Origin of the sequence: Alloyangia pacifica (assembly GCF_003111685.1) — a bacterium.
Classification (GTDB): domain Bacteria; phylum Pseudomonadota; class Alphaproteobacteria; order Rhodobacterales; family Rhodobacteraceae; genus Salipiger; species Salipiger pacificus_A.
Genome location: NZ_CP022191.1, coordinates 56,983 through 113,136, shown reverse-complemented (window position 1 = coordinate 113,136; position 56,154 = coordinate 56,983). Strand labels below are relative to the sequence as shown.

The window sequence follows — 56,154 nt, the reverse complement described above, 5'->3', positions numbered from 1 at the left end:
GGGCAGAGCGGCACGATGCGCTGGCCCTTGCCGCGGGCGTCCGCGAGAAGGCGGAGCACCAGTGCCTTGGCGATGCCCATGCCGCGCATGCTGTCAGGCACCGCGGTGTGGTCGGCGATGATGAGGGTCGGCGAGACCTTGGAGATGGTCAACTCGCCTTCGCCCGCGGCACCCTCCACCGTGGCGACGTAGCGCGCTTTGCTGTCGGTTTCGCTGTAGCGGATGATCGGATCGGTCATTTCGATGTCTCCTGCATGGGTCTGGGAGAAGCCTCCGGCGCCCGGGGAGAGGGCGCCGCGGCAGGTCATGCGGTGAGCAGCTCGGCCAGGGCCGCGATCTCGCCCTGCCGGATCTCGTGGCCGCCGTCGTGGATCTCGGTCCGGACGTCGGCACCACTGTCGACCAGCCACGTCAGCAGCCCTTCGGTGAGCGACCACGGGCAGATCGGATCGCGGCGCCCGGCGGTGACCAGCACGCGCCGACCGCCGAGATCGATCGGCGCCGGCTGCCACGGGATCAGCGGGTGCAGCAGTCCGATCCGGTCGAAGAGATCGGGTTGCGCCATCACCACCGAAGCGAGGATGTTGGCGCCGTTGGAATAGCCGAAGCCATAGACCGGAACGCCCGGATTGACGGCTTTGTGCGCGGCGATGAAGGCCGCCATCCGCGCGGTCCGCTCGGCGAGGTCCTCCATGTCGTAGACGCCCTCGCCGGTGCGCCGAAAGAAGCGCGCGGCGCCGCCTTCCGAGACGTCTCCCCGGGGCGAGACGATGCCTGCGCCGGGGTGGATCTGCCGCACCAGTTCGAAGAACTGGGTCTCGTCTCCGCCGGTGCCATGAAACGCGAAGATCAGCGGCGCCCCCGGATCGGGGGCACGGGTGCGGGCGTGGTAGCTCAGGGTCTGGGTCATGGCGATCAGGCTCCAATTGCGGGCAGACGCCCTTCGATCTGGCCGCGGTACGGCTCGTATCTGGTCGGCAGCTTCAGCGCCTGCCCGAGGTTCGCGGTGTCCTCGTCCCGGTCGAAGCCGGGCTCGTTGGTGGCGATCTCGAAGAGCACCCCGCCGGGGGTGCGGAAGTAGATCGCCCAGAAGTAGTCGCGGTCGATCACCGGGGTCACCTGGTAGCCGGTGTCGAGCAGCGCGTCGCGCACCCGCAGCTGCGCCGCGCGGTCCTCGACTGCAAAGGCGATGTGATGCACCGATCCCGCGCCCTGCGCCGCGGCCTGACCTCCGGGCACCGCCTCGAGGTCGATGGTGTCGGCGGCGTTGCCGCCCTCGATGCGGTAGCGGGTCACGGCGCCGTCGGTCTCGTCCTTCTGGTAGCCCATGAAGCTCAGCAGCTCGGCGGTGGCGGCGCTGTCGCGCAGCCGCATCCGGGCGCCGTGGAAGCCGAGGATTCCGGCCTCTTCGGATACGCCGGCGCCGGTCCAGGCGGTGCGGCCGCGATCAGGGCTCTCCACCAGCGCGAAGCGGTCGCCGTCGGGGCCGGCGAACTCCAGCCGGGTCTCGCCGAGGAAGCTGCTTTCGGTGAGACCAGTCGCGCCCTTGGCGGCGAGCCGGTCCTTCCAGTAGCCAAGCGCGCCCTCGGGCACGGCGAACTCGGTCACGCCGACCTCACCGGTACCGCGACGCCCGCGGGGCATCTGGCCGAAGGGAAAATAGGTCATTACCGAGCCGGGGGTGCCGATCTCGTCGCCGTAGTAGAGGTGGTAAACCTCGGGCGCGTCGAAGTTGACGGTCTTCTTGACCCGGCGCAGGCCGAGCGTGTCGGTGAAGAAGCGATTGTTCTCGGCCGCGTCCGCCGCCATCGAGGTGACGTGGTGCAGCCCTTTGATGTCCGTGATCATTTCGATCTCCATCGAGTCTGTGTCTGTTGCATTCAAGATAGGGGCTACGATAATTTTCAAGAATAGAAACTCGCGGGCATTTACTATTACGCCGGATCGAAACAATCTGGCGCGATGCAGACCATCAAGCCGATCCGGGTCTTTCTTGAAGTCGTCGAGCAGGGCAGTTTCGCCGGGGCGGCCCGCAGCCTTCGGATGACGCCGGCCTCGATCACCAGGATCATCGCCCAGCTCGAGGAAGACCTCGGCCAGCAATTGCTGCTGCGCACGACACGGCAGGTCTCGCTCACCGGGGCAGGGGCGATGGTCGCGGCGCGCTACCGCCCGGTGCTCGAAGAGTTCGACAGGGTGACCGAGGAGGTCACGCGCACCACGAGGCCCGACCGGGGGCAGCTGGCGATCAACGCGCCGATGTCGTTCGGCATGCGGCTGATGCCGGGTCTGGTGGCGAGCTTCCGGCTGGCCTATCCGCATATCGCACTCGACGTGCATCTGACCGATGTGCTGGTCGATATCCTTGACGCCAACTGCGATCTCGCGATCCGCATCTCGGATCCGCCGGCGGACAAGTCGACGATCTGGCGGCGGATCTGTCAGGTACCCCGGCAGGTGGTCGCTTCGCCCTCGCTCTTCGAGCGCATCCCGCGCCCGGAGTCCCCCGACGACCTGCTGCCCGAACACTGCCTGTCCTATGGCCGTGGGGGCGCGGCCGAGACCTGGACTTTCACCCGCGGCGGCCAGCGCCGGGCGCTGCGCGCCGGGACCAGAGTCACCTCGAACAACGGCGAGTTCCTCTACGAGATGGCGCTGTCGGGGAACGGCATGGTCAACCTGCCCGATTTTCTGGTGCGGGAAGGGCTGATCTCCGGCGCGCTCGAGCTGGTGTTGCCGGGATGGCAGCTGCCGCCGCTCAACCTCATGCTCTACTATCCACCCTACGAGAAACTGCCGCCGCTGGTCGGCACCTTCACCGACTTCTTCGAGGCCTACATCCGCGACATCGACAGTTTCGATTTCTGATCTCCGCGCCCGGTTCAGTTTCGATTGGAAATCGGCAACCTCCAAGAGGGTCAGGCTACGTCGATCACATCGACTTGCTGGCAGAACGGCTGACGGGGCAGCGCTGTGTGCGAACATATCCGACAGCGCAGGTGCTGTCGCCCTTGCGAGCCTGCCCGAGCCTTGGCTTCGACGAGGCCGGCACCACGTCTGGCCCATTTTTGGAACCGGAGAACCGGCAGTCTTGTGCGGAGCAGGTATGCGCCAGAGGGAGAAAGCACCGGGTGCTTTCCGTTCTCATGGCAAAACGGATTTCGTTTCGTTTTCGCTTTTCGAATTGCTCCGGCGCGCAACCGCTCAAATGCCCAATGTGACATATTTTCAGTTTATCTGAAGTTTGGGCCTCCCAAAGCCGCCGCATCGTCGCGGTACATTCGGCTATATGGTCAAAGGCGCCAGTGAGAGGTCGTGCGGAGAGAGATGAGAGGTATCGGCGGGCTGGCGCCGCGACCGGGCGGGATCAAGCGAGCGGCGACGGCAATGGACAGGCGGCCAGCGCGAGCAGCGATCTCGGAAGCAGCAGCGCCAGCGAAGAGACTCGTTGTGTCCGGCCGACTGTGACGGGGCCGATGAGACGCCGCCACGGGTCTGGGTGAGGGTGGCGATCTGGAGCGGCGCAAGATCCGCTACTTCGAGCAGGGCCTCTCGTCCTGCGAGGGAGCCGCGACTTCGATCGCCATGCTCGGCACCTGGTTCGCCAGTGACTGGCGGGCGATCAACTTCGGGTCGAAGGCCTATCCACGGAGTGCCGAGCCGATCGAGGAAAATGATCTTGGAGCGACCCTGCGATGGCTATCGCCGGTGGTCTTGTCCGACGGGACTACAAACCTATGACATCATTCTGCGACCTTCAAATCCGTTTCTGAGGCGGACTCCGCAAGCAGCAGCTGCTGCCGTCTGGCTTCCTCTCGCTCTTCATCCTCTCGCTCTCCCTCGCGTTGCGCCCTGATGCATAGGACAAAGGTTGCACCTAGAACGGTGAACTTGAACAGCCCGAGCGCGATGGGAACCCAAATCATAGTTTGCCTTCACTTCCAGTTTGGTGTGGCGCCTGCTGAGAAACACGCGTGACTCAAGCGCCGGGCGAGGGCGGACAGACATGCGCGTGGTTGGGAGCTGGCCACCCTCAAGATGAGGCGTGATAGCCATACGGTAAGTGTCGCTTCAAGTCATGATGTTGTGATAATGTATGTATTGAATTGGCATACAAATACAAGGCAGTCTTAAGGAGCTGAAATATTTCACTAAAATCACGATTAATGCAGGAGTTTCAGAGAAGTTAGAGCCATTTTGCCGCACCCTCCTGAGCTACAATGCAGACAATTTTTTGGGAAACTATGTATTGAATGGATGATGGGAGGTGAGGCGCGAGCTGCACCTGATCCGCAGAGATCCACTTGCACGGGCTTTGGCGATCAGTGCGTCGGTGTTGCCGCCCAATCAATATGGGCACAGCCAGGCAGGTCCGCCCTGCGCGGCCGCGACGCGAGGCCTCTCGGGCTTGGTGACTGGACCGCCTTGCGAGCCCCTGATGGATGCCGCGCCGGAGGCGGTAGTGTCGGTCCAGGCGCGCGCCCGGGCGAGACGTTCCAAGGGAAGCCGAAGCGCTTGCCAGGCAGTTTGCGCGCGTGGCCGCAGAATTCGTCCCAGGTCTATGGAGCCGAGACAATTTCTAGTGCAGCAATGGTGCTGCTTGGTGTCAGCGACGTTCTTCAGGCTGAATCTGCGTGCCCGGTGCCTCGGTCCGCTCTTCAAGGGCAAGGCTATGGCATTGCGCCTCGCGAGCGACGGTGACATGGGCAATGATCTTGCCGTCCTCACGCGCCACCAGCGCCTCGGTACCGTTTTGCAGAACCTTGACGGTCTCGCCCTGATCGAGGTTGCCAAGGTAGATGATCTCCCTTGCACGGACGCGGTCGACGGAATTCGACACGCTCTCCGCAAGTCGGGTGAAGCTTACGAAGTAGAGCAGACCAACAGCGTTGAAATCTAGGCTCGGGCTTGGCGTGAGCCTGACGCCCTCGTCGACCCGCTGCCCCCGCAGCGTGCGCAAGACACTCCTTGCCCGCGCATCCAACTCCTTTAACTCGACCCCGGCCTCGGGCAGCATGCAATCGCGCTCCGGCATCGCGCGCACGATCCGGCGATTGGAGCCGGTCTCGTCATGCGTGACGAAGGTCGACAGCATCAATAGCGAGCCGATCACTTGCCCGCCTTGCCGAAACTCGTGACGCGAGCCGATGCAGGCCCCGCCCAAGCTGGCGAGGCGCGAGCGGATGTCGAGTTCGGCGCCGAGCAGGTCTCGCGACCGGGGCAGCTCGATCCGGGTCGCGCAGAAGGCGGCGTAGATAGGGCGGCCATCGGCGGTGCGGAATCCGAATTCTTCCTGTCCCAGCGTCGCCGCGAGCAGCTGCCAATGGATGTCGCCGCAAAAGCCGAGCGCCCATGTCTCGGATAGCCCGTGCGGCGAAAGCTGTTGCATCCCGAGGCGCTGGCGGGTAAGCACCCCCACCCCTGTGGTGTCCACATCCAGCATCAGCCCGCCGCCCGCTGCGCCGCGCCGGCCAGTTGCGCCGCGATCTGCCCGGCGAGGTGACGGCTGTCTTCCTCGATGCCAAGGAAGCGCCCCGAGCCCCAGGTGTTCAGCCAGCCAAGCCCGATGAAATGCAGACCCGGGTGTTCGGTCACGCCGCGGTCGAAGATGGGTTTGCCGCGGGCGTCGAAGACATCCGCCTCGATCCACGAATAGTCGGGACGAAAGCCGATGGCCCAAAGCACCGAGGTGATGCCTGCCTCGGCAAGGTCGATCTCGGTGCGTTCGGCTTGCGGCTTCCAGAGCTTCTCGAAAGTCGGCTCCTCTGGCGCATCGATGCCTTCGCGGGCGATATAGGCATCGATCTGGGTGCGGATGCCGACGTAGGAGCGGTCGGCGTCGTCGAGGTTCTTCGTCAGATCGGGCAGGAATTTCACCGTGGTCCCGTCCATATCCGCCAGAGAGCCATAAAGCTCGACGCCTTGCTCGACGTGGAAGCGGCGCAGGTCGATCTCTTTGCCACCGTCGCGACCCGACATGTAGTGGTTGGTCTGGGTCAGCGCCTTCACCGGGTCGGGGTGCTCGGCGATGGTGATCGCATAGTGCCCGGCGTCATAAAGCCAGTCGGTGGCATCGCGGCCCCGATACTTGCGCGGGCTGCGCGGCGCGGGTCCGACGGCGAGGTGCACGTCGCGTCCGGCGCGGCAGAAATCCTCCATCAGCTGCACGCCCGACTGGCCGGTGCCGACGATCAGCACGCCACCCTCGGGGAACTGGTCGACGTTCCGGTAGTCGACCGAGTGCATCTGGAAGACCTCGGGCGAGAGGTTCTTGGCGTAGGGCGGCTCGATCGGCGTGTCGTAGCCGCCGGTGGCGATCACCACCTGATCGCAGGTACATGTGCCGATCGAGGTCTCGACGGTGAAGCCGCCCTCAGCGTCCGGGACCACGCGGGTCACTTCGACGTTCTCGCGCAGGTTGGGCTGCGCCATCGCGGCAAAGGCGTCGACGTAGTCGGTGATCTCTTCCTTGAGCATGAAGCCGTCGGGATCGGTGCCACCATACTCGCGGTCATAGTGGAAATCGGGCAGGCGGCACTGCCAGTTCGGGGTGACGAGGCAGAAGCTGTCCCAGCGGCTGTTGCGCCACGAATGAAACTTCTCGTGCCGCTCGAAGACGATGCTCTCGATCCCCTTCTTCTTGAGGCAGTAGGCGGTCGACAGGCCTGCCTGCCCGCCGCCGACGATCACCACGGGGATATGCGGGGTCTGGGTGTCTTTCATCGTTTCCATCCTCATTGAGAGATGTGCAGGCAGGCGATCTCGGCGCCCTCCTGATCCTTGAATGTCGCGAGCTTGGCCTCGATCCGGTCGAGCTGGTCCATGGCCGAACTGCAGGCGAAGCCGTACTTGCGCTCCACCCGGTTCGAGGCACGCTCCATGGCGATGCGGGCGCGCTCCAGGAAGTCGGGCACGGGGTAGCTCTGGCCGGGCTCAAAGAGCTCGGCGACGACGCTGGAGGGCGAGTAGAGCTTTTCCTCTGCGCCATCGGGCCAGCGGACGGTCCAGAAGGTTTCAGGCATGTCGGGCTCCAAGATCGAGATATGGGGTTTGCGCGGGGTCCCAGAAGAGGGCGCGTTCGTGGCCGTGCGTGAGGGTTACGGCGGACCCTTCTGTCACGCGCCCAATGGCGCAGGCGTCAATGCCGCGCGCGCAGAAACGGGCGCAGACGGCGTTGGCATTTTCGGGCGCAACCGCCAGCAGGAAGCCGAAGCTGGGGAAGCTGCGCAGCCAGCGCTCGATCGACACGCCCGGCGGCGGGACGAGGGCGGGAAGGTCGATGTCGATCCCGACGCCCGAGCATTCGGCCAGCATCAGCGCGGTGCCGATGATGCCGCCCTGGCTGATGTCCTTGCCGGCGCGGGTCAGCCCGCTTTCGGCAAGTTGCGGCAGCAGCTCAAGATCGCGGCGCAGCCGGTCCGGCGGCGCGTCGAGCGCCGCGCAGAAATTGTCGAAGTTGCGGTAGCTGCCGCGATGATCCACGGCAGCGATCAGCAGATCGCCGGGCGCCGCATTGAAGCTGGTGATCAGCCGCTGCGCCTTGCCAAAGACCGAGGCCGCGAGACCGAGCGCCGGGGCGGAAAGGTTGGTGTGCCCGCCCACCAGCGGCACTCCATAGGCGGCGGAGGCATCGTGCAACCCCTTCAGCAGCGGCGCGGCGGCCTCGCCGCTCGGGGCCCAGATCTGATCGACCACGGCGGCGCTGCGCCCGCCCATGGCTGCGATGTCCGACAGGTTCACCATCACCGCGCACCATCCGGCGAACCATGGATCGTTCTCGATGAAGGCGGGGATGAAACCCTCGCCCGCCAGCAGGTCGTAGCCGCCGTCGTGGGGCAGGGCGGCGGCATCATCTCCCGGGCGACCAGCGCTGGCGGCGGTGAGGCCAAGCGCCCGCGTCGCCCGCGCGATACCCAGCTTCGAGCGGATCGAGGGGTGAGTGCGCAGGCGCTCGGCAAGTGCAGAGATATCGTCCTCGCTCATGTGCGCGGCTCGCGGGTGCGGGGGCGGTGGTACCAGCCGGTGACCGGATCGGCGCAGGGCGGGTAGTGGCCCAGATCCGCTTCCATCTTCATGTGAGGTGTGCCGTGGATTGTCACCTCTTCCAGCGGTCGCCAGCGCAGGCGGCGGAAGAGCGTGACGTTCTGCATCTGCACATGCGCGAGGAAGCGTTCGCAGCCGCGCGCATTGGCGGTGCGAACGGCGAGGCGGATCAGCTCGGCCCCGAGCCGCCCCACGGCGCGGAAGTCGCTGTCCACCGCCAGCCGCGAGCCCCACCAAAGGCGCGGCGCCTCTTCGTGGATGCGCACCGTGCCGACCACCTGATCGGCCTCATGGGCGTAAGTCGACAATGCGACGAGGTGAGTGGCGATGAGGTCGATGTCGTCGCGGTCGTGGGTGGGGAAAATGCCCTGCTCCTCGACAAATACCCGGTGGCGCAGGCCCGCCGCGCCCTCGGCCTCGAAGCGTTTCGAGGCGGCGCGGATGTAATAGCCCGGGCTGTTGAACAGGCGCTGCTCGAGCTCGATCATGCCGAAGCTCCCAAGGCTTTCTCCTGCGCCGTTCCCTCTGCAGGCACCTTCAGTTTCTCATAGCTCGACAGGGCCGAGCAGGCGCCGCATTTGCCGCAGCCCGCCTTCATGTCCGCCGATCGGATCCCGGCTTTTGCGATCATCCGGCCGAGCGGCTGTAGGATCGAGGCCATGAACTCGGACGACGGCGCCGGGTGGCTTTCCAGCGGCGTGCCCGAGATCGGCACGAAGGGCACGACGAAAGGGTAGACGCCCATGGCGCAGAGCTTTTCGCCCATCTCGAGGATCGCCTCACGCGTGTCGCCAAGGCCGGCAAGGATGTAGGTCGAGACCTGACCACGCCCGAATACGTTCACCGCTGCCTCGAAGCTGGCGAAGTATTTCTCCAGCGGAACCGAGGCTTTGCCGGGCATGATGCGCGCGCGCACCTCGGGCGTTACCGCTTCGAGATGCATCCCGAGCGTGTCGATCCCGGCGTCATACATGCGCTGGTGCCAGGCGTCGTCCTCGGGTGGCTCGCACTGGCCTTGCAGCGGCAGATCGACGGCAGCCTTGATCGCCTCGGCACTCTCGCAGAGCACCTTGGCGCCGCGGTCCTTGCCTGCCGGGGTGCCGGTGGTCAGCACCATATGGGTGACGCCATCCAATTCCACCGCCGCCTTGGCAACCTCGGCAAGCTGCGCGGGCGTCTTATGGGCGATGGTGCGGCCCGCCGCGAGGCTTTGCCCGATCGAGCAGAACTGGCAGGTCTTCTTGCGGCTTTCGTAGCGGATGCAGGTCTGCAGCACCGTGGTCGCCAGCACGTCCCTGGAATGCAGCGCGGCGATGTGGCTGTAGGGAATGCCATCCGCGGTCTTCAATTGGTAGAACTTCGCGCGGGTCGGGAAGCGCACGGTCGCCACCTCGGTGCCGTCGCGGGTGACGCGGGCCTCGCCGGTGTCGTCGGGGGCAGAGACCATGTAGGGGCTGTCGAAGCTGGGCGCGGTGTGGACCGGGATCATCACCGTGCGCGCGCCGATGGTGATCGCCTTGTGGTCCGACGGGCCCGCGCCGCCGCGGCGGCTTTCCTGCCCGGCGCGCGGATCGACGAGGCGCATGCCGTGTGTCTGAAGCTCGTTGATGAGCTGGGCGTGATCAAGCATCGGGGCGGCCCTCCTCGGGCTGGGGTTCGGGCTCGGCCATGGACGTGCTATTAGGCGTCACGTGTGCGGCCTCTCTGAAGTGGCGGGTGACGGCGGGGCGGGTGTCATGCACCAGCGACAAAAGCTCGGGCCGGGCGTAATGCCCGACGCTGTCCATCATGCGCTTGCGCTTGGCGACGAGCTTCATGTCGAGATCGGCGATCAAGATGCCTTCGCCTTCGGTCAGCGGCTCGGCGAGGTGGCGACCCTCGGGCGAGATGATGCAGGTCATGCAGCCGCTGCGCATCGCCTTCTGCAGCTTCGGGTCGGGGTGGATCTGGGCGATCTGCTCTTCGGTGAGCCAGCCGGTAGAGTTGACCACGAAACAGCCCGACTCCAGCGCGTGGTGGCGCATGGTGACCTCGATCTGGTCGCGGAAGATGTCGCCCACGAGGCTGCCGGGGTAATGGCCGGCGTGGATCTCCTCGTGCTGGGTCATCAGCGCGTAGCGGGCGAGCGGGTTGTAATGCTCCCAGCAGGCCAGCGCCCCGACGCGGCCCACCTTTGTGTCGGCCACCTTGAGCCCGGCGCCATCGCCCTGACCCCAGACCATGCGCTCGTGGTAGGTGGGGGTGATCTTGCGCCGTTTCAGCGCCAGCGTGCCGTCGGCGTCAAAGATGAGCTGGGTGTTGTAGAGCGAGCCGTGATCACGCTCGTTCACCCCCAGCACCACCACGACGCCGCGCTTGCGGGCGGCATCGGCCACGGCCTGCGTCTCGGGCGAGGGGACAACCACGGCCTCCTGCATCAGTTCCAGATGCGGCGCGCCCTGCTGAACGGGCGGCAGCACGAAGCTGAAATATGGGTAGTAGGGCACGAAGGTCTCGGGGAAGACGATGAACTGCGCGCCTTTGCCCGCAGCCTCGGCGATCGCGTTGAGCACGCGCTCGATGGTGCCGGCGCGGCCCGAGAGGTCCGGGGCGATCTGGACGGCGGCGGCGCGGATGGTGTCGGTTCGCATGGGCTTGCCTCTGCAGACGTCGGAAAAAGGGGCCGGGCCGGGGGGGGCGATTGGCCCGGCGTCCGGGGGCGGAGTGGACGCCCCCGGACGTGGAACACGGCGTTCTCGTCAGACAGTCCAGGTGTCGAGGATCACCGCGTTGGCCTTCTTGTGCAGCAGGATGCAGTCGAGCACGTCCTGCGGCGCTATGGGGGTGATGCCGGGCAGGAGCGAGGGCTCGCCGTGGCCGTAGAGCGCCTGCAGCGCGAAGCGGCAGGCGTAGACCTTGCCTCCTTCACCCATGAACTTGTTGAGGTTCACCGCGAAGTTCTGGTGGCCAGGGAAGGCCTCGTCGCCGAGCGTCGGGAAACCGCGCTGGATGCCAAGGGTCACGCCGGGGCCGTAGAGCAGGATCGACGTCTCATAGCCTTTGCGATTGAGGCGGATTGCATTGAGAATGTTGACGAGGCCGATTGAACCTTCGAAGGCGACGGTGTGGAAGGTCACAAGTGCCTTCTCCCCCTCGTCGGCCTTGACGTCTTCAAAGACCTTTTCCTCGTAGTCGACGAAAAAGTCTCCGTCCTTGTATGCTTCTTTGGTAACCTTGGGCATCTTGCTCTCCATGTCGCTTCGTAGGGGCAGGATGCAGGGCGGTGAGATATGCACTCAATACGCAGTTCAATTTGCATACAATAAACATGGCAATATTCATGCATTTCGCGTAGCATTTACGCGGTTCCCCCTGGCCCTGTGCATTTTGGAGGCGAAACTGTCCTGAGATGATGTGTCATATTCGCGCGACCATCGGGAATTTGCATACAATGACCCTTCAATTTCCAGAATCAATCCGGTAGGGCTGTTGCCCAACAGGAGTGGATGCAGATGATTGATTGGTCCCCGCAGCTGAACGATACAGGAAAGCCTCGCTACCTCGCCATCGCTGACGCGATTGCGCGCGATATCGAGGCGGGCCTTCTGAGCGGCGGGGACCGTCTGCCGCCACAGCGTAGCCTGGCCGCCAGTCTCGGTATCGACTTCACCACCGTCTCGCGCGCGTATTCCGAGGCGCAGGCGCGCGGCTTGGTCGACAGTCATGTCGGTCGCGGCACCTTCATTTCCGAGCGCGCGGCGGCGCCCGCGGCGGATCCCGAGCGCAAGCGCGCGGAGGATCTGTCGATGAACATGCCGCCCGAACCGACAGATCCCGACCTCATAGGCCGCATGAAGGGCGGGCTCGACTATGTGGCAGCCAATCTCGTGGACCTGCTGCGCTACCAGTCCCCCATCGGCTCCGAGCGCGACCGGACTGCCGCCTCGAGTTGGCTCAGCATGCGCGGCATGGTGCCTTCGATGGAACGCATCGCGGTGACGCCGGGCGCACATGCCACCATGGCCGCGATCCTGTCGATCATCACCAAGCCCGGCGACTCAGTGCTGTGCGAGCGTGTCACCTATCCCGGCATCCGCAATATAGCGGCGCGGTTTGGTGTGACGCTTATCGGCCTCAACATGGATGCGGAGGGTGTCACGCCCGAGGCTCTGAGCGCAGCCATCGCCGAGCACCGCCCCAAGGCGCTCTACCTCAACCCGACGCTTCAGAATCCGACCACGCTGACCATCCCGGTCGGGCGCCGGCTGGCACTGGCCGAGGTGCTGCGGGTAGAGGGGCTCACGCTGATCGAGGATGACGCCTATGGCTTCATTCCAGCAAAGTCGCCGGCACCCATCGCGCTCTCGGCGCCGGATCTTACATGGCACATCGGCGGGCTGGCGAAATGCATCGGGGCAGGGCTGCGGCTGGCCTTTACCATCGCCCCTTCGCCGCGCTGTGCCTTTCGGCTTGCGCAGGCGATCCGGGCGCTGTCTGTGATGCCTTCGCCACTGTCGATGGCGCTGACGACACAATGGATCGAGGATGGCACCGCCGACGGCATTCGTCGCTTCATCCGTGCCGAGAGCGCGGCGCGCCAGGCCATCGCCCGCGAAGCGCTGGAGGGGGCCGATTTCCTGTCCGCCGAGAACGCCTTCAATATCTGGTTGACCCTTCCCGAGGGCGCCGGTCGTGCGGATATCGTGGCGCGCATGGCTGGGCGGCATCTGGGCTTGATGCCCTCGGATGCCTTTACCATCGCGGGTCAGCCCGGCGAGAAGCTGCGGGTCTGCCTTGGCGGATCGACAAGTCGCGAGACGCTGCGCGAGAACTTGTACTTCCTCGGAAATGCGCTTGCGCCCAACGCCTTCATGGGCTGAGGGGCGGGGCCTAGAAGCCGTGCATCTCTTTGGCCCACTGGAAGGCGACGAAACCGCCCTTGACCCGCGGCAGCATGAGCAAAGAGAGCGCGACCGCGAGCGCAGAGACGGAGGCTGCCAGCAGGGCAGGGTTGTCCCGCATCCACTCGAACATGACAGGCAGTGTAAATCCGACGAGATGCCCGACGATCAGAATGACCACGTAGGCTGGTCCGTCATCGGCGCGCTGGTGGGTGTAATCCAGGCCGCAGGCCTCGCAGCAGTCGGCAACCTTTAGATAACCCTTGAACAACTTGCCCTCGCCGCACCGAGGGCAGCGGAGTCTCAGCCCGCGTGTGAGCGCGAGCTTCATGTTTCTGTCGGTCGTGGAATGTGTGTCAGTCATGGTTTTCTCCTGATGGCGATTCAGCCAAGCCAGCCCATTTCGGCTGCAAGGGTTTCAAGTCCAAGCGTGAGGGCCTCAATATGGTCGCTGGTGTGACGTGCCGAGCAGATGATCCTAAGGTGTTCCTGTCCGGGGGCGACCTCGGGAGGCAGGACGGGAGTGACCTGAATGCCGTAGTGGTCTCGCAACAGGCTGGTCGCGAGCCGGGTTTGCCTGGGATCGCCCACCTCGATGCAAATCACGTGCGACGATCCAGTCGAGATCGGAAGGCCGAGGTAGGCCAGAGCCGCGCGCAACTCGCGGGAGAGCGCGGCCAGCCTGGCGCGAAGGTCGTCGCGCTTCTGCACCAGACCTATGGCGGTCGGCAGCGCGTCCAGCAGGAAGGCTGGCGGGCACGCGCTTGAGTTGGAGTGGCCTTGCGCCGTGACCAATTCAAGAAGCTGCGCGTCACCGGCCAAATAGCCCAGCGGAAGACCCAGAGAGCCCGGGCCCGCGTTGCAGAGCAGCGAGATACGCTCAGCGCAGCCCTGATCGGTGGCGATACCCGCACCCGAGGGTCCATATGCGCCGCACGCGTGGGTTTCATCAACAATGACGAGGGCGCCGTTGGCTTCGGCGGCGGAGCAAATGTCGGGCAGCGGTGCGATGGAGCCGTCACGCGAACTCACGGTCTCCAGCACGACGAGCACAGGGCGCTCCTTACCCAAGGTCTCAAGTGCATTGACGAGGCTCTCGGGGTCGCTCGGATCGAAGCGTGTTACGGGTAGGCTCGCCCATGCGAGGGGATGCGGCACCGTATCCGAGAGCAGGATGTTGTATGGACCCGCTGCTTCGCGGAGCGCGTGGGCGAGCGAAGTTAGAATGCCGTTGCCGCCGAGGAAGACACGAGCAGCCGGCTGTCTGTGCCAGTGTGCCAGGCACTGTTCCGCAGCGAGCCGGGCAGGGTGTGAGCCGGGAAGTTCTGCTCCGTTTCCCGCGCCGTGAAACTCTACCCCGTCGGAGATTGCGCGATGCAACGCTGACATGCCGGCAGTGCCAAGTGCGTCGCCTGAGGTCCAGAGCGTGACCTTCTGCTTCTCGGCAAGGTCGTCTCCACGCTCGGCCTGGGGGTAGCCCGCGGGTCCGAGCGCATAAGCGCCGGCAGCGCTATCGGATATGGTTTTGGCCATTGGGTGGTGAGCGTGGAATATCATGCCACTCTCCGTGGGGCGACTGCTTCGCCCGCGCGCGACCAGTTCAGCTCCGCACTCACTTGGATGAGCGCGTCTACCAGCTCGCGGATGTGGTGCTCGGTGTGGAAGGGGGTGGGGGTGAGGCGGAGCCTTTCCTGCCCGACGGCGACTGTCGGATAATTGATCGGCTGCGCGTAGATCGAGTGGTCTTCGAGCAGGCGATCGCTGATCGCCTTGCAGAGATGCGCCTCCCCCACAACCAGCGGCACGATGTGGGTGCTTGTCTCAATCACCGGGAAGCCGGCCTGCCGAAGCTCGAGCTTCAGGGTATCCGCAATCTGGGCCTGCTTCTGCCTGAGGTCCTCGCGGGTGCGGACATGCCGGATCGATGCGAGCGCGCCTGCGGCGATGTGAGGGCAAAGCGATGTGGTGAAGATAAAGCTGTTTGCGACGCTGCGGATGACATCTATCAGTGCCTCGGGTCCGGTCACATAGCCCCCGATCACGCCGAAACCCTTTGCCAGCGTACCCTCGATGAGCGTCAGGCGGTGGGCGATGCCTTCGCGTTCAGCAATGCCGCCACCCTGTGGTCCGTAGAGGCCGACAGCGTGAACCTCGTCGAGGTAGGTCAGAGCCCCGTATTTTTCTGCAAGGTCACAAATCTCTCGGATCGGCGCGACATCTCCGTCCATGCTGTAGACGCTCTCGAAGGCGATCAGCTTTGGTCGGTCCGCATCTGTAGCGGCGAGAAGTTCCTCGAGGTGGGCAATGTCGTTGTGGCGGAAGATCCGCTTCTCCGCGCCGGAGCGCCGGATGCCTTCGATCATCGAATTATGGTTCTGAGCGTCTGATAAGATCACGCACCCAGGCAAAACAGACCCGAGTGTGCCGAGTGCCGCAAGGTTTGAGATCCAGCCGGAGGTGAACAGCAGTGCTGCTTCCTTGCCGTGAAGATCGGCAAGCTCTGTTTCCAGTGCGACATGCTGCCGGCCCGTGCCCGAGATATTCCGCGTACCACCCGAGCCCGCGCCGGAGAGGTCCAATGCCTCGTGCATCGCGGACAGAACGTCGGGATGCTGCCCCATGCCGAGGTAATCGTTGCTGCACCACACTGTCACGGTCCGGCTTTCTCCGCCGGACCCGTGCCAGCGCGCCATGGGAAAGGCGCCGGCGATCCGCTCGAGCTGAGCGAAGGTCCGGTAGCGGCCATCCAGCTTCAACTCTTCGAGGAGTTTGGTGAACGGAGTTGCGTCGGTCATGGCTGATCTCCTTGGCGGTGCAGCGCAGGGTGCTTCTGTGGCGAGGTGTATGTACAATAGGCATACAATGCAAGTCTATCCTCATCTTTGATAGCTTGTGTATGGATGCTGAGATGGAGATGGCTTTCCAAAACGCAGGAGGCGGTGAGCGGCTAGCGCGCGGTACAGAAACGAAAAAATCACCTGATCCAGGGGAACTCCTAAATTCTGTGCGCCGCCGAGATCTTGAACTGCGGCGTTTTGAAGCTCCTATGTCGATTGATAGTATGGACGCTAATGCATACTATCCAAGCATTGTATGCATACCGTGAGTCGAAAATGACCTCCTGGCACCCCAGAATTCTCAAGTCATCGAGAAGCAAGTACCTTGGAATCGTCGAGGCGCTGGAGCAGGATATTCTGGAAGGTCGGGTGAAGCCCGGTACGCTCCTCCCATCCCAACGCGCCATAGCGCGGGACTTGTCGGTCGATCTTACAACGGTCACCCGGGCATTTGCCGAGGCGCGCCAGCGCGGCCTGATACGGGCCCGCGCCGGGCGGGGGACATTCGCCCTCTGGCCGCCAGATGCGCCGCAAGTATTCCCTCAGAGCACGAATACATACGTAAAAAGAAAGGTGACTCTCGACCTCGGGATGAACAATCCGCCAGTGGGCCGAACCCACGCGTTCGCCGCGACGCTGCGGCGCGACCTTGACCGCCTGCTGGCTGAGGATCCAAGCGTTTTGGACTACCCGACAGAGGTAGGTCGCGATCTGGATATGCAAGCAGGCGTCAATTGGCTGAAGCAGCGTATCGACAGTGTGCAGCGCGACCGCACCCTCGTCGCTGCCGGAGCGCAGGCTGCCCTGTTCGGGATCTTCCATCTCCTATGCCGACCCGATGACCACGTTTGCGTTCCGAGCCTGGTGTATCCGGGTACGAGGGCCATCATCCGAGATCTGAATCTTGAAGCTGTCGCTTTGGAGCAGGATGAGGAAGGCATTCTACCGGATGCCTTCGCCCAAGCTTGCTGGCGCGGCGACCGCGGGTCTCACCCGATTAAGGCGCTCTACCTCACTCCGGATATCGACAACCCGACAACGGCAACACTGACCGAGCCGCGTCGGACGGCCATTGCAAGGATTGCTCAGACGCATGGCGTCGCGATTGTCGAGGACGCGCCCTACAGCGCTCTCAGACCCAATGGGCCTAGGGCCTTCGCCTCGCGGGTTCCCGAGCTGACGTGGCATGTGGCGACAGTGTCGAAAGTGCTCAGCCCCGCATTGCGTATGGCCTATGTGCTCACGCCTTCCGCAGCGGATGCGCACCGCCTGGCCGGCGTTTTTCGTGCGACGCATTTGAACCCGCCGCCGATTTCCGTAGCGCTGGTGCGGCGCTGGCTCTCGAATGGCTCCGCCGAGATGATTTGCCGCGATGTCGCACAGGAAAATACGGCGCGGCAGCGGATCGCCAGAGCCGCTCTCAAGAGCGGGAGCACAGGCGCCAAGTTCTTCTCGGACCAGGTCGGCCCGCACGGATGGTTGCAGCTTCCCGCCGGGTGGAACTCCGACGCATTCGCCGATGAGGCGCGGCGCGCGGGTGTCATCGTCGCACCAGATTCCGCATTCGCGGTCGGAGAGAGCCGCCGCGATGCCGTGAGGCTGTCTTTCGGAACACCTCGGGACCACGCCTCGCTCAAAGCGGCGCTTGATGTACTCTCCACCCTCCTCTCACAGCCCACCTCCGAAATTCGAGCGGTTGTCTGATGGAGAGCCATGAAACGAAGACCGGTCTACACCGGCGTTGGAAAACTCTCCCGGGCCGTGCCTCCGCGTGCCCCGCAGAGCAGCGCAGTAGTCAGGAAAAAAGGGAGTCCGGCGCATGCTTGGCTTAACAGGGCTCGAACTGGCCCGCGTTCAGTTCGCGTTTACGGTGTCATTCCACATCATCTTCCCGGCGATCACGATCGGACTTGCCAGCTTCCTCGCCGTGCTGGAATGGCGCTGGCTCAGGACCGGTTCTGCGGTCTACCGTTCCCTCTACCAATTCTGGTCAAAGGTCTTCGCGGTCAACTTCGCGATGGGTGTCGTCTCCGGGCTGGTTATGGCCTACCAGTTCGGGACCAACTGGAGTCATTTCTCGGAGTTCGCGGGATCCGTCACCGGACCGCTTCTGGCCTACGAGGTCTTGACCGCTTTCTTCCTGGAGGCGGGCTTCCTGGGCGTGATGCTATTTGGATGGAGCAGGGTCGGACCAAACCTGCACTTCTTCTCCACCGTGATGGTTGCCATCGGCACGCTGATTTCGGCGACTTGGATCCTGGCCTCGAACAGCTGGATGCAGACGCCGCAAGGGTTTGAAATCGTGGACGGCTCCGTCATTCCTTCCGATTGGCTGAAGGTCGTCTTCAATCCGTCTTTCCCCTATCGCTTGGCACACATGGTGACGGCTGCCTTTCTTGCAACGGCGCTTTTCGTATCCGCTTCCGCAGCCTGGCACCTGCTGCGCGGCAATCGATCTGCCGAAGTGCGCAAGATGTTTTCAATGGCGCTTTGGATGCTGCTCATCGTGGCGCCGCTGCAAGCCGTGGTGGGGGATCAACATGGCCTTAACACGCTTGAACACCAGCCGGCGAAGGTCGCGGCGATGGAGGGCCACTGGGAAAACCAGTCGGGAGAAGGCGTGCCGCTGATCCTTTTCGGCTGGCCGGACATGGAAGCGGAGACCACCCGTTTCGCTGTCGAGATCCCACGCCTGAGCAGCCTCATCCTGACCCACAGCTTCGATGGGCAGATCAAGGGCCTGAAAGACTTTGCAAAAGAGGATCGGCCAAACGCCACGATTGTTTTCTGGTCGTTCCGGGTCATGGTCGGGCTCGGCTTCGCGATGATTGGCCTTGCTCTCGTAGGTCTTTGGTTGCGCAAGCGCGGCACACTTTTCGAGAACCGGCTCTTCCTGCGGGCCGCTGTCCTGATGGGGCCTTCCGGGCTGATCGCCATTCTGGCAGGCTGGATCACCACCGAGGTTGGTCGTCAGCCCTGGGTGATCTATGAAATAATGCGGACCCGTGACGCGGTCAGCGACCACTCGACACTCGCCTTGACCACCACCTTGGCGATCTTCGTCGTGATGTACTTCTTCGTCTTCGGCACTGGTGTGTACTACATGCTGCAGCTGATTGGTCATGGTCCGCAGGCCAGCGACCATACAGCCATAGGCGGACGTCCCGCACGGCCGCTTTCGGCGGTCCCGGCTGACCTTCAATCCCACGCTGACCAAAGGGAGTTCTGAGAATGGGTATCGATCTTCCACTCATCTGGGCTCTGATCATCGGTTTCGGCGTCATGATGTACATCTTCATGGATGGCTTCGATCTCGGCATCGGCATCCTTTTTCCCTTCGTGCGCAACCGCTTGGACCGGGACACAATGGTCAACACTGTGGCGCCGGTTTGGGATGGCAACGAAACCTGGCTCGTTCTCGGCGGGGCAGGGCTGATGGCCGCATTTCCCGCAGCCTATGCACAACTCCTCAGCGCACTCTACCTGCCGCTCGTGGCCATGCTCTGTGGCTTGATCTGGCGCGGGGTTGCCTTCGAGTTCCGTTTCAAGGCGGTCGATGGCCACAAGGCCTTTTGGGACAAGGCCTTCATCTGGGGCTCCTACATTGCGACCCTCGCGCAGGGGATCTCTCTGGGCGCATTCATCGGGGCATTCATGGACCCGGCCCGCGCGCTTGGTGCGGGTTCCATTGATTGGCTGACTCCTTTCAGCCTTTTCACCGGGGTAGGACTGATCGCAGCCTACGGGCTGCTGGGCTCCACTTGGCTGATCCTCAAGACCGGAGGAGAGCTGCAGCGGCGGATGCGGGCCTTGACGCGGCCGGTGCTCTGTCTCCTGCTGGCTGCCATGGGGATCGTGAGCCTCTGGACCCCCCTGGCCAGCTCGGCTGTCGCGACCCGCTGGTTCACTCTTCCAAACCTATTGATCTTTGCGCCGGTGCCAGTGCTGGTAGCGCTGGTCTCGATCGCGCTGTTTCGCAGCCTCGCTACACGACATGACTGGAAGCCCTTCGTGCTCGCGCTCATCCTGGTGTTCCTCGGGTACTCGGGGCTCATTATCAGCCTCTGGCCGAACATCATCCCGCCCGGCGTGTCGATCTGGGACGCTGCCGCTCCCCCGCAAAGTCTTGGCTTTGCCTTGGTCGGGGCGCTCTTCATCATTCCGTTCATTCTTGGATACACGGCTTGGTCCTACTTCGTATTTCGCGGAAAGGTTCTTCCGGGCGAGGAGATGCACTGATGACGCCCTCTCAACGCAGGTGGTCGCGGCTCAGGTGGCTCATCTTGATCTGGCTCGCCAGCGTCCTGGCGATGGGTGCCTTCGCTTACGGCTTCAGGTTGATGATGACCGCGGCGGGCCTGACGGTTTAAGCGCGCCATCTCGGAAAAGACTACGGCCCGACGCGCTCGCAGATAGCGAAGGCATCAAGGTGTTTCATGCCGCCTCGGAGGCACGTCTGCGCTCATCGGAGGCACTGCTGCAGCTCTGCCCGCACATCGTCTTGCGTCAAAGCAACTCCAATCGTAAGCGGCGTCTGCGGCCCACGTTGTAGATGAGCTCTGGCGCTGCGAGGTGATACCCATCTCATGATGGGGAGTGCGTTTCGCAATGTGCGCCACAAATTCGTTTCTCAAATCTCTGGGCGTCGAGATCTACGCGTCGGGTCACCGGCGCTGGCCGGACGATGCTAAGGCTCGCGCTGTGGCAGAGACCTTGGAGCCGGGGGCGACAGTGTATGCTGTGGCCGGTCGGTATGGCGTCCGCCCGAACCAGCTCTCGGCCTGGCGGCGCCTGGCAAAGCACGGACAGCTGGTTCTCCCCGCCGAGGAGATCGGCGAGCCGGTCTTCGCGCCGCTGGTCGTTTGCGATCCGGCCGAGAGGAACAAGCCGACGAGCGCGAGGCCCGAGCATATGATCCGGATCATTAGGGGAGCGATGCAGATCGAGCTGTCGCCCGACATGCCGGCAGATCGGATCGCCGCGATCGTGCATGCTCTGGAAGCACCGACATGCTGATGCCGTCCCAAGGCGTCCGCATCCTGGTGGCGACGAAGCCGGTAGACTTCCGCAAGGGACATGATGGCCTGGCGGCCCTGGTGCAGTCGACCCTGGCCGAGGATCCCTTCACCGGTGCGGTCTTCGTCTTCCGGGCGAAGCGCGCGGACCGGATGAAGCTCCTGTTCTGGGACGGCAGCGGCCTCGTGTTCGCCATCGGTCTCGAACGCATGGCGACGCAATGGCTCACCCTACAAGCGGCTGGAAGAGAGCACCTTCACCTGGCCCGCGATCCGGAATGGGGCGATGACGCTGAACCGCGCCCAGTTCGAGGCGCTGTTCGCCGCGCTGGATTGGCGGCGGGTGCGGTCCCTGGAGACGCGCCGCCCGGCTGTGGCAGAATGACTCAGGGGCGGGAAAGCCTGCCTGCCGAGGACGGGAGCAGGGTATGATCCCGCCATGTCCAGCGCCCCATCCCTCGACCTGTCGGCCATTCCGGAAGACCAGCGTGAAGCTGTTCTGGCCGTGCTGCGTGAGCGCGATGCACTCAGGGAAGCCAACAAGCGCCTCGAGCATCTCGTCGCCGAGCTGAACCAGGTCGTGCATGGCAAGAAGTCCGAGAGGCTCAGCGAGGACGAGCGGCAGCTGGCCTTCGAGGACCTGGAAACTGCCGTCGCCGAGGCCGAGGCGCAGCAGGATGAAGACACCCCGGCCGCGTCCGGTCCGCGGCGAGCCAAGAGCGCCCGGCGCAACCGAGGCAATCTGCCCGAAGGACTCCCCCGGACCGAGCAGGTGATCGAGCCGGCCAGCCTGGACTGTCCGTGCGGCTGCGGCACGATGCACCGGATCGGCGTCGTGCTGCAAGCACGCCTTTGGCGTGACGACCGCAGCGAGCGGCTGGACATCGTGCCGGCCCAGCTCCGCGTCATCGTGACGGTCCGGCCAAAGTATGCCTGTCGTGCCTGCGCCGAAGGGATCACCCAGGCTCCGGCCCCCGCCCACCTGATCGAGGGCGGGCTACCGACCGAGGGCGCCATCGCGCATGTGCTCGTCGCCAAGTTCGCCGACCATCTGCCCTTGTATCGCCAGAGCCAGATCCTCGCGCGCTCCGGGATCGAGCTCCAGCGCAGCACGCTCGCCGATTGGGTCGGCACCGCGGCCTTCCACCTTGCCCCGGTGGTTGACCGGCTCGCCGAGCATTTGAAGAGCTCGGGAAAGCTCTTCATGGACGAGACTACGGCCCCGGTCCTCGACCCGGGCCGTGGCCGAACCAAGACCGGCTACCTCTGGGCCCTGGCGCGTGATGATCGCGGTTGGGGCGGAGAGGACCCGCCCGGCGTAGTCTTCACCTACCATCCCAGTCGCGCGGGGGCGCACGCGGAACAAATCCTGCAGGGCTTTGACGGCATCCTGCAGCTGGACGGCTATGCCGGCTACGATCGGCTGACGCGCCCCTCGCGCACGGGCGGGGCGCCGATCACGGTTGCACACTGTTGGGCACATGCGCGCCGAAAGCTGAAGGAAGTCTTTGACCGCGACGGATCGGAGGTCGCCGCCGAGGGGCTGCGCCGGATCGCCGAGTTCTACCGTATCGAGACCGAGATCCGCGGCATGGGACCGGGACAGCGCCTGTCGGCAAGACAGACACGCACCGCGCCGCTGGTGGCCGAGTTCGGCGAATGGTTGCAACTCCAGCGCCGCCGGGTCTCCGCCAAGTCCCGCCTCGGAGAGAAACTCGCCTACATCCACCGGCAGTGGGACGGGCTGCAGACCTTCCTGCAGGACGGCCGCGTCGAGATCGACTCCAATGCCGTGGAGAACCTCATCAGGCCGATCGCCCTGACACGGAAGAACGCACTCTTTGCTGGGCACGATGAAGGCGGACGCACCTGGGGCCGCATCGCCTCGCTCATCGCCACCGCAAGGATCAACGGCGTCGAGCCCTTCGCCTACCTCAAGGCGACGCTCAAGGCGATCGCGGCAGGCCATCCTGCGCACCGGATCGACGAGCTCCTGCCGTGGAACTGCACGCCGTCAAGCTGAACTCCGGTGGGGCGCAGACGCCGCTTACCTCCAATCGCTCAGTTCGACCGGAACATCGGGTTCTGACCTATCATCTCGGCAACATAATCGATGAAGGCGCGGGTGCCGGCGGGCAGGTTCCGACGGGATGCATAGAGCGCAAAGAGCGATAGCGGAGCCGGCTGCCAATCCGGCAGGACACGCAAGAGGTTTCCTCTGGCGATGTGAGGCGCAGCGACAAAGGTCGGGAGCATGACGATGCCGATCCCCTCGAGCGCACCGCGCAGAAGCAGGTAGGTTTCATTGGTCTGCAACGGGCCCGAGATCTCGACCTTTGTCGTCCGATCCGGGCCCGAGAGACTCCAGGTTTTGCCACCGAACTGCGCGTAGGCCACGCAAGGCAGATCCGAAAGTGACTCCGGGTCGGCCGGCATGCCGACCTTCGACAGCAGCGCGGGTGCGGCGCAGAAAACCGAAGTGACGTTGCCGAGCCGGCGCGCGATCACAGCGCGGTCGAGCGATCCGGTGATGCGGAGCGAGACATCGATCCGGTCTTGCACGAGGTCGACAATGCGGTCGGTGACCTGGAGGTCGATGGACACTTTGGGATAGCGCTCGGCAAAGTCGCGGAGCATCGGCAAAAAGATCGCGTCGGCCAACGCCCCGGGCATGGCGACGCGAAGCTCGCCCTGCGGCATGGCCGTATCGGTGGCCTGGCCGGAAATGCCGTCCGCGACCTCGATCAACTCGCGGCAGCGGGCGAGGGCGGTCTCCCCGGCGGGGGACAGCGACATGTGGCGGGTCGAGCGATGCAGAAGGCGCGTGCCCGCCCAATCCTCCATGGCGGTCAGATAGCGTGATGCCATCGCGCGCGACATGCCTAGTGCGTTCGCGGCCGCTGTGGCGCTGCCGCGTTCCACCGTCTCGATGAAGACGCGCGCGGCGATGATCCGGTCCAGCATCTATATGCTCGCTCTGTGCAACACTGAGGCGCTTACTCTGGGCTATATTTCCGAACGAGGAAACACCAGATGGGCGAGAGACAAAAGAGGACGCGCCATGACCCCGAATACCCGGTTCACTTACCTTTTCGATCCCCTCTGTGGCTGGTGCTATGCAGCCGCGCCTGCGCTGAAACGCCTCGCCGAAACCCATGGAGATCGCCTGCGGCTGATGCCGACTGGCCTTTTCGTTGACCCTCGGCCTGTTGCTGCAATCGCGGACCATGCCCGCAAGAACGACGGGCGCATAGAGGCGCTGACCGGCCAGCCCTTCACCGACGCTTACCACCAAGGGATCATGCGAGCGCGCGGCGGCGTGTTCAGCTCGCAAGCCCTGACGCGGGCTCTTGTGGCAATCGGAAGCATCGACCCCGCGTTGGAGCCACGTTTCCTGCACGCGGCGCAGACGGCGCGGTATGTCGAGGGCCGGGACACGTCGCGGTCGGAGGTGGTTGCGGGTGTCGCCGTGGAGGTGGCACAAGCTACGGGAAAAGAGATCGATGAGGCGGCCTTCCGGGTCAAGATCACCGATGACCCGGCGCTGGACATTGAGACCGACCGCCGCATCGCTGAGGGTAAAAAGGTCATGGCGGCGCTCGGTTTGCAAGGCATCCCTCAACTGATCGTCACGGATGACCGCGGCGTGCGCGCTGTTGACAGTCAGGCCCTCTACGCGGGAGGCGCCGCCGTCCTCGCCGCCATATGGGAACGCGCTTGACCTCAAATCCTGGGAGACCTTCATGAAGGTCTCCCGTCCGGGCCTTGCACACCATGATCGCGGAGTTTCCTGACTGGGTTGTCAGCAGAAAGGCCCAATCCTATCTGGTCTGAGCACGACGCTATTGATGGGTGGCCTAGGCATTGCTCATGGCTTGGAAGCCGGCCGCGGGCGTCTTATCTGCGAACGGAGCGGGCAGGGGGGCTCGGCCCGGTGAGAGGACGACAATGCAGCGCGAAGCGACCCAGCCCTCGGAGCCCGTAGACTACTTTGCCGAGGCGCGGGCGCGCGTCGATGGTCATGTTGCATCGACCTTCTCCCTCGCGGGCTCGGCTCGGCTGCATCGCAGGGCCCTGGGTTTGGATGTCCTCTGCGCTCCGCTCAACGTGGTCCTGGCGCCTCTGCATGCGCTCCTGAGCCTCGTCGCCCTCCTGTTGCGGATGGTGCGCCTGAGACGCGCCGCAGGCCTTCTGGGGTACGTCCACCTGATCCTGCCCACGCGTACGGCTCGCGCGGTGGAGGAGGGGCTTCTCGAGCATGTCTTTGCCCTGCCGGCCGGCCCGGGACGCTCGATTGCCGGTCGCTTCGCTGAGGCTCCTCCGCTTCGAGCTGACGCTTCGCTGAGCGAGGATGAGACGCGCAGGCGGGCGGAGCGGGCCGCCACGACCATCAAGACCTACACCGGCACCCGGTCGGCCGTCGCCGAAATAACCACGGCTTTGCTGACAATCTGTTTCGGGGCATGGCTGTTCCATCGCCTGACGCCGGGCATGCTGTCCCTGGCGCCTGCGCTGGCCGACACCTACGCTCTGGACGCTGCGATCGGGAACTTCCCGCTCGGGCGTGGATTGGGCGGGCTATGGTATGGCGCGTTCCCTGTCGGCGCCGCGCCTTTGGCCATTGTCACGGTCGCCCTGATGCTGATCGTCACGGCGGCCATCGTCACGGCCTTTGCGGGCATCCTGGCCGATCCCGTCCAGACCCGGCTCGGTGTTCACCAGGCCCGTCTACGCCGGTTGGTCACCGCGGTGGAGCGGGACATGACAGGGTCGGATACAGCGCCCTTCGCGGCCCGCGAACATCTCTATGCGCGGGTCTTCGACATCGCTGATATCGCCGGTGGACTGTTCAGGCACTTCCGCTGAGGTCAGCCTTAGATTAGCCCTGAACGAGCGTCATCGCACAAGCACCTAAAGTACCAGGTGCCCGGCACGGCCCCATACCTCCTTGAAGCGGCCGGTAGCTTTGCATGGCCTTTTCCTTCCGAGCATCTTCTGGTCGATCTCGCAGCCCTTAGACCCGATGCTGTTGGGCTTCCCGCCGCCCAAGCAGGGTCCCCCCCCGCTTGGGCGCGAACTCATTCCTAGAGCTGATGATCGCGGAGTGGGCTGACTGGGCACGGCAGGCCTCGTTACATATTTCGACCTTGCCCGCCGGAAGAATGCGGCTGTCGAGTTGACCCGCGTCGCCGCAAAGAGCGCGTTGCTCAGTGGGCGATGCGGGCAACGCGGTGCAAGGTCTTGGGGGCGGTGGTCGGCAGGTCGAAGAACTCGAGATAGGCGGGGATCTGTTCGAAGAGCATGTCGGTTCCGGTCTGGCTCCGGCAGCCGAGTGCCGCGGAGAGGATTGCAGCCACGTCGGCACGCAAAAGGCCGCTCCCGTCACCGGCGAAACCCCTACGCGTGCGGCACTTCGAGACGCACGCTGGTACCTTTTTCCACGCTCTCCAGCCGCACGCTGCCGCGGTGTTTGCGCATCACCTGCTCAACGATCGCAAGTCCAAGGCCGGTTCCCTCGCCGTTGCGCAACTGTGAGAACCGGCGGAACGCCGTCTCAGCCTGGTCAAGCGGAATGCCCAAGCCGTCGTCCTGCACCGTGACGGTAATCACATCGCCCTCCATGGCTGTTCGCACCGAAATTCTAGTCATCTCGTCGCCGCCATGGCGCAGGGCGTTTTCCAAGAGGTTGGTGATCGCCTCTCCAAGGAGTGTGGGGTCCCCGTCCATCATCAGCCTCTGCGCGCAACGCTCCAAAGAGAATTCAATATCGCGGGACAGTGCAGCGTGCGCGAGACCTTGGCAGGCTTGTTCCACCACATCGTTCAAGTCGAACCAGGAAAGTGTGCCGCCATCGCCATAGCGCAGGCGTTCAAGCTGCAACAACTGGTTCGCCAGGCGCGCAGAGGCGCGCGCGGCGGAGATCAGTTCGGCTTGGCGGGCGCTGCGCTCGCCGTCGTCCCCGACATCGGGCAAGGTCTCTGCAAGGGCCAAAAGTGCCGCGGCCGGGTTCCGCAACTGGTGGGCGGCGTCGGATATGAACGCCTGGTGCACCTCGATGCTGTCGCGCACCTGTCCGAAGAGGCGATTGAGGGTCGAGACCACCCCGGCGACCTCTTTTGGAACCGGTCGGCGGATTTGCCCGAGTTCGTCGGGAGAGCGACGGCGGATGGCTTCCTGCAGGTCGTTGAGGGGCCGCAGGCCGATCTGGACGCCGAACCAGATCACCAGAGCCAGCGTGGCCATCAAGCCCGCCATGATACCAATGGCTCGCAGAGCCAGCTCCCGGGCGAAAGCCTGACGGTCGCTCACGCGCTGCCAGACGGTCACGACGGTCTCGCCCGAGAGGTTGCCGATGGTGCGGTCCTCGATCATGCGCAGGACGCGCATTTCCTCGCCCCGATAATCGGCCACGTAGTAGCTGGGCATCTCCCGGCTCAGCTGCCCGGTGGCGCGCGGGGGATAGGCGTATCCCGTCACGTAGTAGCCTCCCGGTCCGGTGACATGGTAGAAGATCTCTCCCCCGCCTGCGTCGGAGATGAAGTTTCGGGTACTCGGCGAAAGGGCATCGCCATCGGAGATCGCCACATCTCGCGAAATCGCAAGCGCCGCGGCAAGGAGACTGCGGTCGAACAGCTCTTCTGAGGTCTCTTGCGCCGCTGCGAAACGCCAGAGGCCAAGCAAAACGGCAACGACCAGAAGCGGAGGCAAGATCACCAGGAACAGCCGCAGCCGAAGTGACATGGTCTTGCGGCGCCACCTTCCGCGAGGCTTAATCACCATCGACGTCCAGCATGTATCCGAGCCCGCGCGCTGTCTTGATCCGTATCCCGAAGGGGTCGAGCCGTTTTCGCAGACGCGAGACATGCGGCTCGATGGCAGTGTCGTCCGCGTCAGAGCCAGTTCCGTAGACATGGCTGATGAGCTGTGACTTGGAGACGAGGCGCCCGCGCCGCTCAAGCAGGCACTCGAGGGTAGCGATCTCTTTGCGCGGGATGTCGAGCGGTTGCTCGTCCTGCAAGAGCTGACGGCCAGCGCGGTCGAAAACCAAGGGGCCGAGCGGTTCGCGCGCTGCGAATTCAAGGTTCTTGCGCCGCGCCATCGCGCGGAGGCGCGCCTCGAGCTCGTCCATCTCGAAGGGTTTGGTCAGATAATCGTCCGCCCCGGCATCCAATCCGGCCACCCGCTCGGCCGTCTCCGAGCGCGCTGTCAACAGGATGACTGGCGTTCCGTCGCCGCGGCGTCGCAAGGCCCGGAGCACCTCGATCCCGTCCATTTGCGGCAGGTTCAGGTCCAGAACGACGAGATCCGCGCCCTCCTGAGCCAGGAAGGCATCGGCTTCCGCGCCGTCATGGAGCAGGTCTACCGAGTGTCCACGGTCCCGCAAACGGAAGGCTATTCCGTGGGCCAGAGCCTCGTTGTCTTCGATGACGGCGATACGCATGATTACTTCTTTGTCATGTTGCGCAAGTTTCGCGCAAGGTTGGAACGGCACATTGGCGGCATCGGAGGAGGGAATCGTTTCCCTTAAAACACTATCACTTGGAGCGTCGTACGTGGATGCGCCGCGCCGAGCTCTACGGGAGGATACCAATGACCATCAAGAACCTCGCAGCTAACGTTGCCGGCCTTGCACTCATGGCTGGCCCGGCGCTGGCCGAAGTCGACTTTTCCGGCAAGACGATTGAATGGGTGATCCCCTTCTCGGAAACCGGCGGATCGGCAAAGTGGGCAAACTTTTTCGCGCCGCTCCTGTCTCAGGAACTGCCGGGCAAGCCCACCGTGGTGGTGAAGTTCATGCCGGGTGCCGGATCGACGAAAGGCGCGAACTGGTTCCAGGAGCAGGAGCACAAGGACGGAACGATGCTCTTCGGCTCGTCTGGGTCGACGCAGTTTCCCTACCTGCTGAGCGACCCCCGCGTGCGCTACGAATTCAAGGACTGGATCCCGGTCATGGCGACCGGCACCGGCGGCGTCGCCTATCTGAACCCGGAAGACGGCGCAAAGTTCGACGGCTCGGCAAACGCGCTGCAGGACGTGGACCTGATCTTCGGCTCGCAGGGGGCCACCGGTCTCGATCTCGTTCCGCTACTGGCCTGGGAACTGTTGGGTATGAAGGTGGAGCCGGTCTTCGGCATCAAAGGTCGCGGCGACGGCCGGCTGATGTTCGAGCGCGGCGAAGCCACGATCGATTACCAGACATCCTCCGGTTACCTGTCCGGCGCTTCGGATCTGGTCGAGGCAGGCACCGCCGTTCCGATGATGACTTGGGGCGCGCTGGACGAGGAAGGTGCGATCGTGCGTGATCCCACCTTCCCCGACATGCCCTCCTTCAAGGAAGTTTGCGCTGCCACCGAAGGCTGCGAGACCGAAGGTGTCGCCTGGGACGCATGGAAGGCCTTCTTCATCGCCGGCTATCCGTCGCAGAAAATCGCATTCCTGCCCAAGGGTACACCGCAGGAGGTGATCGATACCTATGTCGCAGCCTTCGAGGCGGTGCGCGCGCGCGCGGATTTTGCAGAGATTTCCTCGAACGAAGTCGGTGAGTACCAGATGTTCGTCGGCGAAGGCGCAAAGAAGGCCACAGACGAAGCCACCACCGTGAGCGCTGAGGCTAAGGCCTATGTGATCGACTGGCTCAAGGACTCCTACGGCGTGACGATCGAGTAATCGACACACCTGCGGGTCGCGTCCTTACGGCCGGGACCCGCAGCCCCTTTTTCCCCTGAAAACTCAACCGAAAGAACGGTGCGATGGAACTCTTCGCGACCGCCCTGCCGGCGCTTGCCGACGCATGGGCTCTCATCTTGCAACCTGTCGTTCTGGGGTACCTGGTTCTGGGCGTGGTCATGGGCCTTGCCGTCGGCGTGTTTCCCGGTCTCGGCGGCATCGCCGGTCTGTCGCTGCTCCTGCCTTTCATGTTTGGCATGGAGCCGGTCTACGGCCTTGCGCTGATGGTCGGCATGGTGGCCGTGGTCCCGACCTCGGACACCTTCTCATCGGTGCTCATGGGCATTCCCGGCTCGTCTGCGTCCCAGGCCACCGTGCTCGACGGCTTTCCGCTGGCGCGCAAGGGGCAGGCGGCGCGGGCGCTGTCGGCGGCTTTCACCGCCTCGCTATTCGGCGGTCTCGTAGGCGCGGTGTTCCTGACATTGTTCATCGTGGTCGCACGTCCTCTGGTCCTGGCCTTCGGCCTGCCGGAAATGCTGATGATCTCGATCCTCGGCCTGTCCATGGTGGCCGTGCTCGCAGGGCGCGTTGCGCTGAAAGGTCTCGCGGCGGCGGGTCTCGGCATGCTGATCGGCACCATCGGCGTGGCCGATGCGGGCGGCTCGTTGCGCATGGCCAGCTATGACTTCCCCTACCTGACGGACGGTCTGCAACTGGTAATCGTGGGCCTGGGTATCTTTGCCGTGCCCGAGATCGTGTCTCTGCTGAGGCAGGACCGTTCCATCGCCAAGGATGCCTCCCTCGGCGCCGGCTGGATGGACGGCGTACGCGATTGGTTCGCCAACAAGTGGCTGTCGGTGCGCTGCTCGCTGATCGGCGTTGTCGTGGGGGTGATCCCCGGTCTCGGCGGCTCGGTCGTGGACTGGATCGCCTACGGCCACGCTGTCCAGACCACGAAGGACAAGTCGCAATTCGGCAAGGGCGAGATCCGCGGCGTCATCGGGCCGGAAAGCTCGAATAACGCCAAGGAGGGCGGCGGGCTGGTTCCGACGCTGCTGTTCGGCATTCCCGGATCGGGCTCGATGGCGATCTTCATCGGTGCCATAGCCCTGCTGGGCTCGGGCGACATCGAGGTCGGCCCGGCGATGCTGCGTGACAACCTCGACATCACCTATTCCATCGTCTGGCTGCTAGCGCTGGCCAATGTCGTCGGCACGCTTCTGTGCATCGGCGTCTCGGGCGGCATCGCCAAGCTGACCACCATCCGCTTCACCTACCTCGCGCCGTTCCTTTTCATGCTGATCGCCTTCGCGGCCTTCCAGTCGGGGCAGAACTTCGAGGACATCCTCGCGCTCTTTGCCATCGGTCTGATCGGCATTTTCTTGCGCCGCTTCGACTGGTCGCGTCCGGCCTTCCTGATCGGCTTCGTGCTCTCGAACCCGGTCGAGAAGTTCTCGAACCAGGCGTTCCAGATCGCGTCTTTCCGCTTCCGCAAGTCTTTCGAGGAAGGCATGGACTACCTCTTCTCGCCGATCGTGATCGTTCTGCTCATCATCACGGTCGTTTCGGTGGTGCTGGGTCTTCGCCAAGCCAAGACCATCATGGCCGAGGGCGACGTGCAGTCGGGGTCCAAGCGCGCGCCGGTTATCTTCCTGATGGTCATCATGGCCTATGTCGTCACCGCTCTGATCAACGCCAACGCGATCCCCGATTACAACATGACGGACAAGATCGTGCCGCTGGTGATCGGCGGCGTCACATTGGCCGCGCTGCTCATCCTGCTGGTGCAGATGATCCTGCGGCCCGAGGGTGACACCATCTTTGCCGACAAGGAAATGGCGGGCGAGGACGCTGACGCGCCCTACGGGCTCTGGGGCACGCTTGCCTGGTTCGGCGGGCTGATCGTCGCGACATATTTCCTTGGCTTCATCCTCGCGCTGGCCGGCTTCCTCGTGACCTTCCTCAGGGTTCGGGCACAGGCCGCATGGCCGAAGGCGCTGATCCTGACGGCCGCCGGCATCACGCTGATGTGCGTGATGGGTGGCGCGCTGAACCGCGACTTCCCGCCGGGGCTGCTGCAGCACGCCGTCGATCTCCCCTGGCCGCTGAAATGATCCTTCCGGAGACAATGACATGACACAGACAGGCATTCCTTTTGTCTTCATGCGTGGTGGCACCTCGCGGGGACCCTACTTCAACCGCGCCGACCTGCCGGACGACCGTGAGACCCTCGCCGAGGTGCTGATCGCGGCGGTTGGCTCGGGCAATGCGATCAACATCGACGGCATCGGCGGCGGCGTCGCCGTGACCACGAAGGTCGCCATGCTTGCGCCGTCGGAGGATGACTGGGCGGATGTGGATTACTTCTTTGCCCAGGTTTCGGTCGAGGACCGGCTCGTGGACTTCAAGCCCACCTGTGGCAACATCCTGTCGGGGGTCGGCCCGGCCGCAATCGAAATGGGTATTGTCACCCCGTCCGGCGACGATACCGAGGTCCGCATTCGCGCCGTCAATACCGGGGCACGCGTGCTTGCCCGGGTGCAGACCCCAGGCGGGGCGGTGCGCTACGAGGGTGACACGGCCATCGCCGGGGTTCCTGGCACCGCCGCACCGATTGCGCTGAACTTCATGGGAGTGGTGGGATCTTCGACCGGTGCCTTTCTGCCCACGGGAAACCTGCGCGACACATTCGAGGGCATCGAGGTCACCTGCATGGACGTGGCGATGCCGATGGTCATTGCCCGCGCCGCCGATTTCGGCCTGACCGGATATGAAACCGTGTCGGAGCTGGACGCGAACCGGGACTTCTTTGCCCGGATGGAGAGCGTGCGGCGCCTCGCGGGAGCCGCGATGGGCATGGGGGATGTTTCGCAATCCGTCACACCGAAGTTCGGTCTGCTGGCGCAGGCCCGCGATGGAGGCACGATCTGTACACGTTACTTCATGCCTTGGACGACGCATCCCTCGATGGCGGTGACGGGATCGCAATGCCTAGCGTCCTGTGCTTTGACCCCCGGAACCGTCGCCGATGGAATGCTGGAGCGGCCCACGGAAAGCCCTGCAAACGTGGTTCTGGAACATGCCTCCGGTAATATCGAGGTGCTCGTGGACTTTGAGCTGAACAACCACTTCACCCTCAACTCCGCCGGGCTGCTGCGTACTGCGCGCAAGCTTGCGGACGGGCTCGTCTACGTGCCTGCTTCTGTCTGGAAGGGTCGCTGACATGCCGATGAAGAACCTGCTCGTGGCTTTCAATGGGTCCGAGGGCTCGATCGCGGCCCTGCGCTATGCAGCGTCCCTCGCGGAGCGCTCGGGGGCGCATGTCACCGCGATGATGGCGCACAGCGCGCACGAGGTGATCGACAAGCGCTCGCGCTGGATACCAAAGGAGGCGCGTGCGCTGCTGGATGCGGCCAACTCCAGTATCCTGCGCGAGATTGAAGCGAAGTTCGAAGCTGAACGGACGGCCTTGGGACTGGTCAACGCGCTCCAACTCAAAGAGGTGACGGGACGTGTCGACACCGTCCTGTCCGAGGCCGCGCGCCACTATGACATGCTCATCGTGGGCAGCTATTCGGACACCGACGATGAACATGTGACCCTTCACCCGGATCGCATTGCGCTGATGTCCGGTCGTCCGGTCGTCGTGGTGCCCGCGGGGTACAAAGGCGGAGGGAGGCTCAGCCATACGGCGCTGGCCTGGGATGGGGGCCGGGCCGCGGCGCGTGCCCTGTCGGACAGCCTGCGCATTCTCGAGGACGACGGGCGCGTCAGTGTGCTGACCGTCGGGCCACGCACCGGATGGCCGATCGAGGATCTGATGACGCACCTTTCCCGCCACGGTGTGGAAGCCGTTCACGAGGAATGGCCCACATCACATCCGGTGGCTGCCACGGTGCTCACCTGGTGCCGGAAGCATCAACCGTCGCTGCTGGTGCTCGGGGCCTTCGAGCACTCGAAGTTCCGGGAGGATCTGCTGGGGGGTGTCACCTCCGAGGTCCTGGCGCAGATCGATATTCCTGTACTCTTGTCGCATTGAGGAGCATTGAATGAGCGATTTTGAGAAACTCGGCCGCGTGCGGCGCGACCTCGAGGAGATCCGTAACAACTTATCTCAGCGGATCCTCGAGCAGGCACCGGGGAAGGCCGATCTCGTGATCTTGCATGACCGCGTCTGCCGGGCCATCAAGGCGCTCTCCGCTCAGGGCTGAAGAGAGAGCGACGGCATGAAGGTGCATATCCTGGACGACTGGTTCAACACCTTGCGGGAGCTGCCTTGCTTTAGCCTGCTCAAGGGACATGACGTCACGGTCTGGACGGATCACGAATCCGACGAGGCTGCGCTCTCTGCCCGTCTCGCCGCGGCCGAATGTATCGTGCTCTTCCGCGAGCGCACTGCCGTCACACGCGGCCTGCTTGAGCGTTTGCCGAACCTTCGGCTGATCTCCCAGCGGGGTGCCTGGCCACACGTCGATGTCGACGCCTGTACAGACAGTGGCGTGCTGTTGTGCTCAAACACCGGAGCGGATGGTGTGAATTACGCTGCAGCTGAACTGACCTTTGCGCTGATTCTCGCGGCCATGCGGCAGCTGCCGCAACAGATGGCGAGCGCCAAGGCGGGGCGCTGGCAAATGGGCGTGGGACGCACACTGCGAGGACGCACTCTGGGGCTCTACGGCTACGGGCGCATCGCCCGCGCCGTAGCCGATTACGCACGGGCCTTTGGCATGGACGTGCTGTGGTGGGCTTCGGAGGAGGGGCGCGCGCGGGCGAGTGCCGCAGGCCTTCACGTCGCTCAGAGCCGGGCCGCTTTCTTCGAGCAATGCGACGTCGTGTCCCTTCATTTGCGCCTGACGTCAGGAACACGCGGCATCGTTACCGGGGAAGACCTTGGGCGCATGTCGCCGCGATCCGTGCTTGTGAACACCTCTCGAGCAGCGCTCATCACGCCGGGTGCTCTGCTTGCGGCGTTGAAAGCCGGCCGGCCCGGCATGGCGGCCGTGGATGTGTTCGAGTCCGAACCTCTTACCGATGCCAATGACGCGCTCCTGTCGCATCCGAAGCTGATCGCCACGCCGCATATCGGTTTCGTGACAGAGGATGAATTCGACAAGCAGTTCGCCGACATCTTCGAGCAGGTCAATGCCTACAGCGCCGGGGTGCCGATCCACATGGTCAACCCTTCCGTCTTCGCTCGATGAACGCTGCCAGGACCGGGGCGCCGACGATCACGATGACGATGCGCGTCAGATGGTGGGTGATGACGAAGCCCAGGTCAGCGCCGGTCACGATGGCCAGAACTGTCATCTCGGCCTGACCTCCGGGTGCAAAGGCGAGGAATGACTCGACCGGTGCGCCCAGCCCGAGCGCGGTGACAACGCCGGAAAAGCCCGCGGCCAGGAGCGCTAGCACGAAGACATAGGCGACGCCCGCCGCCACGACGCGGGTCAATTCCTTCCAGGTCACCCCCAGGAACTGCACTCCGATCCCGCAACCGATGAAGAACTGCGCGACGAGGATCGCTTCGGCGGGCGGCCGGGAGTGGACCACGCCTGTCAGCGACAGGATCGCCGTGACGATCATCGGCCCCAGGATCGACGCGCCGAATAGGCCGAGGCGCTCTCCTCCCTTCCAACCGATCCAGGCCGCCGCGGCCATGATAAGCAGTTCATGCACAGGTAGCTCGGTGACCGGTGCCCCGATCGGGTTCGTCAGCGGTGCGCCATAAAAATGTCCGAGGATGAAGGGTGCCAGCGTCACGATAATGAGCACGCGGGTGCCGTGGACCAGCGACAGCACGCGGGGATTGGCCCCGGCCTCGCTGCCGAAAATCACCATGTCCTGAAGTCCACCCGGCATCGCGGCGTAATAGGCTGTCGGGGCGTCGAAGCCCCACAGCCGCCGGAAGAAAGGCACTCCGACAAGTGCGATCAGCGCAATGAAGAGCGGAATCAGGGCGACCGAAGTCGCCATGCGCGGCAGCTGGGCGATGACGGTGGGCGTAATCGACGCGCCCACCGCGACGCCGAGGATCGTACGGGCCGCGACAGAAACCTGTCCGAAGCCTTTCAGCGGCGCATGCGCCAGCGCCCCGGCGAGACAAAAGGTCATCGGGCCGAAGAGGAAAGGCAACGGCAGGTCGCAGAGCCAGAAGAGCAGGGTCCCGAGCGCCGCCAGGGCTAGGGTCATCATTCGCCGCAGGGTCATCTGACCCAAAGAATGTTTGCGCAAACTTGCCTCCTATCTCTCTTGACCGCCCAATGAATACGCGTGTATCCAGTTGCATACAAGATGCATTCGGAGGATGCGATGGCGACCGAAGATGACAGCGGCCCGCAGGCGAACGGCGCCTACTCTCGACTTATGACCGAACTTCGCGAAGGGCGGTTGAACCCCGGTGATCGTCTGCGGGAAACTGAGCTGGCGGAAAGGCTCGGCATGTCACGCACGCCGGTGCGTGAAGCGATCCGCCAGCTCGAAGCTGATGGCGTCGTGACGCATGTGCCCCGTCAGGGCGCCTGCATCCGGACGCTGGATTATGCCGAGGTGATGGAGCTCTACGAGATGCGCAGCGTCCTCGAAGGGACCGCCGCACGGCTCGCCGCGCGCGCCGCCTCGGACATCGAGATCGAAGAGCTCTTCGAGATGAACCAGCAGATGGCTCAGCTTGGCGGCGCGCCCGAGGCCTTCGTATTGAACCGTCAGTTCCACGCCGCCCTTCTCGATGCGGCCAAGAACCGGTTTCTCGCGCGGTCGATCCACGCGCTGCAAAAGGCGCTCATGATCCTCGGCCCCACGACGTTGACCGAACCGGACCGTGCCGAAAAGGCCGTAGAAGAGCATTTTGGCGTTCTTGACGCGATCAAGAAGCGCGATGGCACCCTGGCCGAGGCCGCCATGCGCGCGCACATCGAAGCGGCACAGCGGGTGCGTGTCCGTGCCCTGCGCGCCCAACCCGGCCGGACCTCCGGCTTCGATGGAGACCTGCTGTGACCCGACCTGAAAACACCCCTGATATCGTCGTGATCGGCGGCGGCAACGCGGCGCTCTGCGCCGCCATCACAGCTGCGGAGGCCGGCGCGCGCGTTCTGATCCTGGAAGGCGCGCCCAAAACGTACCGCGGCGGAAATTCGAGACACACCCGCAACTTTCGGTGCATGCACGATGGGCCACTGGGTCCGCTCGTCGAGAGCTACAGCGAAGAGGAATACCTGGCAGACCTGATGAAGGTCACGGGGGGCAAGACGGACGAAGGGCTCGCACGCCTGGCGATCCGCACCTCGGAAGAATGCCTGCCGTGGCTGGAAGCGCACGGTGTCCGGTTCCAGCCATCGCTGTCCGGAACGCTGTCGCTGGCCCGGACCAACGCTTTTTTCCTCGGCGGCGGCAAGAGCCTCGTGAACGCCTATTACCGCACCGCCGAAGCCCTCGGCGTGCAAGTCGAATACGAGGCGAAGGTGACGCACCTCGAACTGAATGAAGATCGCATCGATTTCCTTGACTACACGCAAGGCGGCAAGAGTCACCGCCTGGCGCCCAAGTCCGTTGTCGTGGCCTCAGGGGGCTTTCAGGCGGATGTCGACTGGCTCGCCCGAGCTTGGGGACCTGCGGCCAAGAATTTCCTCATTCGGGGCACGCCTTACAATCGCGGTGTGGTGCTGGCAGATCTGCTCGAACAGGGCATCGAACAGGTGGGCGATCCGACCCAGTGCCACGCCGTCGCCATCGACGGGCGCGCGCCGAAATTCGACGGCGGCATCGTCACGCGACTGGACTGCGTCCCGTTCTCGATCGTGGTGAACAAGGACGGCCAGCGCTTCTACGACGAAGGCGAGGACGTCTGGCCAAAACGCTATGCGATCTGGGGGAGGCTTGTGGCCGCGCAACCCGACCAAGTGGGATATGTCATCATCGATGCCAAATCCCTCAACCTGTTCATGCCTTCGGTCTTCCCGCCGATCAAGGCCGACACGCTGGAGGAACTCGCAGAAATGATGGGCCTTCCCGCGGACGCACTGCTGCAGACCATCTCCGACTTCAATGCAGCCTGTGGCAACCCCTCCGATTTCCATCCGACCGAGCTGGACGGCGTCTCTACGCAGGGGCTTACCCCGCCCAAGACAAATTGGGCGCGCGCCATCACCGAGCCGCCCTTCTACGGATACTCGCTCCGGACGGGCGTAACCTTCACCTACCTGGGATTGAAAGTGGACGAGCGTGCGCAGTGCTCCATCGGAAACCGCCCTGTCTCGAACCTCTGGGCAGCAGGAGAAACCATGGCCGGATCCATTCTGGGGCAGGGCTATCTCGCCGGTTTTGGCATGACGATCGGCACCGTCTTCGGACGCATCGCAGGCAGGGAGGCCGCAGCCCATGCAAACTGATTTCCTGAACGAGGCCCGCCGTCAGGCCGAAATCTGCAACGCCTGCCGCTATTGCGAGGGCTATTGCTCCGTCTTCCCCGCGCTCCATGCTGAGCGCGCCTTCTCAGACGGAGATCTGACGCAGCTTGCCAATCTATGCCACAATTGCCGGGGCTGTTACTATGCCTGTCAATACACCGCTCCGCATGAATTCGATCTGAACCTGCCGCAGGCGCTGGCGAATGTCCGGCAGGAAAGCTGGGAAGACCTGGCCTTTCCACGCGCAGCGGGCAAGGCGTTTCAGAAGAATGGCGTGATGATCGCAGCTGCTGCCGTGCTCGGCTTTGCGCTGCTGTTCTGGTTGGCGAGCATCTTGAAACCGGTCAGCGGGGAGGGCTTCTACGCTGTCCTGTCGCACAATGCCATGGTGGCCATCTTCCTGCCCGCGTTCCTCTTCCCTTTGCTCAGCATCGGAATCAGTCTGCGTCGATACTGGCACCGCGTTGGAGCTCAGCCCCTGGAGATGGTGCATCTTGCGCGGGCCTTCCGGCAGGCCGCCAATATGAAGAACCTGAAGGGTGGCCATGGCGACGGCTGCAACTTCGAGGACGAGGATCGCTTCACCCACGCGCGGCGGGCGGCACACCAAGCGGTGATGTACGGCTTCCTGCTGTGCTTTGCCTCCACCAGCGTCGCGACTGTGATGCACTATGTCCTGGGCATGCCCGCGCCCTACGGTATCATTTCCGCACCGAAACTTCTGGGCCTCTCCGGCGGGCTGCTGCTGGTGCTCGGGTGTGTTGAGATGATCCGGCTGAAGCTGAAGTCCGACAGGCAGCTCGGAGCGAACAAAGCCTTCGGCGGCGAGATCGCATTTATCGGTCTCCTGGGGTTTGTGGGCCTCAGCGGGCTTGTTCTCTATGCGCTCGGGCAGACCTCGATGATGCCGGTCTTGCTTGCCCTTCATCTGGGCTCGGTGCTGGCATTCTTCGTGCTTACCCCATTCACAAAGATGGCGCATGGGTTCTACAGGATTGCCGCACTGGCGGTCGACGCCTCGCGGTGAAAGGGGGGCCAATGTTTGCCGCTAAATTGGAGTCTTGCGCGTTGGGGTGAGAATTCGTAACCGGTAGATATGGGGTGCAACGAGCGCGATGACCGAGAGCAAGACCTTCGGGCGTCGGCCATGGCGGGGCCCGAAGGGTCTCGAGGGCGTAAGCCCGCCGAACATGATCTTGATCCGGTCGCGTCGGTTACGCCTGCGCCTATCGTATCCGACCGGGGTCTTGCGCTGCTTCTGTCCGCAGCTGCACGCGCGTATTCCGATATCTTGCGACGTCTCTCTGAACCAACGGGTGTCATAGCCGCGATCTCCGAGCAGCCAGTCGACTCTTGGAAGGCTGCCGAGCAACGCCTGTCCGCCTATGCAGTCGCTTCTGTGGTTGCCGCCCGTAGTGCAAGAGGTTTTTAACCTTATTGCCATGTGATCGAGTGCGAACTTCTGGGAGGCCATTGCAGCCTCACCTGCTGGGTGCCGCAGCCGGTACATCACATTAACTGTCATCCGTGGCGACCGGCAGCGCTGCGCTGCAGCTTTACCGAGCCGCTCGTGCATGCAGGCCGCAGCAATTTGAACGGTTCGAGGTCTGCAGTGCGGAAAAGTTGACTTTCTAGGTCTCCCCGAGTGGGCGTTCATCCTTCTGTCCGAGACGCGCCGTGCCGTAAAGGTGCGGCGCTGAGCTTCGGTGGTCACGCGCCGGCCAAAAGCCCGGCATAGACACCGCCTTTCGCCGCCAGCGATGCGTGGGAGCCGGTCTCGACCACCCGCCCGCGCTGCATCACCACGATCAGGTCGGCTTCGCGGATGGTCGAGAGCCGGTGTGCGATGGTGATGGTTGTGCGGCCCTTCGACAGCCCGTCCAGCGCTTGCGACATCGCGCGTTCCGTTCGCGTGTCGAGCGCGCTCGTCGCCTCGTCGAGCAGCAGGATTGGCGGGTCGCGCAGGATCGTCCGGGCCAGCGCCAGTCGCTGCTTTTCGCCGCCCGAGAAACGGGAGCCGCCTTCGCCGACCAGCGTCTCGTAGCCTTCGGGCAAGGCCGCGATGTGGTCGTGGATTTGCGCCACCTTCGCGGCCTCTATGAGCTGGTCCATGCTCGCCTCGGGGCGCGCGAAGCGCAGGTTCTCGGCCACGGAGGCGTTCAGCAGATAGGGCTCCTGCGAGACCACCCCAAGCATCTGCGAGAGCGTCTCGAAGCTGAGGTCGCGCAGGTCTACCCCGTCGAAGCTGATCGCACCGCCATCGACATCGTAGAGCCGCGCCAGCAGGTAGCCGAGCGTGGTCTTGCCCGAGCCGGTCGGGCCGACGATGGCGACATGGCTGCCCGCGGGGATGGTCAGGCTCACGTCCTGAACCGCGGGGCCGTGCCCCTCTGAATAGGCGAAACGGACATGGTCGAGCGCGACCTCGCCGCGCATCTCGGCGCGGGGGATGGTGATGGCATCAACGCGCTCGGTGATCTCCACCGGCTTGTCGAGATACTCGAAGATGCGGGCAAAGAGCGCGCGGGTCTTGCGGGTGTCACGCCCTACCTCGAGCAACTGCTCGAAGGGCCAGAGGAGTTGTTCCTGCAGGGCGATCATCGCGACGAGCGTGCCGATGCTTGCCGGATTGCCCGTCTGCATCAGGATCCCGCCGGCCAGCAGCGTCAGCGCGGGCAATGTCGCAAGGGAAAAACCGATCAGCGACCACTGCCATTCGCCTGCGGTATGCGACCGGACCTCAAGCTGTGCGAGATCGCGCGAGATGCGGGCGAAATGCTGGGTCAGGAAGCTGCCGCGCCCCATGGTGCGGGCAAGGATGATGCCGGGGGCCGAAAGCGTTTGCTCGACCGCGGCGGACATGTCGGCGGCGCGGGCCTGCTGCTGGTAGGTCAGCGCCTCGCGCAGCCGGGCGACGCGCGCGCTGATCAGCACGGTCACCGGCACGATGAGCAGGACGAAGAGGGCCAGCCGCCAGTCCAGCAACACGATCGCCACCGCCGTCATCACCACCGCGCTGAGCGAGCGGCCAAGCTCGTTCGCGGTTTCGGTCATCAGCGATTGCAGCCCGGCGATGTCACCCGCGATGCGGGACTGCACCTCGCCGGTGCGCGTGCCGGTGAAGAACCGCAACGAAAGCGTCTGCAGATGCGCGTAGAGGCGGACCCGCAGGTCGTGCAGGATGGCCTGCCCGATCCGGGTGCTCAGCACGATCTGGAGCGCGCCGATCCCGGCGGAGGCCAGCGCCGCCGCGATCATGCCGCCCGCCAGCCAGACCAGAAGCGCGAGGTCCTGCTGCGGCAGGGCGACGTCGATGATCGCGCGCAGAAGAAAGGGCCCGGCCAGCCCGATGGCCGAGGACAGGACCATCAGCGTCACGACCCCCGCGATCCGCGCCCGGTAGGGGGCGAAGAGCTGCAGGACCCGCCGCAGAGAGACATGCCTGGCGGCCAGGTCGCCGTAGGCTTCGGGATCGTCAGTCATCGGTCTGTCCATTCTGGTGGGTCTTGCTCGGCAGCCGGACTTCAACGCTCAGGCCGGTCCGGTCGTTCGGCAGCAGCCTTGCCTCGCCGCCATGGGCGCGGGCGATGGCGCGCAGGATGGAGAGGCCCAGTCCCGAGCCGCCATGGCTGCGCCCGCGCGAGCCGTCCGCCCGCCAGAACCGGTCGAAGGCGCGGTCCCGATCCTCCGCCGGAAGACCGGGGCCGGTGTCGGAGCACCGAAAGAGGACGTGGTCACCCTCTGTCAGCGTCTCGACGTGAACCTGGGCCCGCTGCGCGTAGCGGCGGCAGTTCTCGAACACCGCGACGAAGGCCTGGCGCAGGCGTGTCCGGTCCGCCGTGACCCGCGCCGGGGCCAGCGCTCGGGTCACGGTGATGCCCGCCGCAGCCAATTCCGCCTCCATGCCGCTCAGGGCCGCCGCGACTTCCTCTGCGAGGTCGACGCTGACATGGGAGAGCTCAAGCCGACCGGCGTTGCCGAGCGCGAGCGTGCGCAACTCCTCGACGATGGACGAGAGGTGATCGACATGCACGATCAGCCGCTCGAAGGTCTCTTGCGTCGGGTCGAAGACGCCATCGGACAGGCCTTGAAGCCGTCCGCGCAGGATGGTCAGCGGTGTGCGCAATTCATGCGCGATGGCCGAATTGGAATAGGCCAGTTCGGCTTCGGCGCGCTCCAGTCGTTCGGCCATGGCGTTGAAATCCGCCAGCAGGTCCGCGGCTTCGCGGAAACTGTCGTTGGGCACGTCGGCGCGGGCGGAGAAATCCCCCTGCGCAATCCGCCGCGCGGCGACCCCGACCGACTTCAGCGGTGCAACGACCCGCCCGGCAAGGCGCCAGCCGATCAACGAGGCGGTGATGAGGCCGAAGGCCAGCACGGTCAGCACCATGACGGTATCCGCCGTGCGCCAGACCGTCGCGTCCGGCGTTTCGGTGGGATAGATCCAGTCGTAGATGAACAGAAAATAGGCCATCAATCCCAGCGATACGACCAGCGCCGCGACGAGCGTCAGCGCGATGATCGTCCGCGAGATGCGCGCGTTGAGGTTAGCCGCCATGGGGCGCATCCAGACGGTAGCCGAACCCGCGCACGCCGGTCAGCAGGCCATCCGCGCCCGCCGCCGCAAGCTTGCGGCGCAGGTTGCTGACATGGCTGTCGACGGTGCGGTCGAGGGCCGATCCTTCGGGCAGGCAGGCATCCACAAGGTCCGCTCGGCTGAAGGCCCGGCCCCGGGAGCGCGCCATATGAGAGAGGATGCGGAATTCCGTGGGCGTCAGGTCGAGTGCGACAGGCCCATCACCACCGTCGAGCGTGGCGCGGTAGGCGCCGGGATCGACCGTCAGGGGGCCCACCCGGAGCAGGCTTTCCCGCGTCCGACCCATCGTGCGGCGCAACACGGCGCGGGCGCGGGCCACCACCTCATGCGGGTTGAACGGCTTGACCACGTAGTCGTCGGCCCCGATCCGCAGCGCCTGCAGCTTGTCGAGGTCCTCGGCCAAGGCCGTGACCATGATGACGGGCGTGTCGCCCCGCCGACGGATCGCGGCCAGAACCTCGAAGCCGTCCTGTCCCGGCAGCTTGATGTCCAGCACCACTAGGTCGGGACGCAGACTTTGGTGATGCGCAAGGCCCGTGGTGCCGTCGCGGGCGCAGATCACCCGAAAGCCCTCACGCGCAAAGTAGCTCTCCAGGATCTCGGCGATCTCGGGTTCGTCCTCGACAATCAGGATCAGGGCATCGGTCATGCGCCAACCTCTTGCAATGTATCACGTGCCGGTGCCGAAGCGCGGCGGCTGACAGCAACATAAAGCACGGGCACGAAGAACACTGCCAGCACTGTGGCCGAGATCATGCCGCCGAAAACACCCGTGCCGATGGCGTTCTGGATCTCGGAAGCCGCGCCGTTGGCAATCACCAGCGGCACGACCCCGAGGATGAAGGCCAGCGAGGTCATGACGATCGGCCTGAGCCGCAGCCGCGCGGCCTGAAGGATCGCGCGATGAATCCCCATGCCGCCCTCGCGCAGGTGGCGGGCGTATTCGACCATGAGGATCGCGTTCTTGGCAGAAAGCCCGATGATCGTGACGAGGCCGACCTTGAAGAACACGTCGTTGTCCGCGCCGCGCATCAGCACGGCGGTCACGGCGCCGAGGAGACCCAAAGGCACCATCAACATCACCGCCAAGGGCACCGACCAGCTTTCGTAGAGTGCGGCCAGAACGAGGAACACGATCAGCATGGAGGCCACCATCAGCATCGGCGCCTGGTTGGCCGATTGTTTTTCCTGCAGCGACTGCCCGGTCCATTCCACGGCGAACCCTTGCGGCAACGCCATGGCCAGGCGCTCCATCTCGGCCATGGCCGCACCGCTGGACACGCCGCTTGCCGCCTCGCCCGAGATGCGCGCGGCCGGGTAGCCATTGTAGCGGTCCAGCTGTGAGGGCGTATTTTCCCAGGTCGGGGTGATGACCTCGGACAGAGGCACCATGCCGCCTTCGGCATTGCGCACCTCGAGCCGCAGCACGTCCTCGACATGCATGCGCGCAGCGGCCTCGGCCTGCACGATCACCTGCTGCATCCGCCCCCGATAGGGGAAATCGTTCACGTAGGTAGACCCGACAGCGGTCCCGATGGCGTCGCTGATCGCGTCGAACCCCAGCCCGAGCGCCTGCGCCTTCTCGCGGTCGATCTTGAGCGCGATGGCCATGCCGTCGGGCAGACCCTCGCTCATCACGGACGACAGCAGCGGGCTGGCCTCGGCCGCGGCGATCAACTGGTCTTCCGCCGCCTTCAGCGCGGCAGAGCCGGCATTGGCGCGATCTTCCAGCCGCAGCGAAAAGCCCGATGTCGTGCCCAGCGACTCGATCGACGGGGGTTTCATGATCATGGCCGTCCCTTCGGGTATATCCGCCATTGCGGCCTCGGCAGCGGCGATCTCCTCGTCCACGCTGGTCGTGCGCTTATCCCAGTCCTTCATGCTGGTGAATGCCTGCGCGGCATTCGGCCCCGAACCCGAGAACCCGAACCCGAGGATCACCGTGTTCTCGAGGATGTCGGGGCGGGTCGCGGTATGCGCCTCGTAGGCGGCGATCACGTCGCGCGTGCGCTCTGCCGTGGCGCCTGCGGGCAGTTCGAACATCGCCATGAAGTTGCCCTGATCCTCCTCGGGGACGAAGGAGGTCGGGATCCGCGTGTAGGCGAGGCCCATAAGCGCGATCAGTGCGAGATATAGAACGACCATTCGCCCGCCGCGGCGCAGGGTCCAGCCGACCCAACCGGTGTAGCGCCGTGTCAGGGCGGCGAAACCCCGGTTGAAACGCCCGAAGACGCCGCCGGTCCTGCCATGGCGCGCGGCGGGACGCAGCAGCGTGGCGCAGAGCGCGGGCGTCAGCGTCAGGGCAAGGACGGAGGAGATCAGGATCGAGACCGCCATCGACAGCGTGAACTGCTTGTAGATCGCGCCGACCGATCCGCTGGCCAGCCCCATCGGGATGAAAACAGCGGTCAGCACAAGCGTCGTGCCGACGATGGCGCCGGTGATCTCGCGCATCGCCTGTTGGGTTGCCTCCTTCGGAGACAGTCCCTGCCGCGCCATGATCCGCTCGACGCTTTCGACCACGACGATGGCGTCGTCGACGATGATGCCGATGGCCAGAACCATGCCGAACATGGTCAGCACGTTGATCGAAAAACCTGCCGCCCCCATCACCGCAAAGGTGCCCAGAAGCGCGATCGGCGCGACGATGGCCGGGATCAGCGTGTAGCGCAGGTTCTGCAGGAACAGCAGCATCACAGCGAAGACCAGCACCATGGCCTCGATCAACGTGTGGATCACCTTGGAGATCGACACCTTCACGAAGGGCGCGGTGTTGTAGGAGATGGAGACCTCCATGTCCTCGGGCATCGCAAGCCGCAATGCCTCCAGCCGCGTCTCGATGGCGGCGGAGGTTCGAACGGCATTGCCACCGGGCGTCATCTGGACCGCGGCGGCGGCCGCCGCCTTTCCATTGCTGCTGACGCTGAAGGCCGTGGTCTGCGCCCCCAGTTCCAGCCGCGCGACATCGCCCAGAACCAGACGCGCACCATCGGTCTGTGCGCGCAGGGGGATCGCGGCAAAGGCCTCGGGCGACGTCAGCTGTCCCTCGATGGTGAGCGGTGTCGAGATCCGCGTGCCAGGCACGGTCGGATCATCTCCCACCCGGCCGGGCGCGGCCTGTGCGTTCTCGCGCGCGATGGCGTCGGTCACGTCGCTCATTGTCAGCCCGTAAGCCGAGAGTTTCTCCGCATCGACCCAGACCCGCAGCGCCCGATCCGATCCGAACTGTTGCACACGCCCGACGCCGGGCACGCGCTTGAGCTCTTCGCCGAGATTTCGGGTCAGGTATTCGCCAAGACTCAGTTCATCGGTCTCGCCGGTCCGCGACTTGAGCGTGATAACCATCAGGAAGCCCGATTCCGCCGCCTCGACACCGATGCCTGCGCGGCGCACCGGTTCCGGCAACAGGGCCTCCGCGTTCTTCAGCCGGTTCTGGACCTCGACCTGCGCCATCTCTGGATCGGTCCCCGGCTTGAACGTGAGCGAAATGGTCGCGCCGCCCGTCGAGTCCACGCTGGACTCGTAGTAAAGCACGTTCTTGACGCTGGAGAGTTCCTTTTCGATCGGCCGCACCACACTGTTGCTGACGGTCGTCGCATCGGCCCCGGCGTAGGTCGTGAAGATGCTGACGCTGGGCGGCGCAATGTCGGGAAACTGGGCGACGGGCAGTTGCGGGATCGTGACGATCCCGGCAAGCGCGATGAAGATCGCGATGACCCAGGCAAAGACCGGGCGCAGGATGAAGAACTGGGCCATTTTCGTCCGCTTTTCAGGAGGATGTATCAGGTTGTGAGGTGGCGGCTGGGCGCGTCGTAGCCGGAACTGTCACACCCTCTGGCACGCGGTCCTGCCCCCGCACCGCAACGCTCTCTCCCGGTTTCAGTCCGGACGCGACGATGAAGCGATTGCCGACGCGTTCGCCCAGCCGCACATCGCGTCGCGCGGCCTGACCGTCGCGCGAGACGACGACAATCTGTGCGCCGCCGTCGCCGGTGCGCAGGATAGCGTCCTCCGGCACCAAGACGGCGCGGTCGACGACGCCATGAGGGAGCGTTGCACGCACGAACATGCCCGGCAGCAGGGCCAGGTGCGGGTTTGCGACCTCGATACGGACGCCGACATACCCCGTGCCCTGGTCGACGATCACGTCAGAGGATTTCAGCGCACCGGTCAGGGGCGGCGCGCCGTCCCGGTCCTTGAGCACCCTGACTGGCCCCAGCCCCGCCTCGGCAGCCATCATGACCGCGTCGAGGTCATCCGCCGGCAGCCGCAGGTCGATCGTCACCATATCCAGGTCCTGCACCACCGCGAGGGGCTTGTCGCCTCCGACCGTGACCAGCCCGCCGATCTCGGCGAGCCCGGCCGCGACATAGCCGTCGATGGGCGCGCGCAGCGTCGCGAAGTCGAGGTCAAGGCGCTTACGCTCCACCGCGGCGCGGGCTTCGGCAACGGCGGCTTTCGCGAGGTGCAGGTCATTGTGGGCGGTGTCGTTGCTCTGCCGACTGACGGTATTCCGCTTCAGCAGGGAATCCGACCGCTCCGCGGCGCTCCGGGCAAAGGTCTCGGCGATCTCGGCGCGCGCCAAGGCAGCCTCTGCCACGCCGAGGTCGGCTTGCAGGGGCGCCGGGTCGAGGCGGAACAGCACGTCTCCCGCCGAGACCCGGGCGCCTTCCTCGACGTGCCGCTCGAGGATCAGCCCGCCGACTTGCGGGCGGATTTCGACCCGTCGGTGGGCAGAGACGCGGCCCGCATATTCGGACGTGAGCACGATCCGTTCGTACTCGATCTGGCGCACCGTCAAGTGGACCGCCGTTTCCACGGCATGCTCTTCCGCCGCGGCCAGATGGGGCCGGTTGTCGAACTGGAAGATGGCCAGCGCTCCGGCCATCAGGCCGATGCAGGCGGGGATCAGGATCTTGCGGCGTATCATGGTGCGTCCCGTTGCTGTCACACCGCCGGCAAATGGCATCGGCCAATGGAAGAACCGCCGAGATTTCGTGGAGATTTCGTGGATGCCGGACCTTGCGACCAAGTCGGCCTCCCGATGGTCTTGCCCCACTGAAGTGGTCCACCCCTTGGGATAGTTTATCCCGCATCACGGAGGACTACGACGATTGGAGGCAAACGAGAGAAGCCCGAAGGCATCATGACGAAACTGCGGCAGGTCGAGGTGCTACAGGGTCAGGGCGCGAAGATCGCGGAAGCCGTTCGGCAGATCGGCGCACCAAGGCCTCCTTCAGCGCGCTGACCTCAACCCGCAGGACCTTCACTTCCGGGCTGCTCGCCTGGCGCGCCGTATCAGCAGCAAACCTCTTCTTGCCGGCCTCGAGGAACTCTTTGGACCAAATGTAGTTCTAGATCGTCGCAATCCCCTCGCGCCGGCAAAGCTCGGCTATGCTCTCCTCGCCGCGAAGCCCCTCAAGCACGATGCGGATCTTTTCCACTGCCGAATACTATTTTGCCGGTGCGCCGACGGATACGGCGAAGAGCAGATCCGCGCCACTCTGTGGTTGAATAAATCATCATTGTTACATATTTTGACCTTATACGAGGGTTGAGGGAAATGGCCCAATTATCTCCCCTGAGCGCTCTTTCTCTATCGCATGGCCTTCGTAACAAGTGCCGGGCCGGCGCGACCCGCAACAGAAACGCGGTCTGCGAGGCCCACGACCAAGTCAGATCACACCGCGCGATGAGGGGGCCGCGAAGAGTGTAAGCGTAAAGCTGCCCATCACTGTTCTTGGCCGATACATATCCAATTCTTGGCGACGGTGATGCGCGCGCGCATGGCTCGTTCCGCACTTCCGTGGTCCTTGGCGCGGATGGCATCCAAAATGGCGTGGTGCTCGGACAGCACTTTCACCTGCCGCTGCGGTTCATCCAGAATCGTCAGTGAAAGCGATAGGGACACGCCGAAAGCGATCTGGTGTCGCAGCAATTCAAGCGTCCAGACAAAGAACACGTTGTGTGAGGCCCGCGCGACGGCGAGGTGAAACCGCTGGTCTGCTTCTGTCGGCAGTTCTTTTTCCTGCTAGCGAGTTTCCAACTTTCGCAGTGCCTTCTCGATCTTGCGAAGGTCCTCTTGGTCCCGCCGGGACGCCGCCCAACCTGCTTACGACGTAGCCGCCACGGACCCTCGGCGTGACTGGACAATGCCCTTGGTGCGGAGCCAGGCAAGTGCGGCCCGAACGACGGGCCGCGATACGCCGAACTCTTGCGTGAGAGATTCCTCGTTGGGCAAACGGATGCGCAATTCGCAAGTTCCGTCGGTATTCCGCGTCAGAAGGTGCTTATAGAACTGATCTGCGAAGGATGGTCTTTCTGGCACCGCTCAAGTTTGTATCCGTCGTGGCGTTGTTGCAGAACGGCGTCCTGAGGCGTGGGGGGCCCTTTCCCCGTCAGGTTCAGGTCACGCGGACGATCTCGGCTGTGCCGAGGGCGTTGAAGCGGTTCATGAGGGCGACGCGGATGTGGAATTCGGCAGTCTGGCGGTCGGGGTCTCTGGCGGCGATGCGCTCGCCGAAGGCCTTCAGGCATCGCATCCTGGCCTCGGCGCGGCTGCGGATATGGTATCCGGTCCACCGCTTCCAGAACGCCCTGCTATAGTGACGTGTGGCGCGCAGGGTTTCGTTGCGCGCCCGGGCAGCTGGGCAGTCGCCTTTCCATGGCCGACCGTTCTTGCGGATCGGGATGATCGCAGTGCCACCGCGTGCGATGATGGCGCTATGGCAGCGGCGGGTGTCGTAGGCGCCGTCTGCGGTCACGGTGCCGATGTCTTCGTCGTCCGGGATCTGGTCCAGCAGGTCTGGCAGGACGGGGCTGTCGCCTTCCCGGCTGGGGGTAAACTCGACCGCGCGGATGTCGGAAGTGGCGGTGTCCATGGCCAGATGGACCTTGCGCCATTGGCGACGGCCTTGCAAACCGTGCTTCCGGGCCTGCCATTCGCCATCGCCGAGGAACTTGATGCCGGTGCTGTCCACCAGCAGGTTCAGCGGCCCACCGGCACGGCGATAGGGGATCTGCACCTTAAGAGTCTTCTGTCGGCGGCACAGCGTGGAGAAGTCTGGAACGGGCCAGTCCAGCCCGGCGAGGCGCAGGAGGCTTGCGACCATCCCGGCAGTCTGCCTGAGCGGCAGCTTGAATAGCACCTTGATCGACAGGCAGAACTGGATCGCCGCATCCGAGAAGACTGGCGGGCGTCCGGGGCGGCCCTCATGCGGCGCGTGCCAAGCCATCTCCTTGTCCAGCCAGATCAGCAGAGACCCGCGCTTCGTCAGCGCAGCGTTGTAGGCGGACCAGTTCGTCGTGCGGTAGCGGGCGGGCTTGGGCTTGGGCTTGCTCATGACGCCCGTCTCACCGCTTGGATTCGCGATGTGAATCTTTCACGATGAGATCTCTGCAACAACGCCATCCGTCGTAGAAGTGCGTGCGGTTAGACTTCGACCCCCGCCGCGCGATAGATGCTCTCCATAAGCCGCAATGTTTTGAGGTTGTCCAGCCTGTCGGTCTGGAACTTTCGCCCGCTGCGCAGTCCTTCTGTAAAGTCGGTAACCGCACCGGTGAAGCAGGCCTGGTAGTTGGCCGTGAGGTCATGCTGTGACACGGCGTCCGGTTGCGAGAGTAGCGTGATCCGGTCGCGATCGTAAATTAGCGTGTCGGCATCGCCCAATAGTTCTAACCTGTCTGTCGGAAGTGGCGGGTGTCCGGGAGCGGCGATGTCGGCATCGATGACGACCAGTGCACCATTCTCAGCTCGGAGTTGTATCAACGCGACATCCTCGCCTTTCAGCGCCGGGTTAATGCGGTCCAGGGTTGCGCTGACCACGTCCATTTCGCCGATGATTGCGCGGAGGGCATCCAAATGGTGGATCAGAACTTCGAAGACCAAGAGGCGCCGGAAGTCTGTGAGGTAAGGCTGGCGTCCCAGTAGGAAGGGCTCTTTGCCTTCGTAGTCCCATACTGCCGAGGCGCGGACCGTCATCCGGGCATGACGCAACCTGCCGACCTCCCCGTCCTGCATCCGCTGCGCGAGCTCAGCGTAATGCGGACGAAAGCGGTAGTTTTCATGGACCATAAAACGCACGCGCTCACCCACATCAGCGATAAGAGCCTCTGCCTCGGCCACCGTAGGGGTCATGGGTTTTTGGCACATCGCGTGCACGCCCTTGTCGGCGGCGATGCGCACCAGCCGCGCATGGCTGCCCACCGGAGTGATGATGTCGACGGCGTCGGGCTGGGTCTCGTCCAGCATTTCCGCCATGTCGGCAAAGACGCGAGAGATACCAAAGGCCTCCCCTCGCGCGTGTGCTTTGTCCTTGTCTGGGTCGCAAATCCCAACAATCTCAACGTCTGCCTGTGCCTGCCATCCGATGAGGTGAAATTGGCTGATCGCTCCGGCCCCTGCAATCGCGACCCTAAGCTTGTTACTAGCCACTTTTGGCCCTTCCTTGGTTCTGTTTGCCTGTCTCGCCCAAATTTGCGCTACTACAAATTCGAACCAATCAGACGTGAGGCTACTCTCCTAACCATCTCCGATGGGAGCCGGGGTTCGGCATCTGATCGAAGAAAGTGGCCTCGAGGTCGGCGAAGGCCCTCTTGAGCATATCCGTTAGGAAATTCAGTGCACTTCGCCGGGACTCCCGTAGTACTTCATAGCCAGTGTTTACTTCGGAATTCACAAGTCAGTCGGCTCAACTGCCTCGGCAACCAAGGTTCATTTCGCTTTCGGCCCGCGCGGCGCGCGACGCCGCGGCCAGCAGGCTGATGTCGTTCGGCCCAACAATAAAGCTATAGCCCGCTTCCCGCAGGTCGGCATAGCTGCGGCCTGCGCCGACGATTGTTCCTAGCATCAGCCCTACGGCGCGCGCCACTTTCTCGACCTCAGCGATCTGGCCTTGGACGTCGGGGTGGGTCATGTCCTCGAGATGGTCCATTGATGCGGCGAAATCATTGGGTCCGACGAAGGCCATGTCGATACCCTCGATGCCCGCGATCTCGGCGACCTCGCGTACCGTGTCGACATGCTCAATCTGCGCCATGATCAGCAGCTCGTCATGAGCGGTCTTGGCGTAGTCTGTACGCTTGCCGTAGTCCGAGGCGCGGACGATAGGGGCTGCATAGCCCCGACGACCGCGGGGGGAATACTGGCAGAAGGCAGCAATGTCGCGCGCCATGGCCGCAGAGCTCACCATCGGCACCATGAGCGAACGCGCGCCGCGGTCGAGCGCACGTTTCAGCGTAGCCTCCGAGCAATCGGGGACGCGAACGATAGCCTGTCCGCCCGCGGCCTCAACGGCCCTGATCAGTCCGAGCCCTTCCTCGAGCCCAGCGGTTCCGTGTTCGCAGTCGATCACCACCACGTCCCAGCCGGTGTGCACGAGAAGTTCTGCCACCTCGGGAGTACCAAACTCGAGCCACGCGGCGGTGACGGTTTCGCCGGCCTGGAGCCGCGCCTTGAGCTTGTTCTTGCCAGTCATGAATTTGCTTCCCTTTCAGAATGTGAAGAACGTTTGCCAATGATCTCGAGCGCCGCCCGGAGCAGCAGCAGGCCCCACACGAGGAGGGTAATTGCGCCCAGCACTGCGGCGGTGCCGCGCTCGAAGAAGCCTGTAAGATCGCCCTGCGCTTTCATCATCGATACCATGAAGTTGCCCTCGACCACCTTGCCGAGAACGATGCCGAGGATCGCCGGGGCGAGCGGGATCTGCGCCCAGGCCATGACGAAGCCGAGCAGTCCGAGAACCAGGACGATCCAAATCGCCATCGTGCTGCCCATGATGGCATAGGCGCCTATAAGTGAGAGCATGAGCACCAGCGGCATTAACACGGCGCGAGGGATGCGCAGAAGGTAGGTTGCTACGGTGACTGCTAGTCCGCCGGTAAGCAGCATCAGCAGGTTGGCCATGAAGAAGGCGCCGAAGATCGTGTAGACGAGGTTGGCATCGGTGGTGAAGATATCCGGACCGGGCGTGAGGCCCTTCATCAGCAGCACGCCGATCGCGATGGCGGTTACGCTGTCGCCGGGGATGCCAAATACCAGCGCCGGGGTCCATGCACCCGCCACGGCGGCGTTGTTCGCGGCTCCGCCGTCAACGATCCCCTCGAGATGGCCCTTGCCAAATTTCTCCGGAGTGCGCGAGAACCGCCGCGACAGGGCGTAGGCGATCCACGCGGCCACGTCGGCGCCCGCACCGGGCAGAGCGCCAACTACTGTACCGCCGAGCCCCGAGCGCATCACTGAAACCCAGCGGGTGCGGATCTCGTGCAGCGCGCCGCACAGGGCCGCGCTGAGTGGCTCGATCTTGATCCGTCGCAGCTTGGTCTCTTCGCCCGAACCGGCATTGCGCAGGAGTTCGGACAGCGCAAAGAGGCCAATCATCGCCGGGATGAAGCTGACACCGTCGTAGAGATCCATGAGCCCGAACGTGTAGCGCGGATGGCCCACGGCGACGTCGATGCCGACCGTGGCAATAGCGAGTCCTATGAAAAGCGATGCGAAGTTGCGTGCCACCGATGCCCCGCCGACGAAGACTGCGCAGCTAAGCCCCAGCGTCGCCAGCCAGAACGCTTCGTCGCTTGAGAAGCTGGCGGAGAGCCGGGCGAGCTGTGGTGTCGCTAAGGCAAGCAGGATCACCCCGATGATACCGCCGAGGACCCCGGCAAACAGTGAGACGAACAGCGTGGTGCGTGGCTTGCCGGATTGGGCCAGCGCGTAGCTGTCCTCGACATAGGCTGCCGAGGCGGGAGTGCCGGGCATCTTGAGCAGCGCCCCCGAGATATCGCCAGCGAAGATTGCGGTGGTGGTGGTGGCGACGATGGCCGCCACCGCCTGCGCCGGGCCCATGAAATAGGTGAAGGGGACCAGCAACGCGACCGCCATGGTCGCGGTGAGCCCGGGCATCGAGCCGACGAAGGCGCCGTAGAGCGTGCACAGCAGAACCGTCGCCATGAGGTGCGGTTCAAGCACGGCGGTGAAGATCGCAAAAATGTCCATGACCAGTCCCCTACCAGGCCACCTGGGTTAGTGGGCCCCATGGCAGCGGCACCCGCAGTACGCTGTAGAACACGAAATGCAGGACGATGGGCGCGAGCAGCGCCACGGCAGTCGCGATTGGCCAGCCGCCACCAAAAACCCACACCGCAATGAGCAGCGCCAGTGCCGCAGCGATGTGAAATCCGAGAACCGGCAACAGGACCGCGAAGGCGGCCACCAACGCCAGCAAGATCAGGATCGGCAGCGCCTGAAGGCGACTTCCTTCGCTTGCCGGGGCGATGCCGCGCGCCGCCTCGAGAAGGATGCCGAGCCCCGACAGGATCAGCCCTGAGGCGATTATGCGCGGAAAGAGGTCGGGGCCAAAAGCCATGGCGCCGATCTGCGGAAAGCCCGAGGCGATCCAGATCATCAGTGTGCCGAGGGCGACAAGCGCCGCCCCCGTCACGATGTCCCGTGTTGCAGTCATTTGTCCCGGCCCGCTTACTTGGCGAGGCCGACGGCCTGGATCACCTCGCCGAGCGCTGCGTCCTGCTGCTGCATGTACGCGGCGAGATCTTCCGCGCCCATGTCGACCACCTCGGCGCCGCGGCTGGCCTTGAAGTCGGCCCACTCCTGCGAGGCGACGACTTCAGCCACAGCCTTTTCATAGGAGCACACGATGTTCGCGGGCATCCCATCGGGACCGGAGATGGATATGTAGGCCGCAAGGGTCCAGCCGCTTTCGAGAGCCTCGGAGGTCAGCGGAACATCGGGCAGCGCCTCCATCGGGCTGTGGTGCATGTAGGCCAGCGCCTTGACCTCGTCGGACTCTACGAGCGTCTTGCCCTCGGACAGGGCGGGGGTGGCGACGTCGACGCCGCCCGCGACCAGTTCCTGCAGCGCCGGGGCGGCGCCCTGCGAGGGAATCCAGCGGATCGCGTCGGGGGCCATCCCCTCGGCGTTCAGCATCCCGGCCAGGGCCAGGTGCCAAATGCCCCCGAGGGACGTGCCCGAGCCGGTCAGCTCGCCAGGGTTCTCTCGCGCATAGTCGAGCAGTTCGTTGACAGTACCAAACGGGCTCTTCTTGCCTACCAGAACCGATGCGGGGACGATGTCGATCAGCGCGATAGGGGTGACGTCCTCGTAGGTCATCTCGGTCAGGCCAACCCAGTGCATGGTGTTGATCTCGACCGTGACAGCGCCAACCGTGTAGCCGTCGGGCTCGGCGCGCGAGATCGCCGAGTGACCGGTGACGCCGTTCCCGCCGGTGCGGTTCACCACGTTGAACGGCACGCCCCAGGACTTCTCAAGAAGACTCGCCAGCATCCGCGAGTTGGCATCGGTGCCGCCACCTGCGCCCCAGGGCACGATGTAGGTGACCGCGCGGTCGGGTTTCCAATCGCAGCTGTCCTGCGCAAGCACCGCGGTTCCGGACGTGGCAATGGCGGCGGCGCAAACGGCCACCCGTGCAAATCTGTACATGTAATCCTCCCATTGATGCACTGCCCCAAAGCATCCTCCGACAGTGCCCGGGGATAGTTGGACCATGGTATACCATCTCTAGTCAATCGTTTGACTAAGCATTTTTTGATTGGTTCGGCGAAAGCGCGCGGATACTGAAGGAATAAAGGCGGGAATGGCATGACAAAAAGAACGACGCTGCGCGACATCGCCGAGGAGCTGGGGCTATCGGTGTCCTCCGTCTCGCTTGCGCTGCGCGCGCATCCCCGGATTCCTGCCGCCACGGCCGAGTCGGTGCGCCAGGCCGCAGTGCGGCTCGGATACATCTACAACCGCGCCGCCGCCGACCTGCGCCGAGCCGAGAGCCACCTCGTCGCGGTCTGCCTCAGCGACCTGTCCAACCCGGTGTTCAACGAGTTCCTCGTGCAGATCGAGGACGAGCTCTGCACCCGCGACCGCAAAGTCTTTCTCGGCGTCGCGCGCGAGAGCCTCGATCAACAACGGCGCTTCCTGCAGACTGCGCTCGAGCATGGGGTGGGCGGGATCGTGCTCTGCCCGGTACACGGCACTGGCCCCACCGATCTCGACGTGCTGCTGCCGCGTGGACCCGGGGCGACGCCGATCGTGCCCACGGCGATCTTCTCGCGGCAGGTCGAGGGGGTGGCGCTGCCGCAGTTCGTCAACGATGACCCGCTTGCCGGGCGGCTGGCGGCAGAGTGCATGATCGAGGCGGGGCATCGGCGCATCGGCTGGATCGGCGGCGGGCAGGACACCTCGACCGCGCGCGGGCGGTTTGGCGGCTTCCGCGCCGCGCTTAAGGAGGCCGGGCTGCCGCCGCCGCTGGTCCGTCACGGGCCGACGAGCCGGGCCTTCGGGCGATCGGCAGCGCTCGACCTGCTGCGGGAAACCGACGCCCCGACCGGGCTGGTCTGCTTCAGCGACCTGGTGGCCTTCGGGGTGCTGGCCGCGATCCGCGAACTGGGGCTCGAGCCGGGGCGGGAGGTGTCGCTGATCGGCTGCGACGACATGGACGAGGCGGCGTTTACCTGGCCCGGGCTGACGACGGTGGCGGTGGACAAGTCCGAGATCGGCCGCGCCGCGGCGCGCTGCCTGCTCGGGGAGTCCCCGGCGCAGGTCTCGGTGCTGCCCCCGGCGCTCATCCGCCGCGGCACGGTCGGACCCGCGCCGCGCTGATCCTCAGTCGCCGCTTGGAGTCCCGACGCTTTCGCGGCCGACGAGCGCGCCGCTGATCAGCACCTTGGTGGCGGGCTCCGGCGCGG

53 protein-coding genes and 3 pseudogenes (2 of these 56 cut by a window edge) are annotated in these 56,154 nt (G+C 64.4%); 21 read left to right on the top strand and 35 right to left on the bottom strand.

Annotation, left to right across the window (positions count from 1 at the left end):
- The 3 genes from CEW88_RS19705 to CEW88_RS19695 all read right to left on the bottom strand — a co-directional run.
- Positions 1-239: the 5' portion of a GNAT family N-acetyltransferase gene (locus CEW88_RS19705; RefSeq protein ID WP_108970082.1), read on the bottom strand. 61 nt of this gene lie to the left of the window's left edge; 239 of the gene's 300 nt are visible here — the first part of the coding sequence; its start codon is at positions 237-239; its stop codon lies off the left edge, out of view.
- Between the two features lie 65 nt (positions 240-304).
- Positions 305-910, bottom strand: a complete 606-nt coding sequence (locus CEW88_RS19700) for an alpha/beta hydrolase (protein ID WP_108970081.1) — start codon at positions 908-910, stop codon at positions 305-307.
- A gap of 5 nt (positions 911-915) precedes the next feature.
- Positions 916-1,848, bottom strand: coding sequence for a VOC family protein (locus CEW88_RS19695; RefSeq protein WP_108970399.1), 933 nt, complete (start codon positions 1,846-1,848; stop codon positions 916-918).
- Between the two features lie 114 nt (positions 1,849-1,962).
- On the opposite strand from CEW88_RS19695, the gene CEW88_RS19690 reads away from it, so the two are divergent.
- Positions 1,963-2,868 carry a LysR family transcriptional regulator gene (locus tag CEW88_RS19690; RefSeq protein WP_108970080.1) on the top strand — a complete coding sequence of 302 codons (906 nt, stop codon included), beginning with the start codon at positions 1,963-1,965 and terminating at the stop codon, positions 2,866-2,868.
- Positions 2,869-4,606: 1,738 nt separating this feature from the next.
- Here the strand turns inward: CEW88_RS19690 and CEW88_RS19680 are convergent.
- The 8 genes from CEW88_RS19680 to CEW88_RS19645 form a co-directional block, all read right to left on the bottom strand.
- The gene (locus CEW88_RS19680; protein WP_108970078.1) at positions 4,607-5,443 is read right to left on the bottom strand and encodes a Pnap_2097 family protein; all 837 of its coding nucleotides are present in this window, start codon (positions 5,441-5,443) and stop codon (positions 4,607-4,609) included.
- On the bottom strand, positions 5,443-6,723 hold the full coding sequence (locus CEW88_RS19675) for an MSMEG_0569 family flavin-dependent oxidoreductase (protein WP_108970398.1): 1,281 nt from the start codon (positions 6,721-6,723) through the stop codon (positions 5,443-5,445). The genes CEW88_RS19680 and CEW88_RS19675 overlap by 1 nt, the downstream gene beginning before the upstream one ends.
- A gap of 11 nt (positions 6,724-6,734) precedes the next feature.
- Positions 6,735-7,022, bottom strand: coding sequence for an MSMEG_0570 family nitrogen starvation response protein (locus tag CEW88_RS19670; RefSeq protein WP_108970077.1), 288 nt, complete (start codon positions 7,020-7,022; stop codon positions 6,735-6,737).
- Entirely contained in the window at positions 7,015-7,983 is a 969-nt protein-coding gene (locus CEW88_RS19665) for a sll0787 family AIR synthase-like protein (protein WP_108970076.1), read from the bottom strand. Before CEW88_RS19665 ends, CEW88_RS19670 begins: the two co-directional genes overlap by 8 nt.
- Positions 7,980-8,531, bottom strand: coding sequence for an MSMEG_0567/Sll0786 family nitrogen starvation N-acetyltransferase (locus tag CEW88_RS19660; RefSeq protein ID WP_108970075.1), 552 nt, complete (start codon positions 8,529-8,531; stop codon positions 7,980-7,982). The genes CEW88_RS19665 and CEW88_RS19660 overlap by 4 nt, the downstream gene beginning before the upstream one ends.
- Positions 8,528-9,673 (bottom strand): MSMEG_0568 family radical SAM protein, encoded by a 1,146-nt coding sequence (locus CEW88_RS19655; RefSeq protein WP_108970074.1) that lies wholly within the window; start codon positions 9,671-9,673, stop codon positions 8,528-8,530. The genes CEW88_RS19660 and CEW88_RS19655 overlap by 4 nt, the downstream gene beginning before the upstream one ends.
- On the bottom strand, positions 9,666-10,673 hold the full coding sequence (locus CEW88_RS19650; RefSeq protein WP_108970073.1) for a Nit6803 family nitrilase: 1,008 nt from the start codon (positions 10,671-10,673) through the stop codon (positions 9,666-9,668). Before CEW88_RS19650 ends, CEW88_RS19655 begins: the two co-directional genes overlap by 8 nt.
- A 108-nt stretch (positions 10,674-10,781) precedes the next feature.
- The gene (locus CEW88_RS19645; protein ID WP_108970397.1) at positions 10,782-11,264 is read right to left on the bottom strand and encodes an MSMEG_0572/Sll0783 family nitrogen starvation response protein; all 483 of its coding nucleotides are present in this window, start codon (positions 11,262-11,264) and stop codon (positions 10,782-10,784) included.
- Positions 11,265-11,534: 270 nt separating this feature from the next.
- On the opposite strand from CEW88_RS19645, the gene CEW88_RS19640 reads away from it, so the two are divergent.
- Positions 11,535-12,902, top strand: coding sequence for a PLP-dependent aminotransferase family protein (locus CEW88_RS19640; protein WP_108970396.1), 1,368 nt, complete (start codon positions 11,535-11,537; stop codon positions 12,900-12,902).
- A 10-nt stretch (positions 12,903-12,912) separates the two neighbouring features.
- Here the strand turns inward: CEW88_RS19640 and CEW88_RS19635 are convergent, their stop codons facing one another.
- From CEW88_RS19635 to hemA, 3 genes are read right to left on the bottom strand one after another with little or no spacing between them, the layout of a single operon-like run.
- Positions 12,913-13,287, bottom strand: a complete 375-nt coding sequence (locus CEW88_RS19635) for a DUF983 domain-containing protein (RefSeq protein WP_108970072.1) — start codon at positions 13,285-13,287, stop codon at positions 12,913-12,915.
- Positions 13,288-13,307: 20 nt separating this feature from the next.
- On the bottom strand, positions 13,308-14,480 hold the full coding sequence (locus CEW88_RS19630) for an aminotransferase class I/II-fold pyridoxal phosphate-dependent enzyme (RefSeq protein ID WP_108970071.1): 1,173 nt from the start codon (positions 14,478-14,480) through the stop codon (positions 13,308-13,310).
- Positions 14,477-15,718: a 5-aminolevulinate synthase gene (hemA, locus tag CEW88_RS19625; RefSeq protein ID WP_108970070.1), complete on the bottom strand. Its 1,242-nt coding sequence runs from the start codon at positions 15,716-15,718 to the stop codon at positions 14,477-14,479. Before hemA ends, CEW88_RS19630 begins: the two co-directional genes overlap by 4 nt.
- 318 nt (positions 15,719-16,036) lie before the next feature.
- Between hemA and CEW88_RS19620 the strand changes: the two genes are divergently transcribed.
- The 7 genes and pseudogenes from CEW88_RS19620 (at position 16,037) to tnpC (ending at position 22,798) form a co-directional block, all read left to right on the top strand.
- Complete coding sequence (locus tag CEW88_RS19620; protein ID WP_159099684.1) at positions 16,037-17,464, top strand: PLP-dependent aminotransferase family protein; 1,428 nt, start codon at positions 16,037-16,039, stop codon at positions 17,462-17,464.
- A 115-nt stretch (positions 17,465-17,579) separates the two neighbouring features.
- A complete protein-coding gene (locus CEW88_RS19615; protein ID WP_108970068.1) occupies positions 17,580-18,989 on the top strand; it encodes a cytochrome ubiquinol oxidase subunit I in 1,410 nt (469 codons plus the stop codon).
- 2 nt (positions 18,990-18,991) lie between these two features.
- Positions 18,992-19,999: a cytochrome d ubiquinol oxidase subunit II gene (gene cydB / locus CEW88_RS19610; RefSeq protein WP_108970067.1), complete on the top strand. Its 1,008-nt coding sequence runs from the start codon at positions 18,992-18,994 to the stop codon at positions 19,997-19,999.
- Positions 19,999-20,130, top strand: a complete 132-nt coding sequence (locus tag CEW88_RS19605; protein WP_108970066.1) for a DUF2474 domain-containing protein — start codon at positions 19,999-20,001, stop codon at positions 20,128-20,130. The genes cydB and CEW88_RS19605 overlap by 1 nt, the downstream gene beginning before the upstream one ends.
- 238 nt (positions 20,131-20,368) lie before the next feature.
- The gene (tnpA, locus tag CEW88_RS25155; RefSeq protein ID WP_302664677.1) at positions 20,369-20,776 is read left to right on the top strand and encodes an IS66-like element accessory protein TnpA; all 408 of its coding nucleotides are present in this window, start codon (positions 20,369-20,371) and stop codon (positions 20,774-20,776) included.
- A pseudogene (gene tnpB, locus CEW88_RS19595) lies at positions 20,770-21,160 on the top strand (IS66 family insertion sequence element accessory protein TnpB). Before tnpA ends, tnpB begins: the two are co-directional and overlap by 7 nt.
- Positions 21,161-21,214: 54 nt before the next feature.
- On the top strand, positions 21,215-22,798 hold the full coding sequence (gene tnpC, locus CEW88_RS19590; RefSeq protein ID WP_108970065.1) for an IS66 family transposase: 1,584 nt from the start codon (positions 21,215-21,217) through the stop codon (positions 22,796-22,798).
- 38 nt (positions 22,799-22,836) lie between these two features.
- Here the strand turns inward: tnpC and CEW88_RS19585 are convergent, their stop codons facing one another.
- Positions 22,837-23,739 (bottom strand): LysR family transcriptional regulator, encoded by a 903-nt coding sequence (locus CEW88_RS19585; protein ID WP_254694564.1) that lies wholly within the window; start codon positions 23,737-23,739, stop codon positions 22,837-22,839.
- Between the two features lie 97 nt (positions 23,740-23,836).
- Between CEW88_RS19585 and CEW88_RS19580 the strand changes: the two genes are divergently transcribed.
- Positions 23,837-24,496, top strand: coding sequence for a DsbA family protein (locus tag CEW88_RS19580; protein WP_108970064.1), 660 nt, complete (start codon positions 23,837-23,839; stop codon positions 24,494-24,496).
- A 227-nt stretch (positions 24,497-24,723) separates the two neighbouring features.
- Complete coding sequence (locus CEW88_RS19575) at positions 24,724-25,641, top strand: DUF6635 family protein (protein WP_108970063.1); 918 nt, start codon at positions 24,724-24,726, stop codon at positions 25,639-25,641.
- Positions 25,642-25,982: 341 nt separating this feature from the next.
- On the opposite strand, the gene CEW88_RS19570 is transcribed toward CEW88_RS19575, so the two are convergent.
- Genes CEW88_RS19570 through CEW88_RS19560 form a run of 3 tightly spaced genes read right to left on the bottom strand, consistent with a single transcriptional unit; the run spans position 25,983 to position 28,216 of the window.
- Complete coding sequence (locus CEW88_RS19570) at positions 25,983-26,144, bottom strand: hypothetical protein (RefSeq protein WP_217626485.1); 162 nt, start codon at positions 26,142-26,144, stop codon at positions 25,983-25,985.
- A gap of 28 nt (positions 26,145-26,172) precedes the next feature.
- The gene (locus CEW88_RS19565) at positions 26,173-27,516 is read right to left on the bottom strand and encodes a sensor histidine kinase (RefSeq protein WP_108970062.1); all 1,344 of its coding nucleotides are present in this window, start codon (positions 27,514-27,516) and stop codon (positions 26,173-26,175) included.
- A gap of 28 nt (positions 27,517-27,544) precedes the next feature.
- Entirely contained in the window at positions 27,545-28,216 is a 672-nt protein-coding gene (locus CEW88_RS19560; protein WP_108970061.1) for a response regulator transcription factor, read from the bottom strand.
- A 149-nt stretch (positions 28,217-28,365) separates the two neighbouring features.
- Here CEW88_RS19560 and CEW88_RS19555 point away from each other — a divergent pair, with 149 nt between their 5' ends.
- From CEW88_RS19555 to CEW88_RS19535, 6 genes are all read left to right on the top strand, one after another.
- Entirely contained in the window at positions 28,366-29,442 is a 1,077-nt protein-coding gene (locus CEW88_RS19555) for a tricarboxylate transporter (protein WP_108970060.1), read from the top strand.
- Between the two features lie 83 nt (positions 29,443-29,525).
- The gene (locus CEW88_RS19550) at positions 29,526-31,556 is read left to right on the top strand and encodes a tripartite tricarboxylate transporter permease (RefSeq protein WP_108970059.1); all 2,031 of its coding nucleotides are present in this window, start codon (positions 29,526-29,528) and stop codon (positions 31,554-31,556) included.
- Between the two features lie 19 nt (positions 31,557-31,575).
- On the top strand, positions 31,576-32,664 hold the full coding sequence (locus CEW88_RS19545; protein ID WP_108970058.1) for a 4-oxalomesaconate tautomerase: 1,089 nt from the start codon (positions 31,576-31,578) through the stop codon (positions 32,662-32,664).
- Between the two features lies 1 nt (position 32,665).
- Entirely contained in the window at positions 32,666-33,481 is an 816-nt protein-coding gene (locus CEW88_RS19540) for a universal stress protein (protein ID WP_108970057.1), read from the top strand.
- A 10-nt stretch (positions 33,482-33,491) separates the two neighbouring features.
- Complete coding sequence (locus CEW88_RS24770) at positions 33,492-33,653, top strand: hypothetical protein (RefSeq protein WP_193989105.1); 162 nt, start codon at positions 33,492-33,494, stop codon at positions 33,651-33,653.
- 15 nt (positions 33,654-33,668) lie between these two features.
- Positions 33,669-34,643, top strand: coding sequence for a D-2-hydroxyacid dehydrogenase family protein (locus tag CEW88_RS19535; protein WP_108970056.1), 975 nt, complete (start codon positions 33,669-33,671; stop codon positions 34,641-34,643).
- Here the strand turns inward: CEW88_RS19535 and CEW88_RS19530 are convergent.
- Positions 34,618-35,634, bottom strand: a complete 1,017-nt coding sequence (locus CEW88_RS19530; RefSeq protein ID WP_193989104.1) for an AbrB family transcriptional regulator — start codon at positions 35,632-35,634, stop codon at positions 34,618-34,620. The genes CEW88_RS19535 and CEW88_RS19530 overlap by 26 nt on opposite strands.
- 117 nt (positions 35,635-35,751) lie before the next feature.
- On the opposite strand from CEW88_RS19530, the gene CEW88_RS19525 reads away from it, so the two are divergent.
- The 3 genes from CEW88_RS19525 to tcuB are packed head-to-tail and all read left to right on the top strand — an operon-like array spanning position 35,752 to position 38,871.
- Positions 35,752-36,435 (top strand): GntR family transcriptional regulator, encoded by a 684-nt coding sequence (locus CEW88_RS19525; RefSeq protein WP_108970393.1) that lies wholly within the window; start codon positions 35,752-35,754, stop codon positions 36,433-36,435.
- Complete coding sequence (gene tcuA / locus CEW88_RS19520; protein WP_108970054.1) at positions 36,432-37,826, top strand: FAD-dependent tricarballylate dehydrogenase TcuA; 1,395 nt, start codon at positions 36,432-36,434, stop codon at positions 37,824-37,826. Before CEW88_RS19525 ends, tcuA begins: the two co-directional genes overlap by 4 nt.
- A complete protein-coding gene (gene tcuB / locus CEW88_RS19515) occupies positions 37,816-38,871 on the top strand; it encodes a tricarballylate utilization 4Fe-4S protein TcuB (RefSeq protein ID WP_108970053.1) in 1,056 nt (351 codons plus the stop codon). The genes tcuA and tcuB overlap by 11 nt, the downstream gene beginning before the upstream one ends.
- Positions 38,872-38,892: 21 nt before the next feature.
- Here the strand turns inward: tcuB and CEW88_RS25020 are convergent.
- From CEW88_RS25020 to CEW88_RS19445, 15 genes and pseudogenes are all read right to left on the bottom strand, one after another.
- Positions 38,893-39,240 (bottom strand): annotated as a pseudogene (locus CEW88_RS25020) (IS5/IS1182 family transposase); the annotation flags it as partial.
- 314 nt (positions 39,241-39,554) lie between these two features.
- Complete coding sequence (locus tag CEW88_RS19510) at positions 39,555-41,327, bottom strand: ABC transporter ATP-binding protein (protein ID WP_108970392.1); 1,773 nt, start codon at positions 41,325-41,327, stop codon at positions 39,555-39,557.
- Positions 41,320-42,402 carry an ATP-binding protein gene (locus CEW88_RS19505; protein WP_108970052.1) on the bottom strand — a complete coding sequence of 361 codons (1,083 nt, stop codon included), beginning with the start codon at positions 42,400-42,402 and terminating at the stop codon, positions 41,320-41,322. The genes CEW88_RS19510 and CEW88_RS19505 overlap by 8 nt, the downstream gene beginning before the upstream one ends.
- Positions 42,392-43,090: a response regulator gene (locus CEW88_RS19500; protein WP_108970051.1), complete on the bottom strand. Its 699-nt coding sequence runs from the start codon at positions 43,088-43,090 to the stop codon at positions 42,392-42,394. Before CEW88_RS19500 ends, CEW88_RS19505 begins: the two co-directional genes overlap by 11 nt.
- A complete protein-coding gene (locus CEW88_RS19495) occupies positions 43,087-46,197 on the bottom strand; it encodes a multidrug efflux RND transporter permease subunit (RefSeq protein WP_108970050.1) in 3,111 nt (1,036 codons plus the stop codon). Before CEW88_RS19495 ends, CEW88_RS19500 begins: the two co-directional genes overlap by 4 nt.
- A 13-nt stretch (positions 46,198-46,210) precedes the next feature.
- Positions 46,211-47,371 carry an efflux RND transporter periplasmic adaptor subunit gene (locus tag CEW88_RS19490; protein ID WP_108970049.1) on the bottom strand — a complete coding sequence of 387 codons (1,161 nt, stop codon included), beginning with the start codon at positions 47,369-47,371 and terminating at the stop codon, positions 46,211-46,213.
- A 277-nt stretch (positions 47,372-47,648) separates the two neighbouring features.
- Positions 47,649-47,894 (bottom strand): annotated as a pseudogene (locus CEW88_RS19485) (transposase); the annotation flags it as partial.
- Between the two features lie 278 nt (positions 47,895-48,172).
- The gene (locus CEW88_RS25015; RefSeq protein ID WP_108970048.1) at positions 48,173-48,460 is read right to left on the bottom strand and encodes a FadR/GntR family transcriptional regulator; all 288 of its coding nucleotides are present in this window, start codon (positions 48,458-48,460) and stop codon (positions 48,173-48,175) included.
- 93 nt (positions 48,461-48,553) lie between these two features.
- Complete coding sequence (locus CEW88_RS25010) at positions 48,554-48,769, bottom strand: GntR family transcriptional regulator (RefSeq protein WP_108970047.1); 216 nt, start codon at positions 48,767-48,769, stop codon at positions 48,554-48,556.
- 76 nt (positions 48,770-48,845) lie between these two features.
- Positions 48,846-49,784, bottom strand: coding sequence for an IS5 family transposase (locus CEW88_RS19470; protein ID WP_108970046.1), 939 nt, complete (start codon positions 49,782-49,784; stop codon positions 48,846-48,848).
- Positions 49,785-49,873: 89 nt separating this feature from the next.
- Positions 49,874-50,875 (bottom strand): Gfo/Idh/MocA family protein, encoded by a 1,002-nt coding sequence (locus tag CEW88_RS19465; protein ID WP_159099683.1) that lies wholly within the window; start codon positions 50,873-50,875, stop codon positions 49,874-49,876.
- Positions 50,876-51,131: 256 nt separating this feature from the next.
- The gene (locus CEW88_RS19460) at positions 51,132-51,917 is read right to left on the bottom strand and encodes an HpcH/HpaI aldolase family protein (RefSeq protein ID WP_108970044.1); all 786 of its coding nucleotides are present in this window, start codon (positions 51,915-51,917) and stop codon (positions 51,132-51,134) included.
- Complete coding sequence (locus CEW88_RS19455) at positions 51,914-53,434, bottom strand: tripartite tricarboxylate transporter permease (protein ID WP_108970043.1); 1,521 nt, start codon at positions 53,432-53,434, stop codon at positions 51,914-51,916. Before CEW88_RS19455 ends, CEW88_RS19460 begins: the two co-directional genes overlap by 4 nt.
- A 10-nt stretch (positions 53,435-53,444) precedes the next feature.
- Entirely contained in the window at positions 53,445-53,900 is a 456-nt protein-coding gene (locus CEW88_RS19450; protein WP_108970042.1) for a tripartite tricarboxylate transporter TctB family protein, read from the bottom strand.
- 14 nt (positions 53,901-53,914) lie between these two features.
- On the bottom strand, positions 53,915-54,895 hold the full coding sequence (locus CEW88_RS19445) for a tripartite tricarboxylate transporter substrate binding protein (RefSeq protein ID WP_108970041.1): 981 nt from the start codon (positions 54,893-54,895) through the stop codon (positions 53,915-53,917).
- 159 nt (positions 54,896-55,054) lie between these two features.
- On the opposite strand from CEW88_RS19445, the gene CEW88_RS19440 reads away from it, so the two are divergent.
- Positions 55,055-56,068, top strand: a complete 1,014-nt coding sequence (locus CEW88_RS19440) for a LacI family DNA-binding transcriptional regulator (RefSeq protein ID WP_108970040.1) — start codon at positions 55,055-55,057, stop codon at positions 56,066-56,068.
- Positions 56,069-56,071: 3 nt separating this feature from the next.
- Here the strand turns inward: CEW88_RS19440 and CEW88_RS19435 are convergent, their stop codons facing one another.
- Positions 56,072-56,154, bottom strand: partial view of a LacI family DNA-binding transcriptional regulator gene (locus tag CEW88_RS19435; RefSeq protein WP_108970039.1) — the 3' portion only. It continues 964 nt past the right edge of the window; only the last 83 of its 1,047 coding nucleotides appear in the window; its start codon lies off the right edge, out of view; the stop codon is at positions 56,072-56,074.

Bases quoted from the DNA above. Each gene is read 5' to 3' on its own strand.
- CEW88_RS19470 (WP_108970046.1), bottom strand. From the start codon at position 49,784: ATGAGCAAGCCCAAGCCCAAGCCCGCCCGCTACCGCACGACGAACTGG.
- CEW88_RS19560 (WP_108970061.1), bottom strand. From the start codon at position 28,216: ATGCGTATCGCCGTCATCGAAGACAACGAGGCTCTGGCCCACGGAATA.
- CEW88_RS19635 (WP_108970072.1), bottom strand. From the start codon at position 13,287: ATGACTGACACACATTCCACGACCGACAGAAACATGAAGCTCGCGCTC.
- tnpC (WP_108970065.1), top strand. From the start codon at position 21,215: ATGTCCAGCGCCCCATCCCTCGACCTGTCGGCCATTCCGGAAGACCAG.
- CEW88_RS19545 (WP_108970058.1), top strand. From the start codon at position 31,576: ATGACACAGACAGGCATTCCTTTTGTCTTCATGCGTGGTGGCACCTCG.
- hemA (WP_108970070.1), bottom strand. From the start codon at position 15,718: ATGACCGACGCAACTCCGTTCACCAAACTCCTCGAAGAGTTGAAGCTG.
- CEW88_RS19460 (WP_108970044.1), bottom strand. From the start codon at position 51,917: ATGACTGGCAAGAACAAGCTCAAGGCGCGGCTCCAGGCCGGCGAAACC.
- cydB (WP_108970067.1), top strand. From the start codon at position 18,992: ATGGGTATCGATCTTCCACTCATCTGGGCTCTGATCATCGGTTTCGGC.
- CEW88_RS19695 (WP_108970399.1), bottom strand. From the start codon at position 1,848: ATGATCACGGACATCAAAGGGCTGCACCACGTCACCTCGATGGCGGCG.
- CEW88_RS19550 (WP_108970059.1), top strand. From the start codon at position 29,526: ATGGAACTCTTCGCGACCGCCCTGCCGGCGCTTGCCGACGCATGGGCT.
- CEW88_RS19500 (WP_108970051.1), bottom strand. From the start codon at position 43,090: ATGACCGATGCCCTGATCCTGATTGTCGAGGACGAACCCGAGATCGCC.
- CEW88_RS19650 (WP_108970073.1), bottom strand. From the start codon at position 10,673: ATGCGAACCGACACCATCCGCGCCGCCGCCGTCCAGATCGCCCCGGAC.
- CEW88_RS19640 (WP_108970396.1), top strand. From the start codon at position 11,535: ATGATTGATTGGTCCCCGCAGCTGAACGATACAGGAAAGCCTCGCTAC.
- CEW88_RS19440 (WP_108970040.1), top strand. From the start codon at position 55,055: ATGACAAAAAGAACGACGCTGCGCGACATCGCCGAGGAGCTGGGGCTA.
- tnpA (WP_302664677.1), top strand. From the start codon at position 20,369: ATGTGCGCCACAAATTCGTTTCTCAAATCTCTGGGCGTCGAGATCTAC.
- CEW88_RS19455 (WP_108970043.1), bottom strand. From the start codon at position 53,434: ATGGACATTTTTGCGATCTTCACCGCCGTGCTTGAACCGCACCTCATG.
- CEW88_RS19525 (WP_108970393.1), top strand. From the start codon at position 35,752: ATGGCGACCGAAGATGACAGCGGCCCGCAGGCGAACGGCGCCTACTCT.
- CEW88_RS24770 (WP_193989105.1), top strand. From the start codon at position 33,492: ATGAGCGATTTTGAGAAACTCGGCCGCGTGCGGCGCGACCTCGAGGAG.
- CEW88_RS19670 (WP_108970077.1), bottom strand. From the start codon at position 7,022: ATGCCTGAAACCTTCTGGACCGTCCGCTGGCCCGATGGCGCAGAGGAA.
- CEW88_RS19445 (WP_108970041.1), bottom strand. From the start codon at position 54,895: ATGTACAGATTTGCACGGGTGGCCGTTTGCGCCGCCGCCATTGCCACG.
- CEW88_RS19615 (WP_108970068.1), top strand. From the start codon at position 17,580: ATGCTTGGCTTAACAGGGCTCGAACTGGCCCGCGTTCAGTTCGCGTTT.
- CEW88_RS19450 (WP_108970042.1), bottom strand. From the start codon at position 53,900: ATGACTGCAACACGGGACATCGTGACGGGGGCGGCGCTTGTCGCCCTC.
- CEW88_RS19555 (WP_108970060.1), top strand. From the start codon at position 28,366: ATGACCATCAAGAACCTCGCAGCTAACGTTGCCGGCCTTGCACTCATG.
- CEW88_RS19605 (WP_108970066.1), top strand. From the start codon at position 19,999: ATGACGCCCTCTCAACGCAGGTGGTCGCGGCTCAGGTGGCTCATCTTG.
- CEW88_RS19540 (WP_108970057.1), top strand. From the start codon at position 32,666: ATGCCGATGAAGAACCTGCTCGTGGCTTTCAATGGGTCCGAGGGCTCG.
- CEW88_RS19585 (WP_254694564.1), bottom strand. From the start codon at position 23,739: ATGCTGGACCGGATCATCGCCGCGCGCGTCTTCATCGAGACGGTGGAA.
- CEW88_RS19655 (WP_108970074.1), bottom strand. From the start codon at position 9,673: ATGCTTGATCACGCCCAGCTCATCAACGAGCTTCAGACACACGGCATG.
- CEW88_RS19505 (WP_108970052.1), bottom strand. From the start codon at position 42,402: ATGGCGGCTAACCTCAACGCGCGCATCTCGCGGACGATCATCGCGCTG.
- CEW88_RS19490 (WP_108970049.1), bottom strand. From the start codon at position 47,371: ATGATACGCCGCAAGATCCTGATCCCCGCCTGCATCGGCCTGATGGCC.
- CEW88_RS19530 (WP_193989104.1), bottom strand. From the start codon at position 35,634: ATGATGACCCTAGCCCTGGCGGCGCTCGGGACCCTGCTCTTCTGGCTC.
- CEW88_RS19675 (WP_108970398.1), bottom strand. From the start codon at position 6,723: ATGAAAGACACCCAGACCCCGCATATCCCCGTGGTGATCGTCGGCGGC.
- CEW88_RS19535 (WP_108970056.1), top strand. From the start codon at position 33,669: ATGAAGGTGCATATCCTGGACGACTGGTTCAACACCTTGCGGGAGCTG.
- CEW88_RS19620 (WP_159099684.1), top strand. From the start codon at position 16,037: ATGACCTCCTGGCACCCCAGAATTCTCAAGTCATCGAGAAGCAAGTAC.
- CEW88_RS19660 (WP_108970075.1), bottom strand. From the start codon at position 8,531: ATGATCGAGCTCGAGCAGCGCCTGTTCAACAGCCCGGGCTATTACATC.
- CEW88_RS19680 (WP_108970078.1), bottom strand. From the start codon at position 5,443: ATGCTGGATGTGGACACCACAGGGGTGGGGGTGCTTACCCGCCAGCGC.
- CEW88_RS19565 (WP_108970062.1), bottom strand. From the start codon at position 27,516: ATGTCACTTCGGCTGCGGCTGTTCCTGGTGATCTTGCCTCCGCTTCTG.
- CEW88_RS19630 (WP_108970071.1), bottom strand. From the start codon at position 14,480: ATGATATTCCACGCTCACCACCCAATGGCCAAAACCATATCCGATAGC.
- tcuB (WP_108970053.1), top strand. From the start codon at position 37,816: ATGCAAACTGATTTCCTGAACGAGGCCCGCCGTCAGGCCGAAATCTGC.
- CEW88_RS19510 (WP_108970392.1), bottom strand. From the start codon at position 41,327: ATGACTGACGATCCCGAAGCCTACGGCGACCTGGCCGCCAGGCATGTC.
- CEW88_RS19645 (WP_108970397.1), bottom strand. From the start codon at position 11,264: ATGCCCAAGGTTACCAAAGAAGCATACAAGGACGGAGACTTTTTCGTC.
- CEW88_RS19690 (WP_108970080.1), top strand. From the start codon at position 1,963: ATGCAGACCATCAAGCCGATCCGGGTCTTTCTTGAAGTCGTCGAGCAG.
- CEW88_RS19495 (WP_108970050.1), bottom strand. From the start codon at position 46,197: ATGGCCCAGTTCTTCATCCTGCGCCCGGTCTTTGCCTGGGTCATCGCG.
- CEW88_RS19665 (WP_108970076.1), bottom strand. From the start codon at position 7,983: ATGAGCGAGGACGATATCTCTGCACTTGCCGAGCGCCTGCGCACTCAC.
- CEW88_RS19575 (WP_108970063.1), top strand. From the start codon at position 24,724: ATGCAGCGCGAAGCGACCCAGCCCTCGGAGCCCGTAGACTACTTTGCC.
- CEW88_RS19700 (WP_108970081.1), bottom strand. From the start codon at position 910: ATGACCCAGACCCTGAGCTACCACGCCCGCACCCGTGCCCCCGATCCG.
- CEW88_RS19580 (WP_108970064.1), top strand. From the start codon at position 23,837: ATGACCCCGAATACCCGGTTCACTTACCTTTTCGATCCCCTCTGTGGC.